The organism is Bradyrhizobium niftali (genome assembly GCF_004571025.1).
In the GTDB taxonomy this organism is placed as follows: Bacteria; Pseudomonadota; Alphaproteobacteria; order Rhizobiales; family Xanthobacteraceae; genus Bradyrhizobium; species Bradyrhizobium niftali.
In genome coordinates, this window is sequence record NZ_SPQT01000034.1 from 55,641 (window position 1) to 107,835 (window position 52,195).

52 protein-coding genes and 1 tRNA gene (1 of these 53 running past the window's edge) are annotated in these 52,195 nt (G+C 62.4%); 25 read left to right on the plus strand and 28 right to left on the minus strand.

All coding sequences use genetic code 11. The annotated features are described in order from the left end of the window. A protein-coding gene (locus tag E4K65_RS39405; protein ID WP_135178679.1) for a methylated-DNA--[protein]-cysteine S-methyltransferase crosses the window boundary here: on the minus strand, positions 1 to 623 show its 5' portion. 274 nt of this gene lie to the left of the window's left edge; 623 of the gene's 897 nt are visible here — the first part of the coding sequence; the start codon lies at positions 621 to 623; its stop codon lies off the left edge, out of view. 55 nt (positions 624 to 678) lie between these two features. Continuing rightward, the gene (locus tag E4K65_RS39410; protein ID WP_027543746.1) at positions 679 to 1,212 is read right to left on the minus strand and encodes a DUF2244 domain-containing protein; all 534 of its coding nucleotides are present in this window, start codon (positions 1,210 to 1,212) and stop codon (positions 679 to 681) included. Positions 1,213 to 1,234: 22 nt separating this feature from the next. On the opposite strand from E4K65_RS39410, the gene nth reads away from it, so the two are divergent. From nth to E4K65_RS39425, 3 genes are all read left to right on the plus strand, one after another. After that, positions 1,235 to 1,987 carry an endonuclease III gene (nth, locus tag E4K65_RS39415; protein ID WP_167771518.1) on the plus strand — a complete coding sequence of 251 codons (753 nt, stop codon included), beginning with the start codon at positions 1,235 to 1,237 and terminating at the stop codon, positions 1,985 to 1,987. Between the two features lie 101 nt (positions 1,988 to 2,088). Beyond that, positions 2,089 to 3,225 (plus strand): HlyD family secretion protein, encoded by a 1,137-nt coding sequence (locus E4K65_RS39420; protein ID WP_167771519.1) that lies wholly within the window; start codon positions 2,089 to 2,091, stop codon positions 3,223 to 3,225. Beyond that, positions 3,212 to 4,840, plus strand: a complete 1,629-nt coding sequence (locus E4K65_RS39425; protein WP_135178682.1) for an MFS transporter — start codon at positions 3,212 to 3,214, stop codon at positions 4,838 to 4,840. Before E4K65_RS39420 ends, E4K65_RS39425 begins: the two co-directional genes overlap by 14 nt. 6 nt (positions 4,841 to 4,846) lie before the next feature. Here E4K65_RS39425 and E4K65_RS39430 read toward each other — a convergent pair whose 3' ends face one another. Next, positions 4,847 to 5,587: a sulfate transporter family protein gene (locus tag E4K65_RS39430; RefSeq protein WP_135178683.1), complete on the minus strand. Its 741-nt coding sequence runs from the start codon at positions 5,585 to 5,587 to the stop codon at positions 4,847 to 4,849. A gap of 293 nt (positions 5,588 to 5,880) precedes the next feature. After that, positions 5,881 to 6,813 (minus strand): LysR family transcriptional regulator, encoded by a 933-nt coding sequence (locus E4K65_RS39440; protein ID WP_135178685.1) that lies wholly within the window; start codon positions 6,811 to 6,813, stop codon positions 5,881 to 5,883. Positions 6,814 to 6,919: 106 nt separating this feature from the next. Here E4K65_RS39440 and E4K65_RS39445 point away from each other — a divergent pair, with 106 nt between their 5' ends. Both E4K65_RS39445 and E4K65_RS39450 read left to right on the plus strand, forming a co-directional pair. Further along, a complete protein-coding gene (locus E4K65_RS39445; protein ID WP_135178686.1) occupies positions 6,920 to 8,095 on the plus strand; it encodes a CoA transferase in 1,176 nt (391 codons plus the stop codon). Then, complete coding sequence (locus E4K65_RS39450; protein WP_135178687.1) at positions 8,092 to 9,039, plus strand: hydroxymethylglutaryl-CoA lyase; 948 nt, start codon at positions 8,092 to 8,094, stop codon at positions 9,037 to 9,039. The genes E4K65_RS39445 and E4K65_RS39450 overlap by 4 nt, the downstream gene beginning before the upstream one ends. A gap of 41 nt (positions 9,040 to 9,080) precedes the next feature. Here the strand turns inward: E4K65_RS39450 and nikR are convergent, their stop codons facing one another. Together nikR and E4K65_RS39460 are read right to left on the minus strand one after the other, a co-directional pair. Beyond that, on the minus strand, positions 9,081 to 9,527 hold the full coding sequence (nikR, locus tag E4K65_RS39455) for a nickel-responsive transcriptional regulator NikR (protein ID WP_135178688.1): 447 nt from the start codon (positions 9,525 to 9,527) through the stop codon (positions 9,081 to 9,083). 183 nt (positions 9,528 to 9,710) lie between these two features. Beyond that, on the minus strand, positions 9,711 to 12,176 hold the full coding sequence (locus E4K65_RS39460; RefSeq protein ID WP_167771520.1) for a heavy metal translocating P-type ATPase: 2,466 nt from the start codon (positions 12,174 to 12,176) through the stop codon (positions 9,711 to 9,713). A gap of 62 nt (positions 12,177 to 12,238) precedes the next feature. On the opposite strand from E4K65_RS39460, the gene E4K65_RS39465 reads away from it, so the two are divergent. After that, positions 12,239 to 12,514 carry a metal-sensitive transcriptional regulator gene (locus E4K65_RS39465; protein WP_007598521.1) on the plus strand — a complete coding sequence of 92 codons (276 nt, stop codon included), beginning with the start codon at positions 12,239 to 12,241 and terminating at the stop codon, positions 12,512 to 12,514. A gap of 210 nt (positions 12,515 to 12,724) precedes the next feature. Here E4K65_RS39465 and E4K65_RS39470 read toward each other — a convergent pair whose 3' ends face one another. Beyond that, a complete protein-coding gene (locus E4K65_RS39470; protein WP_135178690.1) occupies positions 12,725 to 13,702 on the minus strand; it encodes a YiiX/YebB-like N1pC/P60 family cysteine hydrolase in 978 nt (325 codons plus the stop codon). A gap of 193 nt (positions 13,703 to 13,895) precedes the next feature. On the opposite strand from E4K65_RS39470, the gene E4K65_RS39475 reads away from it, so the two are divergent. Continuing rightward, the gene (locus tag E4K65_RS39475) at positions 13,896 to 15,284 is read left to right on the plus strand and encodes a flavin monoamine oxidase family protein (protein ID WP_135178691.1); all 1,389 of its coding nucleotides are present in this window, start codon (positions 13,896 to 13,898) and stop codon (positions 15,282 to 15,284) included. Between the two features lie 182 nt (positions 15,285 to 15,466). On the opposite strand, the gene E4K65_RS39480 is transcribed toward E4K65_RS39475, so the two are convergent. The 4 genes from E4K65_RS39480 to pheS are packed head-to-tail and all read right to left on the minus strand — an operon-like array spanning position 15,467 to position 20,186. Next, entirely contained in the window at positions 15,467 to 16,237 is a 771-nt protein-coding gene (locus E4K65_RS39480) for a sulfite exporter TauE/SafE family protein (RefSeq protein ID WP_135178692.1), read from the minus strand. Positions 16,238 to 16,292: 55 nt separating this feature from the next. Then, the gene (gene pheT, locus E4K65_RS39485; RefSeq protein ID WP_135178693.1) at positions 16,293 to 18,701 is read right to left on the minus strand and encodes a phenylalanine--tRNA ligase subunit beta; all 2,409 of its coding nucleotides are present in this window, start codon (positions 18,699 to 18,701) and stop codon (positions 16,293 to 16,295) included. A 10-nt stretch (positions 18,702 to 18,711) separates the two neighbouring features. Further along, positions 18,712 to 19,101, minus strand: coding sequence for an ASCH domain-containing protein (locus tag E4K65_RS39490; protein ID WP_135178726.1), 390 nt, complete (start codon positions 19,099 to 19,101; stop codon positions 18,712 to 18,714). Positions 19,102 to 19,103: 2 nt separating this feature from the next. Further along, on the minus strand, positions 19,104 to 20,186 hold the full coding sequence (gene pheS / locus E4K65_RS39495; protein ID WP_135178694.1) for a phenylalanine--tRNA ligase subunit alpha: 1,083 nt from the start codon (positions 20,184 to 20,186) through the stop codon (positions 19,104 to 19,106). 151 nt (positions 20,187 to 20,337) lie between these two features. Here pheS and E4K65_RS39500 point away from each other — a divergent pair, with 151 nt between their 5' ends. Beyond that, positions 20,338 to 20,751 (plus strand): hypothetical protein, encoded by a 414-nt coding sequence (locus tag E4K65_RS39500; protein WP_135178695.1) that lies wholly within the window; start codon positions 20,338 to 20,340, stop codon positions 20,749 to 20,751. A 32-nt stretch (positions 20,752 to 20,783) separates the two neighbouring features. Here E4K65_RS39500 and rplT read toward each other — a convergent pair whose 3' ends face one another. Further along, a complete protein-coding gene (rplT, locus tag E4K65_RS39505; RefSeq protein WP_011083533.1) occupies positions 20,784 to 21,143 on the minus strand; it encodes a 50S ribosomal protein L20 in 360 nt (119 codons plus the stop codon). A gap of 80 nt (positions 21,144 to 21,223) precedes the next feature. Continuing rightward, on the minus strand, positions 21,224 to 21,424 hold the full coding sequence (gene rpmI, locus E4K65_RS39510) for a 50S ribosomal protein L35 (RefSeq protein WP_008539890.1): 201 nt from the start codon (positions 21,422 to 21,424) through the stop codon (positions 21,224 to 21,226). A 275-nt stretch (positions 21,425 to 21,699) separates the two neighbouring features. Between rpmI and E4K65_RS39515 the strand changes: the two genes are divergently transcribed. Then, a complete protein-coding gene (locus E4K65_RS39515) occupies positions 21,700 to 22,095 on the plus strand; it encodes a hypothetical protein (RefSeq protein WP_135178696.1) in 396 nt (131 codons plus the stop codon). 62 nt (positions 22,096 to 22,157) lie between these two features. Here the strand turns inward: E4K65_RS39515 and infC are convergent, their stop codons facing one another. Next, entirely contained in the window at positions 22,158 to 22,697 is a 540-nt protein-coding gene (gene infC, locus E4K65_RS39520; protein ID WP_011083535.1) for a translation initiation factor IF-3, read from the minus strand. Positions 22,698 to 22,946: 249 nt separating this feature from the next. On the opposite strand from infC, the gene E4K65_RS39525 reads away from it, so the two are divergent. Together E4K65_RS39525 and E4K65_RS39530 are read left to right on the plus strand one after the other, a co-directional pair. Next, positions 22,947 to 23,747 carry an alpha/beta hydrolase gene (locus E4K65_RS39525; RefSeq protein WP_135178697.1) on the plus strand — a complete coding sequence of 267 codons (801 nt, stop codon included), beginning with the start codon at positions 22,947 to 22,949 and terminating at the stop codon, positions 23,745 to 23,747. Between the two features lie 196 nt (positions 23,748 to 23,943). Continuing rightward, a complete protein-coding gene (locus E4K65_RS39530) occupies positions 23,944 to 24,411 on the plus strand; it encodes a nuclear transport factor 2 family protein (RefSeq protein ID WP_167771521.1) in 468 nt (155 codons plus the stop codon). Between the two features lie 50 nt (positions 24,412 to 24,461). Here the strand turns inward: E4K65_RS39530 and E4K65_RS39535 are convergent, their stop codons facing one another. The 3 genes from E4K65_RS39535 to E4K65_RS39545 form a co-directional block, all read right to left on the minus strand. Further along, positions 24,462 to 25,259, minus strand: a complete 798-nt coding sequence (locus E4K65_RS39535; RefSeq protein ID WP_135178698.1) for an acyl-CoA thioesterase domain-containing protein — start codon at positions 25,257 to 25,259, stop codon at positions 24,462 to 24,464. Between the two features lie 196 nt (positions 25,260 to 25,455). Beyond that, positions 25,456 to 26,634 carry a tRNA epoxyqueuosine(34) reductase QueG gene (queG, locus tag E4K65_RS39540; protein WP_135178699.1) on the minus strand — a complete coding sequence of 393 codons (1,179 nt, stop codon included), beginning with the start codon at positions 26,632 to 26,634 and terminating at the stop codon, positions 25,456 to 25,458. Next, a complete protein-coding gene (locus tag E4K65_RS39545) occupies positions 26,583 to 27,275 on the minus strand; it encodes a glutathione S-transferase family protein (RefSeq protein WP_135178700.1) in 693 nt (230 codons plus the stop codon). Before E4K65_RS39545 ends, queG begins: the two co-directional genes overlap by 52 nt. A gap of 170 nt (positions 27,276 to 27,445) precedes the next feature. Here E4K65_RS39545 and E4K65_RS39550 point away from each other — a divergent pair, with 170 nt between their 5' ends. Next, positions 27,446 to 28,252: an undecaprenyl-diphosphate phosphatase gene (locus E4K65_RS39550; protein WP_027543724.1), complete on the plus strand. Its 807-nt coding sequence runs from the start codon at positions 27,446 to 27,448 to the stop codon at positions 28,250 to 28,252. 121 nt (positions 28,253 to 28,373) lie between these two features. Here E4K65_RS39550 and E4K65_RS39555 read toward each other — a convergent pair whose 3' ends face one another. Beyond that, complete coding sequence (locus E4K65_RS39555) at positions 28,374 to 29,339, minus strand: complex I NDUFA9 subunit family protein (RefSeq protein ID WP_135178701.1); 966 nt, start codon at positions 29,337 to 29,339, stop codon at positions 28,374 to 28,376. A gap of 150 nt (positions 29,340 to 29,489) precedes the next feature. Here E4K65_RS39555 and E4K65_RS39560 point away from each other — a divergent pair. The 4 genes from E4K65_RS39560 to drt3b all read left to right on the plus strand — a co-directional run bounded on the left by E4K65_RS39560 (position 29,490) and on the right by drt3b (position 34,608). Next, positions 29,490 to 29,576, plus strand: a tRNA-Leu gene (locus tag E4K65_RS39560). An 88-nt stretch (positions 29,577 to 29,664) separates the two neighbouring features. Then, positions 29,665 to 31,323: a site-specific integrase gene (locus E4K65_RS39565; RefSeq protein ID WP_235885924.1), complete on the plus strand. Its 1,659-nt coding sequence runs from the start codon at positions 29,665 to 29,667 to the stop codon at positions 31,321 to 31,323. A gap of 113 nt (positions 31,324 to 31,436) precedes the next feature. Beyond that, positions 31,437 to 32,663, plus strand: coding sequence for an antiviral reverse transcriptase Drt3a (gene drt3a, locus E4K65_RS50100; protein ID WP_135178702.1), 1,227 nt, complete (start codon positions 31,437 to 31,439; stop codon positions 32,661 to 32,663). Next, a complete protein-coding gene (drt3b, locus tag E4K65_RS39575; protein WP_135178703.1) occupies positions 32,578 to 34,608 on the plus strand; it encodes an antiviral reverse transcriptase Drt3b in 2,031 nt (676 codons plus the stop codon). The genes drt3a and drt3b overlap by 86 nt, the downstream gene beginning before the upstream one ends. Positions 34,609 to 34,797: 189 nt before the next feature. Here drt3b and E4K65_RS39580 read toward each other — a convergent pair whose 3' ends face one another. Then, positions 34,798 to 35,226, minus strand: coding sequence for a hypothetical protein (locus E4K65_RS39580; protein ID WP_135178704.1), 429 nt, complete (start codon positions 35,224 to 35,226; stop codon positions 34,798 to 34,800). 116 nt (positions 35,227 to 35,342) lie between these two features. Between E4K65_RS39580 and E4K65_RS39585 the strand changes: the two genes are divergently transcribed. Both E4K65_RS39585 and E4K65_RS39590 read left to right on the plus strand, forming a co-directional pair. Continuing rightward, complete coding sequence (locus tag E4K65_RS39585; protein WP_135178705.1) at positions 35,343 to 35,585, plus strand: helix-turn-helix domain-containing protein; 243 nt, start codon at positions 35,343 to 35,345, stop codon at positions 35,583 to 35,585. A gap of 158 nt (positions 35,586 to 35,743) precedes the next feature. Further along, positions 35,744 to 36,916 (plus strand): hypothetical protein, encoded by a 1,173-nt coding sequence (locus tag E4K65_RS39590; protein WP_135178706.1) that lies wholly within the window; start codon positions 35,744 to 35,746, stop codon positions 36,914 to 36,916. Between the two features lie 471 nt (positions 36,917 to 37,387). On the opposite strand, the gene E4K65_RS39595 is transcribed toward E4K65_RS39590, so the two are convergent. From E4K65_RS39595 to E4K65_RS39630, 8 genes are all read right to left on the minus strand, one after another. Further along, positions 37,388 to 38,641: a hypothetical protein gene (locus E4K65_RS39595; RefSeq protein ID WP_235885926.1), complete on the minus strand. Its 1,254-nt coding sequence runs from the start codon at positions 38,639 to 38,641 to the stop codon at positions 37,388 to 37,390. Between the two features lie 131 nt (positions 38,642 to 38,772). Further along, on the minus strand, positions 38,773 to 39,399 hold the full coding sequence (locus E4K65_RS39600) for a hypothetical protein (protein WP_235885927.1): 627 nt from the start codon (positions 39,397 to 39,399) through the stop codon (positions 38,773 to 38,775). 97 nt (positions 39,400 to 39,496) lie between these two features. Continuing rightward, positions 39,497 to 40,240 (minus strand): hypothetical protein, encoded by a 744-nt coding sequence (locus E4K65_RS39605; RefSeq protein ID WP_135178709.1) that lies wholly within the window; start codon positions 40,238 to 40,240, stop codon positions 39,497 to 39,499. A 135-nt stretch (positions 40,241 to 40,375) separates the two neighbouring features. Beyond that, entirely contained in the window at positions 40,376 to 41,068 is a 693-nt protein-coding gene (locus tag E4K65_RS39610) for a recombinase family protein (protein WP_135178710.1), read from the minus strand. A 420-nt stretch (positions 41,069 to 41,488) separates the two neighbouring features. Next, positions 41,489 to 42,226 carry a dCTP deaminase domain-containing protein gene (locus E4K65_RS39615; RefSeq protein ID WP_135178711.1) on the minus strand — a complete coding sequence of 246 codons (738 nt, stop codon included), beginning with the start codon at positions 42,224 to 42,226 and terminating at the stop codon, positions 41,489 to 41,491. Positions 42,227 to 42,245: 19 nt separating this feature from the next. Next, positions 42,246 to 42,737, minus strand: coding sequence for a hypothetical protein (locus E4K65_RS39620; protein WP_135178712.1), 492 nt, complete (start codon positions 42,735 to 42,737; stop codon positions 42,246 to 42,248). A 91-nt stretch (positions 42,738 to 42,828) separates the two neighbouring features. Then, complete coding sequence (locus E4K65_RS39625) at positions 42,829 to 43,344, minus strand: DUF1643 domain-containing protein (protein WP_135178713.1); 516 nt, start codon at positions 43,342 to 43,344, stop codon at positions 42,829 to 42,831. 467 nt (positions 43,345 to 43,811) lie between these two features. Next, on the minus strand, positions 43,812 to 44,801 hold the full coding sequence (locus tag E4K65_RS39630; protein ID WP_283813925.1) for a GlxA family transcriptional regulator: 990 nt from the start codon (positions 44,799 to 44,801) through the stop codon (positions 43,812 to 43,814). An 85-nt stretch (positions 44,802 to 44,886) separates the two neighbouring features. Between E4K65_RS39630 and E4K65_RS39635 the strand changes: the two genes are divergently transcribed. Further along, positions 44,887 to 45,213 (plus strand): NIPSNAP family protein, encoded by a 327-nt coding sequence (locus tag E4K65_RS39635; protein ID WP_135178715.1) that lies wholly within the window; start codon positions 44,887 to 44,889, stop codon positions 45,211 to 45,213. 224 nt (positions 45,214 to 45,437) lie between these two features. Further along, entirely contained in the window at positions 45,438 to 45,734 is a 297-nt protein-coding gene (locus tag E4K65_RS39640) for a hypothetical protein (RefSeq protein WP_135178716.1), read from the plus strand. Between the two features lie 280 nt (positions 45,735 to 46,014). On the opposite strand, the gene E4K65_RS39645 is transcribed toward E4K65_RS39640, so the two are convergent. After that, complete coding sequence (locus tag E4K65_RS39645; RefSeq protein WP_135178717.1) at positions 46,015 to 47,286, minus strand: MFS transporter; 1,272 nt, start codon at positions 47,284 to 47,286, stop codon at positions 46,015 to 46,017. A gap of 344 nt (positions 47,287 to 47,630) precedes the next feature. Between E4K65_RS39645 and E4K65_RS39650 the strand changes: the two genes are divergently transcribed. The 5 genes from E4K65_RS39650 to E4K65_RS39670 all read left to right on the plus strand — a co-directional run. Beyond that, the gene (locus tag E4K65_RS39650) at positions 47,631 to 48,245 is read left to right on the plus strand and encodes a ribonuclease D (RefSeq protein WP_027543721.1); all 615 of its coding nucleotides are present in this window, start codon (positions 47,631 to 47,633) and stop codon (positions 48,243 to 48,245) included. Positions 48,246 to 48,389: 144 nt separating this feature from the next. Beyond that, on the plus strand, positions 48,390 to 49,124 hold the full coding sequence (gene lptC, locus E4K65_RS39655) for an LPS export ABC transporter periplasmic protein LptC (protein ID WP_135178718.1): 735 nt from the start codon (positions 48,390 to 48,392) through the stop codon (positions 49,122 to 49,124). 5 nt (positions 49,125 to 49,129) lie between these two features. Next, on the plus strand, positions 49,130 to 49,870 hold the full coding sequence (locus tag E4K65_RS39660) for an LptA/OstA family protein (RefSeq protein WP_167771523.1): 741 nt from the start codon (positions 49,130 to 49,132) through the stop codon (positions 49,868 to 49,870). A 213-nt stretch (positions 49,871 to 50,083) separates the two neighbouring features. Then, positions 50,084 to 51,106 (plus strand): LPS export ABC transporter ATP-binding protein, encoded by a 1,023-nt coding sequence (lptB, locus tag E4K65_RS39665; protein ID WP_135178720.1) that lies wholly within the window; start codon positions 50,084 to 50,086, stop codon positions 51,104 to 51,106. Positions 51,107 to 51,197: 91 nt separating this feature from the next. Next, positions 51,198 to 52,195: RNA polymerase factor sigma-54 (locus tag E4K65_RS39670; RefSeq protein WP_488226133.1), on the plus strand; the 998-nt coding region annotated here is incomplete at its 3' end.

The following is a 52,195-nucleotide window of genomic DNA, read 5'->3' on the forward strand; positions in this document are numbered from 1 at the left end:
ACCACGCGCAGCGGCTGGTCCGGCCGCCACAGCTTGGTGTCGAAGATTCGCTGGGCGAGCGGGGCGGTGCCTTCGTGATCCTCGACGTAAGTTGCGTTCCGCCAGCGCCGCATCATGTCGGCAAGCGCTGCTTTTTCCTCGCCGGGATCGGCGAAGGCAAGTCCCGACAATCCGCGATCGGTCGCGATCACGATGGCCGTGCCGAAGGGTGAGGCGTGGAAGCCGTAGCGCAGGGTGAGGCCCGCGCCGCCATTCTTCCATTCGCCCGGCGACATCGCCTCGTGGGTGACGAAGAGATCGTGCAGCCGGCCCGGCCCCGACAGGCCGGAGTCGAGCGCGGCGTCGAGCACGCTCGCGGAATCCCGCAGCAGGCCCTTGGCGTGGTCGAGCGTCAGCGCCTGCATGAAAGCCTTCGGCGTGATCGAGGCCCAGCGGCGGAACAGATGGTGCAGTTCATCGGGCGTGACGCCGGCCGCATCCGCCATCGCCTCGATGGTCGGCTGCGCGCGCCAGTTCTCCGAGATGAAGGCGATCGCCCGGCGCACCGAGTCATAGTCGCGCAGCGCGGCGTTCTGGGGGCCCGGCTTGGTCAGGCGGTGATCATGTATGGCGAGTGTCATCATGACCGGAAATGTAGGAGAGGGGGCGGCTCGAAACCACCCGATTTCCGACGTGACATCAGCGAATGGGGTTGAAGGTCGGTCCTCGCTTGGCGGCGTTCAGCGCCTCAACCAAGCCATTGTAAAAGCTTGCTTTTTCTTCTGGCCCCAAAAATCCGGCGAGCTGGAGCCGGCGGCCGCGCGAGATCAGATAGAGGTGCTCGAGGCCAAAATCCTCGTCGACCTCCAGGTCGAGCCGGACCCAGAGCGGATTGAACGTCCATTCGGCGACCTGGCCGCGATGGCTGACGCGCCGCACCCGCAGTTCCGAGGGCGTGACCACGATCTCCTCGCAGGCCCGCGCGGCGCGGAAATTGACCTTGAAGGCCCACCAGATCACCAGCACGTCGAGGCCGAAGAAGCCGAGCACCGGCCACGCGCCCATCATCAGGAAGACGAGGCCGGTGACGAAGCTGACGACGCTCAGGAACAGCATCACGGCGAGGAAGCCGGTGCGGTTCAGCGAGCGGTGCGGCGTCAGCAGCGCCGAGAAGATTTGAGCTTCGCTCTGATCCTCGGAGCCCCTGCGCTCAATTTCGTTGCCTGTGCTCATCGTCCCTCAGTATATCCCGATCATGGCGAAAATCACCCGCAAGCCGGTCCCGCGCAAAGCAGCCGTGCCGAAGAAAAAAGCAAAGACGGCTGTGGCGAAGCCGAAGGCCCCTGCGAAGAAATCGCTCAAGGCCGTCAAACCCTGGACGCCGGCCGAGATCCACCAGGTCTTCAGCCGTTTCCGCAAGGCCAATCCGGAGCCGAAGGGGGAGCTCGAGCACGTCAATCCGTTCACGCTGCTGGTCGCCGTGGTGTTGTCGGCGCAGGCCACCGACGCCGGCGTCAACAAGGCGACGCGCGCGTTGTTCGAGGTCGCCGACACGCCGCAGAAGATGCTCGATCTCGGCGAGGAGTCCTTACGCGAGTACATCAAGACCATCGGCCTCTATCGCACCAAGGCCAGGAACGTGATCGCGCTGTCGGCCAAGCTGCTCGGCGAATTCGGCGGCGAGGTGCCGCGCACGCGGGCCGAGATCGAGTCATTGCCGGGCGCCGGGCGCAAGACCGCCAACGTGGTGCTCAACATGGCCTTTGGCGAGCACACCATGGCGGTGGACACGCATGTCTTCCGTGTCGGCAACCGCACCGGGCTCGCGCCCGGCAAGACGCCGCTGGACGTCGAGCTTGGTCTCGAAAAGGTGATCCCGGCCGAGTTCATGCTGCATGCCCATCATTGGCTGATCCTGCACGGCCGCTATACTTGCCTCGCGCGCAAGCCGCGCTGCGAGGTGTGCCTGATCAACGATCTCTGCCGGTGGCCGGAGAAGACGGTCTAGGGCATTAGCTAACGTCTGTCATTCCGGGGCGATGCGAAGGACCATCCCGGAATGACGATGGTGAGATTCGCGTTCGGGCAAAGTGGCTTTGGGGACATGTCGTGAGTCAGCAGGATCAAGTTACGTCATCGCCACCGCCTGCCGCTCCAGCCCCGCCACCCAAGCCGACGCAGCGGCCGGCGAGCTCGCTGTGGAGCCGGTTCGCGATTCCGCTGTTCGCGGTCATCGTCGCGCTCGCCTTCGTCGCGCTGGCGACGCTGCGCTTCGACGAATGGGTCGGCAATGCCGTGGTCCAGACCACCAATGACGCCTATGTGCGCGCCGAGCTGACGCGGCTGGCGAGCCGCGTCTCCGGTGAGGTGCTGACCGTAGGGGTCACCGACTTCCAGCGCGTCAAGGCCGGCGACCTCCTGATTCAGATCGATCCCGCGGACTATGAGGCACAGGTCGCGCAATCCGAAGCCGCGGTCGCCGCCGCGCAAGCCGCGCTCGACAATCTGGCCAACCAGGTCGAGCTGCAATATGCGACGATCGCGCAGGCGCAAGCCGCGCGGCTGTCGGCCGAAGCCTTGGAGGTCGAGGCGCGGCAGGAGCAGGAGCGTCAGCAATCGCTGTCGCAGACCGAGTCCGGCACGCGGCAGCGGTTCGAGCAGGCGGTAGCAAACTACGCCAAGGCGCAGGCCGACGTGCGTGCCAGCCGCGCCGTGATCGCCGCCCAGCAGCATCAGCTCGAAGTCCTGCAAGGCACCAGGAAGCAGCGCGCCGCCGATCTCGAAGCCACCAAGGCGTCGCTGGCGAGTGCGAAGCTGAAGCTCGGCTACACGAAGATATCGGCGCCGTTCGACGGCGTCGTCGGGGAGCGCCAGGTGCAGCCCGGCGACTACGTCAATATCGGCACCAACCTCATCAACGTGGTGCCGCTGCCGAAGGTCTATGTGATCGCGAACTACAAGGAGACCCAGCTCACGCACGTCGCACCGGGCCAGCGGGTCGAGATCACCGTCGACAGTTTCCCGCGCGAGAAGCTGCGCGGCAAGGTCGAGCGCATCGCGCCGGCGACGGGCGCGCAGGTCGCGCTGCTGCCGCCGGACAATGCGACCGGCAACTTCACCAAGGTGGTGCAGCGCATTCCCGTGCGGATTCAACTCGACGACAGTCAGCCATTGCTGGCACGGCTCGTGCCCGGCATGTCGGTCGTCACCAGCATCGACACGAAGGCCGCGAATGGCGGAAAATGACGATGCCGGCCGCGGACCGCTCTCGCGCGGCGGCGTCGCGCCACAGCCGTTGTTCGCCGTGGCGGCGGTGTTGCTCGGCTCGTTCCTCGCCAATTTCGACAGCCGTCTCACCACGGTCGGACTGCCCGACCTGCGCGGCGCGTTCTCGCTCGGCTTCGACGAAGGCGCCTGGCTCTCCACCGCCGGTATCGGCTCGCAGATCTTCATCGCGCCCGCGGTGGCGTGGCTCGCGACGGTGTTCGGGCTCAGGCGCGTGCTCGGGATCCCCAGCCTCGTCTATGCCGCGGTCTCGCTGATCATCCCCTTCGTGCACGACTATCCGACGCTGCTCGGGCTCAGCGTCGTGCATGGCCTGCTGCTCGGCACCTTCGTGCCGGCGACGCTGATGATCGTGTTCCGCAACCTGCCGATCCGCTGGTGGCTGCCTGCGATCTCGATCTATTCGATCCGCGTCGGCTTTGCGTTGGACACCTCGAGCTCGCTGGTCGGCTTCTATGTCGACCATCTCGGCTGGCAATGGCTGTACTGGCAAGGTGTCGTGATCGCGCCGCTGATGGGCCTGATGGTCTATCTGGGGACGCCGAACGAGCCGGTGAACCGCGCGCTGCTGCGCGAGGCCGATTGGGGCGGCATGCTGCTGCTCGGCGCCTCGGTCTCGATGATCTATGCCGGGCTCGACCAGGGCAATCGCCTGGATTGGCTCGGCTCGGGTACGGTGATGGCACTGCTGGTCGGCGGCGGCGTGCTGTTCGTCGCTTTCCTCGTCAACGAGTCGCTGGTGCGACAGCCCTGGGCGCATGTGAACGTGCTGTTCTCGCGGAACATCGGCCTGTCGCTGGTGGTGATCCTGCTCTACACGCTGACCTCGCTCTCCAACTCGTCGCTGGTGCCGAACTTCCTCGGCAATATCGGACTGCTCCGGCCGGAGCAGAGCGGGCTGCTGCTGCTCGGCTATGGCGCGCTGCCGATGTTCGTGCTGGTGCCGATCTCGATCTGGGTGCTGCGCCATTTCGATGCGCGCGCGGTGACGGTGGTGGGATTCACCTGTTTCGCAGCCGCCAATCTCTGGGGCACCCAGCTCACCCATGACTGGGCGCGCGAGGATTTCATCGGCATCGTGCTGCTGCAAGCGATCGGTCAATCGACGACGCTGCTGCCGATCATCATCATGGCGCTCTCGAACTCCGATCCGAGCCGCGCCACGTCGTTCGCCGCCTATATCCAGATCATGCGGCTCGGCGGCGCCGAGATCGGCGTGGCGCTGATGGGGACCTGGCTGCGCGTCCGCGAGCAGGTCCATTCCTTCTATCTCGGTCAGAACCTCGGCGTCGGCGATGCCGACGTGGTACGGATTCTGAAGCAGCTCGCCGACCATTTCGCCGCCCATGGCACAGGATCGGCGCAGGCGCGCGCGGTGGGAACGCTCGCAAGCTTGGTCCAGCGCGAGGCCAATGTGCTCGCCTATATCGACGGCTTCTGGCTCTGCTTCTGGCTGGCGATGGCCGCGCTTGGCATCGTCGCGCTGATCACCCGCGCCCCGCCCGGCCCGTTCACGCCGGCGCCATTCGGCTTCGCCAGGATGCTGCTGCGCAAATGCGGGGTACCGGTGACGTAGTCACCGTCACCGCATCTGCCGCGCCGGCTCGATCATCTCGGGGCGCGGGCCCGACAGCCGCTTGTGCATGTGGACCATGAAGGCCATGCCGAAGATCGGCGTCGCCAGGTTGACGATCGGGATCGAGACGAAGGCTGCGATGATCAGGCCGGCGGCGAAGATGGTGGCGGCATTGTCGCGCCGCATCGCCTTGGCTTCCTCCGGCGAGCGGAAGCGCATCGCAGCGAGCTCGAAATATTCGCGTCCCAGCAGCCAGGCCGTAGCGAGGAAGAAGATCAGGAAACCGGCGCCGGCCAGCAACACGAAGGGCAGCGCGATCAGATAGACCAGGATGGTCAGCAAGGCGGTCTTGACGCCCTCGTATATCGCCTGGCTGAAAGGCAGCGCCACGCCCGGCCGTTCGGCGGGATAGTGTTCGCGCTCGACATGGTCGGCGACGTCGTCGACGAACAGGCTCGCCACCAGCGACGTGATCGCCGGCATCAGGAACACCGCCCCGAATACGACGCCCAGGCCCGCCGCGATCGAGACGATCCAGGCCAGGACCTCGAGCGACGTGTGCCAGCCGGGACCGAGCAGGCCCTCAAGCCAGACTCCGCCATAGGTCGCAAACCAGCTGAGCAGCCGCTGCAACCCGATCGCCAGCACGGTGATCAGCACGAGCGCAAGCCCGATCGATCGCCACAGGATCGAGCGCATCGGCGGCGAGATCATTTGCGACAGCGCCTTCACGGCGGCATCCAGCATGGGGGACCCTCTCACGAAACCACCCGCGAGAGGTAGACATGCCGGATCGCTTCGGCAAGTCCTCGCAATGACGGCCGAGCTACACCGCATCCAGCGGCTTGCCGCGCACGTTCGGACCGAACAGCGCCATCGCGATCTCTCCCGGCGCTCGCGTTAGCGTAACCGCAGATCGGCATTTTCGAGAGGTCGTCATGCCCGGGCTTGTCCCGGGCATCCACGTTCTTGGTGCGGTGTTGCAAGGCGTGGATGGCCGGGTCAAGCCCGGCCATGACGCCGGATGTATTGGTCGTGCCTCACCCCGCCAGCTCCGCCTGCCAGCCGCCGCTGCGCACCTGCTCGGCGATCAATGCGAGCATCAGGCGGCGCATCTCTTCCATGGCGTAGGTCATTGGGCGGTTGCGCAGGCGGCAAAGGTAGAGCGTGCGGGTCAGCTTCGGCGCGATCACCTTGCGTGCGATCAGCCGGCCGGCCGCGAGCTCCTCGCGCGCGAACAGCTTTGTCGCGATGGTGCAGCCGAGCCCTTCCACCAGCGCGCCGGTCATGCCGGTGATCGAATTGGCGTGCAGGATGGCGCCGCCTTCCAGCCGCTTGAGCAGGACCGGATCGTCCAGCAGCGCGCGCGCGGACAGGCCGAGACCGTAGCGAAGCAGGATCAGCGGCAAGCGGTTCAGCTCCTCGAAGCGGATCGGCGCCTTGCCCTTGCCGACCAGTTTCGGAATGCCGACCAGGAACATCTCCTCTTCGAGCACGGCCTCGGTGATCAGCTCCTTCTCCGACGGCGGATTGTAGACCAGCGCGAGGTCGACGTTGGAGACCATCAGGTGCATCAGCGTCGCGCCGGACAGGCTCTCCGTCAGCGACAATTTGAGCTTGGGGTACTTGGTCAGCACCGTGCGCATCAACGCGACGCCGATCGCCTTGACGCCGGAATTGGCCATGCCGATCGAGATCTCGCCGGCGATGACGCGGGCGCCCTCGCGCACCTCGGTCTCGGCCTCCGCCATCGCGCGCAGGATGATCCGAGCGTGCTCATAGAGCCGCTCGCCGGCCGCCGTCGGTTCCATGCCGCGCGACTTGCGCTCGAACAGCGGCGTTGCGAATTCGGCCTCCAGGTTCGAGATATGATGGCTGAGCGCGGACTGCGCGACGTTCACCTGGTCAGCCGCGCGCGACAGGTTCCGCTGCTCGTAGACGGCGATGAAATAGCGGAGCTGGCGCGAATCCATGGGCGATCAAGCGTTCTAGAAATGCGATGGCACTCTTCGACAGATTATATTTTTCAGAAGGCTTGTGAAGGCCTAGTCTCCTGGGTGGACGAACAGGGAGTGACGCATGACCGAGGCTGGATTGCCGCTCGAAGGCGTGCGGGTCGTCGAGATGACCCACATGGTCATGGGCCCGACCTGCGGCATGATCCTCGCGCAACTCGGCGCCGAGGTGATCAAGGTCGAGCCGCCCTCCGGCGACAAGACCCGTTCTCTCGGCGGCATGGGGACGGCGTTCTTTCCGCTGTTCAACCGCGGCAAGCGCAGCGTCGTGCTGGACTTTGAGAAGCCCGAGGATCGCGACACCATGCACCGTCTGCTCGCGACGGCCGACGTGTTCCTGGAGAATTTTCGCGATGGTCAGCTGGAGAAGCAGGGGTTAGGTGCCGAGGAACTGCGCCGCCGGCATCCGCATCTGATCATCGCCGGCCACAAGGGCTTTCTGTCAGGTCCCTATGAGCATCGCCCCGCGCTCGACGAGGTCGTGCAGATGATGTCGGGGCTCGCTGCCATGACCGGCACCAGGGAGAAGCCGCAGCGCGTCGGCTCCTCCGCCAACGACATCATGGGCGGCATGTTCGGCGTGATCGCGATCCTCGCCGCGCTCTACCAGAAGCGCGGCGGAAAACGCGACGGTGCAGACATCCGCATCGGCCTGTTCGAGAACTGCCTGTTCCTGGTCGCCCAGCACATGGTCGAATACGAGATGACCGGCAACAAGCCGCGCTCGATGCCCGAGCGCGAGCACGCCTGGCCGATCTACGATATTTTTGATGCCGCGGACGGCGAGCGCATTTTCATCGGCGTCGTGACCGAGGGGCACTGGCAGAGCTTCTGCCGCGAGTTCGGCCTGACCGAGTTTCTCGAAGATCCCGCCTTGCGCACCACGACCGACCGTATCCTGGCGCGGCCGCGGATCATACCGCGCGTCGCCGATATCATCCGGCAGCGGAACGTGGCAGAGCTGTCGCAAAAGCTCGACGCGCTCAACATCTGCTTCTCGCCGATCAACCGGCCCGAGGATCTTCTCACCGATCCGCATGTGCGGCGACCTGGCGGCCTCGTAACCAACATCACTGCCGACGGCAAGCCGTTTCATGTGCCGGCTCTGCCGGTCGAGTGGAACGGCAGCCATCTCGGCGAGGGCCTGAAGGTCGCGCCGCTCGGCGCCGACACATCGGCCGTTCGTGCCGAGATCGACAAGGATGACACCACGTCAAAAGCCGCTGGGAGGCGTGCATGAGCCGGATCGAGACGATTTACCCCTCGGATCGCGTCAGCCTGCGCGAGGTCGGCCTGCGCGACGGGCTCCAGCTCGTGAAGAAATTTCCGTCGACCGAGGCCAAGCAGCGCTGGGTGCGCGAGGAATATGCCGCTGGCGTCAGGCACTTCGAGGTCGGCTCGTTCCTGCCGGCGAAGACCTTCCCGCAATTCGTCGACGTTCGCGATGTCATCGGGGCGGTCGCGGGCCTGCCCGGTGCTCATGGCATCGCGCTCGCGCTCAACGAGCGCGGCGTCAATGAAGCCCTGGAATCCGGCGTTGACGAGATCGCGTCGGTGGTCTCGGCCACGGAAGAGCACAGCCAGGCCAACGCCCACCGCTCGCGCGATTCCGCGATCGCCAATGTCAGGCGGCTCTGCGAGATGCGCGACACCAGCTCGCACAAGCCGCTCGTGAATGCCGCGATCTCGATGGCGCTGGGCTGCTCAATCACCGGCGCGGTCGACCCTGGCGAGGTGCTGCGGCTGGTCGACAAATGCCTCGAGGCCGGCGTCGATTTCGTCGCGATCGCCGACACCGTCGGCTATGCCGGCCCGAAGCAGGTCGCCGAATTGTCGCGCGCCGCGGTGAAGCTCGCAGGGCAAAAGCCGATCTGCATCCACCTCCACGACACCCGCGGCATGGGGATCGCCAACGCCGCGGCGGCACTGGACGAAGGCGTCCGCATCCTCGATGGATCGCTCGGCGGCCTCGGCGGCTGCCCCTTCGCGCCCGGCGCAACCGGCAATGTCGTGTTCGAGGACCTCGTATTCCTGTGCGAGAGCAAGGGTTTTGCGACGGGGATCGACCTGGACAAGCTGATCGCGGTGCGCAGGATCTTGCGCGAGGAGATGCCGAACGAAGCGCTGTATGGCGGCGTCGCGCGCGCGGGCTTGCCGTGCGGGAGTGCAGCGAAGGCGGCGTGAAGTGCTTCGCCTCTCCCCGCAAGCGGGGAGAGGGAGAAGTATCAGTCATGCCGGTGCGCATGTTTCCGCACCTTCGCCTGTTTCCCTTCCCCCGTCGGGATCATCACCACACGCCCGTAGCGCACGCCGCGTTCGGCGATGATGTGATCGGCGAAATGCCTGACCTCATCCGCCGCGCCGCGCAGCGCCGTCATCTCCATGCAATTGTTGTCGTCGAGATGGACGTGCAGCGTCGCCAGCGCGAGGTCGTGATGGCCGTGGAATTCCTGCACCAGGCGTTTTGAGAGATCGCGGGCGGCGTGGTCGTAGACATAGACGAGGCCGGCGACGCAGGGGCCGGTCTGCGCGGTATCCTCTGTCGTCTGTTGCAGCCCGGCGCGCGCGAGGTCGCGGATGATCTCGGAACGGTTCTGGTAGCCGCGCGCCTCCGCCGCGGCATCGATCTCCGCCAGCAGATCGTCCTCGATCGTGATCGTAATTCGCTGCATCAGGTCCTCTCCGCGGATATCGCTCTTCTTACCTCGCCCCGCTTGCGGGGGAGGTCGGAATTCAAGCCTAGCTTGAATTCCGGGTGAGGGGGACTCTCCGCGAGTCCGTCTCTTACCGATTACGTGGCGGCAGCCCCTCAACCCAACCCTCTCTCCGTAAGAACGGGGAGAGGGAGTACGCCCTCACAGCCGGGTCGCACGAAGCCGCAGCGCATTGCCGACCACGCTCACCGAGGACAGCGCCATCGCCGCCGCGGCGATGATCGGCGACAGCAGGACGCCGAAGGTCGGATAGAGGATGCCGGCCGCGATCGGAATGCCGGCGGCGTTGTAGATGAAGGCGAAGAACAGGTTCTGGCGGATGTTGCTCATCGTCGCCTGAGACAGTTTTCGCGCGCGCACGATGCCGACGAGGTCGCCTTTCAACAGGGTGACGCCGGCGCTCTCCATCGCCACGTCGGTGCCGGTGCCCATGGCGATGCCGACTTCCGCGGCCGCCAGTGCCGGGGCGTCGTTGACGCCGTCGCCGGCCATCGCGACGCTGCGGCCGGCCTTTTGCAGCTTCGTCACCACCGCGCTCTTCTGGTCCGGCAGCACCTCGGCCTCGACCTCGGCGATGCCGAGCCGGCGCGCCACCGCTTGCGCCGTGGTGCGGTTGTCGCCGGTCAGCATGATCACCTTGATGCCCTCGGCGGCGAGGGCCTTCAGCGCCTCGGGCGTCGAGGCCTTGACCGGATCAGCGATCGCGAACAGGCCGGCGAGCCGGCCATCGACGGCCATGTTGATGACCGTTGCGCCATCGCCACGCAGCCGTTCGGCCTCGGTGTCGAGCGTCTTGGTGTCGATCCCGATCGACGACAGATATCGTGCATTGCCGAGCACGATGGTCTTGCCGTCGACCTTGCCGGTCGCGCCCTTGCCTGTCGGCGAATCGAACTGCTCGACCTGGCCGAGTGTGAGCTGCTTCTCCCTGGCCGCGCGCATGATGGCGTCGGCCAGCGGATGTTCGCTGGCGCGCTCGACGCTGGCCGCCCAGCGGAGAATGTCGTCGTCAGCAAAGCCGGAAGCCGGCACGATCGCGACCACCTTGGGCTTGCCCTCGGTCAGCGTGCCGGTCTTGTCGACCACCAGCGTGTCGATCTTCTCCATCCGCTCCAGCGCTTCGGCGTTCTTGATCAGGACGCCAGCCTGCGCGCCGCGGCCGACGCCGACCATGATCGACATCGGGGTCGCGAGCCCGAGCGCACAGGGGCAGGCGATGATCAGCACGCTGACGGCGGCGACCAGGCCGAAGGCCAGCCGCGGCTCCGGCCCGAACCAGGCCCAGGCCGCGAAGGCGGCGAGGGCGACGACGATGACGGCGGGCACGAACCAGCCGGCGACCTGGTCGGCCAGGCGCTGGATCGGTGCGCGCGAGCGCTGCGCATCGGCGACCATCTGCACGATCTGCGACAGCAGCGTGTCCCGCCCGACCTTGTCGGCACGCATGATGAAGCTGCCGGACTGGTTGAGCGTGCCGGCGATGACCTTTGCGCCGGTTTCCTTGGTGACCGGCATGGATTCGCCCGTCACGAGCGATTCATCGAGCGAGGAGCGTCCCTCCAGGATGACGCCGTCGACCGGCACCTTCTCGCCGGGACGAACGCGCAAATGCTCGCCGGCATGAAGCGTATCGATCTCGACCTCATGCTCGCTGCCATCAGGCGCGACGCGCCGCGCGGTCTTCGGCGCGAGCTGCAACAGCGCCTTGATCGCGCCCGACGTCGCATCGCGGGCGCGCAGCTCCAGCACCTGGCCGAGCAGCACCAGCACGGTGATGACGGCAGCCGCCTCGAAATAGATGGCCACCGCGCCGCCATGACCGCGGAAGGTGTCCGGGAAGATCTGCGGCACGACCGTGCCGATGACGCTGTAGACGTAAGCGACGCCGGTGCCCATCGCGATCAGCGTGAACATGTTGAGGTTGCGCGTCACCAGCGACTGCCAGCCGCGGACGAAGAACGGCCAGCCGGCCCACAGCACCACGGGCGTGGCGAAGACGAGCTGGATCCAGTTCGACAGCGTCGCATCGATCCAATTGTGCGGGCCCGCGAGATGGCCGCCCATCTCCAGCACCACCGGCGGCAGCGCCAGCGCGCCGCCGATCCAGAATCGCCGTGTCATGTCGGCGAGCTCGGGATTGGGGCCGGTCTCCAGGCTCGCCACTTCCGGCTCCAGCGCCATGCCGCAGATCGGGCAGCTGCCGGGTCCGACCTGGCGGATCTGCGGGTGCATCGGGCAGGTGTAGATCGTGCCCGCGGGCATCTCCGGCTCGCTCGCCTTCTCCTTGGCAAGGTATTTTGCGGGATCGGCGGCGAACTTGGTGCGGCATCCGGCCGAGCAGAAATGGAAGGTCTCGCCGTGATGCTCGAACCGGTGGTTTGAGGTCGCAGGGTCGACCGTCATGCCGCAGACGGGGTCGCGGACCGTCGTCGCCGCTGCGCCATGGTCATGGCCGTGATGATGCGTGTGGCCGGCATGATCGCCGTTTCCGCCGCAGCATGAAGCTGCCGCGGGCTTGTCGTTCGGCGGTGTTGCCCCCTTGCTCGAACAGCCGCATCCGGTGTGACCGTCCGCGTCGTGATGATGGCTGTGTTCGGCGTCGTTCATTCCCATGCTCCGGCCTTGTGTCAGGTCTTGCAACCCATACCCGGTAGGGGTATATAGACGGCATGCGCAAGGACATCAAGGCATCTGTCGGAAAACGTCTCGGCCGGATCGAGGGCCAGGTTCGCGGCCTGTCGAAAATGGTAGAGGAAGACCGCTACTGCATCGACATCGTGACGCAGATCTCGGCGGTGCGCGCAGCGCTGCGCCGGGTCGAGGAGGAGGTCCTGAAGGACCACGTCGCCCATTGCGTCGAGCACGCGATCGCGAGCGGCGACAAGGCGGATCAGCGCGAGAAGATCGCGGAGTTGATGGCGGTGATTGGAAGGGCGGAGAGGTAGGTCCGTATTCGCTCGTCATTGTGAGGGGCGAACGATACCTCTCCAGCGTCGTCCCCGCCGAGTGCGCAATTGCGCACGGGGGCCGGGACCCATAACCACAGGGAGGGGTTTAGCGAAGATTAGAAGTCGATCCTGCGTCGGTACAGAGACCGCGTGCAATGGATAGATCACGCGGTATGGGTCCCTGCGTTCGCAGGGACGACAGCCGGGCTACGCCGCGACCTCGCACGCGTCTCCGCGGCGCGCGCGGTACACCGCGAGTTCGTTGAGCAGCACAAAATGCTCGGAGAAGGTGGCGTCCATCTCGGCAGCCGCCTCGCGCATCACTTGCGCAGCCGGAATCTCAGCCGGCGCCTCTTCGTCAGCCGCTTCAGGAACGAGCGGCGGCGCACTGATCGTTTCTGGAAACACACTGAATGTGCCCGCTACCTCCTCGAGCGGCTTTTGCTTGTCGGCCCAGTGCAGGGCCGTGTAGTCGAACCCGTGCACGATGGTGGGTTTGACGACTTCGAAATAGGGCGAGATGTCGAAGTCGCGGGGCATGTAGAGCGAGGAATCGCGGATGTGCAGGATCTCGCGCCGGGCCGCGCGGCTGCCGGCCTTGGTGATCTTGGGCAGGATCGGATAGCGCACGGCGTCGAACGCCTGCGCGATCAGCGCCGAGCAGATGATCTTGGTCGGATCGCCCGAGCCGATCGCGATCATGCGGCGCCGCCAGCGCTGCGGTATCGGCAGCGGAAACAGGAAGCGCATCAGGTCGACGATGTTCTTGGTGTCGTAGCCGAAGCCGATGCGGTTGATCGCATAGCGGCAGACCGTGGTGCGGTCCTCATAGGACAGCCCGACCGGGCGGCAGACGCGGGTGTGATAGGGGAAGTATTTCGACAGGGGCGCCGAGGTGACGCCTTCGCCGATATTGGCCTCGATCAGCACATGCGGTTCGCCATTGGGCTCTTCCGCACCCTCGATCGGGCCGACATAGAGCGCGGCATGCGACCAGGTCGACTGCGTCAGGTATTTGATGATGCCGGAGATGCGGTTGTTGCCCTCGACCAGCAGCACGTCGCCGGGCTCGATGACGCCGCGCAGGTGCTCGGGGTCGCTCGGCGTGAACGGCTCATAGCCCGGCACCTCCTTCGAGAGGTACGCGGCAATCAGCTTGCCGACTGAATCTAGGACCGTCCCCATGTCGAACTCCCCCACGGCCTATTCCGGCCGCCTTTTTTTCCCTTCTCTATCATGGTCGAAACGTGTTGCAATTCGGTTCATCACTCTGTGAGATCAAGCACCATTGATTCACCATGATGGTTGCCGTGCAACATGAGATACGGCAAGGTTCGCTGGCTGTTCCCGTTTGCCGCAAGTCTCCGGAAACCATGACATGACAATCACGCGCCGCGATTTCCTTTCGGCGTCGGCGGCCTTTGCGGCGATGCCGGTCCTGCGCGCAACCGCCGCACCCCTGCCGCGCGAGGCTGACATCGTCGTGATCGGCGCGGGGGCAGCCGGAATTGCCGCAGCGCGGCGCATCATGGCGGCCAATCGCAAGGTCGTGGTGGTCGAGGCGGCATCGCAAATAGGTGGCCGCTGCATCACGGATACGACGACCTTCGACGTGCCGTTCGACCGCGGCGCGCGCTGGATGCACAATCCCGAGACCAATCCGATGATCCGGCTGGCGCGCAGCGCCGGGCTCGACGTGCTGCCGGCGCCGTCGGGCCAGAAGATGCGCATCGGCCGCCGCAACGCGCGCGCCGGCGAGACCGAGGAATTCCTGGCGGCGCTGGTCCGCGCCAACCGCGCTATCGACGAGGCCGCGCGCGGCAAGCTCGATTCCTCCTGCGCCTCCGTGCTGCCGAAGGATCTCGGCGATTGGGCGGGCGCGGCCGAGTTCATGCTGGGCGCGAGCTTTGCCGGCAAGGACCTGAAGGAGCTGTCGGCGATCGACAAGGCGCGCGCACAGGACCGCAATGCCGCGATCGCCTGCCGCCAGGGTCTGGGTACGCTCATCACCAAGCTCGGCGAGCAGGCGCCGGTCGCGCTGTCGACGCCGGTGAGCCGCATCAGCTGGAGCAATCGCGACGTCAGTGTGGAGACGCAAGGGGGCAAGATCGCCGCCCGCGCCGCCATCGTCACGGTCTCGACCAACGTACTGATCGCCGGCGCGATCAAGTTCGCGCCCGATATCCCCAAGCGCACGTTGGACGCGGCGTCGAAGCTCACCCTCGGCAGCTACGACCACATCGTGCTGCAACTGCCGGGCAATCCGCTCGGCCTCGCGCGCGACGACATTCTCATCGAGCAGAGCAATTCGACGCGCACGGCGCTGATGTTCGCCAATATCGGCGGCTCCTCGCTGTGCTCGATCGATGTCGGCGGCTCGTTCGGCCGCGATCTGTCGGAGCAGGGCGAGAAGGCGATGGCGGCCTTCGCGAAGGAATGGATCGCAAAACTGTTCGGCAGCGAGGCCGCGGCGACCGTGCAGAAGACCAGCGTGACGCGCTGGAATGCCTCGCCCTTCGTGATGGGCGCGATGTCGGCGTCCTCGCCCGGCGGTCAGCTCTCGCGAAAAATCCTGACCGAGCCGATCGGCAATCTGTTCCTCGCCGGCGAAGCCACCCACGAGACGCTGTGGGGCACCGTCGACGGCGCCTGGGACAGCGGCGAGCGCGCCGCTGACGCAGCGCTGCGGAAGATCGGCGCGATCAAGGACGAGCCGGCCGATGTGCCGACGCAATCGACCAAGCGGCGCAAGGCGCCGCGGCAGTAGGGTAATTAAGCGGCAACAAACTCCGCTCGTCGTCCCGGACAAGCGCCGCGAAGCGAAGTGCAGATCCGGGACCCATAACCACAGGAAGTGGTTTGGCGGAGACTCGGAGTTACCGACTCACCCCATAACCGCTCCCTGTGGTTATGGGTCCCGGCCTTCGCCGGGATGACCCGTGGAGGGAGTCAGCGCAAAACCCCATCCAACGCCGGCAGACCAAAGACGACCGCCATCGCAATCAGCGCGTAGCAAATCCCGCGAAACATTTTTTCGCTGGCGCGGCCGAACAGCGAGGCGCCGAATGCGACGCCGATGGCATAGACCGGACCGACGATGAGCGAGAGCACCAGCGATTCGCGGCTGATCAGGCCTGTCGTCGCGTAGCTGACCATCGAGAAGAAGTCCGAAGCGCCGAAGAACAGCAGGATGTTGGCGCGCGCAACGATCGACGCGATCGGGCGGCCGAGCCAGTAGCCGACGATCGGCGGCCCGCCGGTCTGTGCCAGCCCGCTGCAGAAGCCGGAAAGGCCGCCGATGCCGACGGAGAGCCAGGCGTGGTCCTTGCCGCGATAGCGCCAGCCCGACAGCAGCAGCAGCAACAGCGCGGCGACGAAGCAGGAGATGATCCAGCGCGTCGTGACGGGCTCGAGCACGCTGAGGAAATAGGTGCCGATGGGCACGCCGATCAGCGCACCCAGCACGATTACGGCGGTGGCCTTGCGGTCGGCCTTGCGCCATGCGTCGGGCAGCAGCGGCACCGCCGCGACGAAATCGATCACCAGCAGCAGGGCGGCAACGAGCCGCGGCGCCGCGAAGCTGCTCGCCAGCGGCATGAAGATCAGCGCCGAGCCGAAGCCGGAAAAGCCGCGCGCGGTACCCGAGACGAAGGCGACGGCGCAGAGCGCCATCGCAATGGTGAGGCTGACGTCCTTCGGGAGGAAGTCGGCGAGATTCATGCGCTGCGATGCTGGAGCATGATGTCGTCCGAAAACCGCTTCACACTTTTCGGCATCATGCTCTCAACGTGCCGCCGGTCTTCTTCGTCACCTCCGCCACGACCTTCGCGGCGACAGCCTCGATCTCCTGGTCGGTCAAGGTCTTCTCGCGCGGCTGGATCGTCACCGCGATCGCGATCGACTTCTTGCCGTCATCGATGCCCTTGCCCTCGTAGACGTCGAACACGTTGACGCCGGTGATCAGCTTCTTGTCGACGCTTAGCGCGGCGCGCACGATGTCGCCGGCCTTCACTGTGCGGTCGACGATGAAGGCGAAGTCGCGTGACACCGGCTGGAAGGCCGACAGCTCGATCACGGGCTTGGCGCGGGTCGGCTTCTTCTTGGCCTCGGGGATGCGGTCGAGGATCATCTCGAACACCATCAGCGGACCGTCGGCGCCGAGCGCTTCCAGCGCGCGCGGATGCATCTCGCCGAAATAGCCGAGCACGTTCTGCGGGCCAATCTGGATCGTGCCGGAACGGCCCGGATGCAGCCAGCCGGGACCGCCGGGTACGATCTGAAGCGCCTGCATCGGCGCGCCGCTTGCGGCCAGCACCGCCAGCGCATCGGCCTTGGCGTCGAACAGGTCAGCCTGCGCCGAGCCCGACCAGTGCCGTCCGAGACCTTCCGAGGACGCAAAGCCGCGGCGCACGCCGCTTGCCGCCATGAACTGATCCTGCGGGCGATCGCCCTTGAAGATCTGGCCGACCTCGAACAGCGCGACATCGCCGAAGCCGCGATCGGCATTGGCCTGCGCCGCCGCGATCAGGCCCGCCAGCAGGGTCGGGCGCATGTCGGAGAGGTCAGAGGCGATCGGGTTGGCCACTTCCAGTTCGCGCTGGCCGCCGCCGAACAGTTTTGCCGCAGACTTCGTGATGAACGACCACGTCACCGCTTCGATGATGCCGCGGCTCGCGAGCGCGCGCCGCGCCCGGCGCGTGCGGAGCTGGAGCGGGGTCAGCACCGGTTTGCGCGCGTCCTCGCCGCGCTCGAACGGCGTCATCGGCACCTTGTCGACGCCGTAGATGCGGACGATCTCCTCGACGATGTCGGCCTTGCCGTGCACGTCGGTGCGCCACGAGGGCACCGCGACCTTCACCACCGGGCCGGGGCCCGCCATCATGAAGCCGAGATGGGTCAGGATGCGCTTCATCTCCGGCTGCGGCACCTCGATGCCGGACAGGCGCTTGACCTCGGTCACCGGGAAATCGATCACGCGGTCGTCGCCGAAGGCCTTGCCGACCACGATATTCTCGGACGGCGCGCCGCCGCACATCTCCATCACCAGCCTGGTCGCGAGCTCCAGCCCCGGCACCATGAAGGCCGGATCGACGCCGCGCTCGAAGCGGTAGCGCGCATCGGAATTGATGCCGAGCTTGCGGCCGGTCTGGGCGATGTTGATCTCGTTCCACAGCGCCGATTCGATCAGCACGTCGGTGGTGTTCTCGTCGCAGCCGGAGGCCTCGCCGCCCATGATGCCGGCGAGCGATTCGACGCCGTGCTCATCCGCGATCACGCAGGTCGCGGAATCGAGATTGTAGGTGCGACCGTCGAGCGCGAGCAGCGTCTCGCCGTCGCGGGCGCGGCGCACCACGAGATTGCCCTTGACCTTCCTGGCGTCGAACACGTGCAGCGGGCGCGCGCGGTCGTAGGTCATGAAATTGGTGATGTCGACCAGCGCGTTGATCGGACGCAGGCCGATCGCGGTCAGCCGCTTCTGCAGCCATTCCGGCGACGGGCCGTTCTTGACGCCGCGCACGAGGCGAAGCGCGAAGCCCGGACACAGCGTCGCATCCTCGACCGTGACCTTCACCGGGCAGGGGAATTCGCCCTTGATAGCCTTGATGGTCGGGTCCTTGAACTTGCCCATGTCGGCGGCGGCGAGGTCGCGCGCGATGCCGTGCACACCGGTGCAGTCCTGCCGGTTCGGGGTCAGGTTGATCTCGACCACGGGATCGCCGAGCGCGGCCCATTCGGCGTAAGCAGCGCCGATCGGCGCATCCGCCGGCAACTCCATGATGCCGTCATGGTCGTTGGAGATCTGCAGCTCGGCCGCCGAGCACAGCATGCCGCGGCTCTCGACGCCGCGGATGGTGCCGACGCCCAGCGTGATGTCCTTGCCGGGAATGTAGGTGCCGGGGGCTGAGAACACGCTGACGAGACCCGCGCGCGCGTTCGGCGCCCCGCACACGACCTGCACGGGCGCGCCACCATCACCGGTGTCGACCATGCAGACGCGCAGGCGATCCGCATTCGGATGCTGCTCGGCCGAGATCACCTTCGCAATGGTGAACGGCTTCAGCGCCTTCGCCTTGTCCTCGATGTTCTCGACCTCGAGCCCGATCATGGTGAGCTTCTCGGCGAGCCGCTCCAGCGGCTCGTCGGTGTCGAGATGGTCCTTTAGCCAGGAGAGCGTGAATTTCATGGTGCCGTTCCTAGAAAACCTCGATCAGGCGAAAGCGTTCGCACATGAGCATCATGTCTTCGCGAAATTTGCCTTGCCGACCGAAATAGTTGCGATGCGCGTTGCGCCAGTAGTCGAGACTGCGATCACCTTCGCCTTCGTCGAAGGCAAAGGCCGCATCAACCTCGCCGAAGCGGCGATAGCTCACCTCGGTCGATTCGATGATGCAGCGTGGCTCTCCGCGTCCGTCGAGCACGATCCAGCGTTCGCCCGGCGTCGAGGTGTTGGGCTCGTCCTCGGTGCTGCATGTCGCGGTCTTGACGCCCCGGATCACGAGATCGAGCAACTCGTCGGCCAGCGCCGGTCCGTCGCCGAAGGCGAACGACCGCAGGCCGCGATATTGCTCCGGGACGGCGCTCAGGTTCACGTGCTCAATCCCCCCGCGAGCGTCGGGACTTCCAGCGGCTTGAAGCCGTAATGGGACAGCCAGCGGACGTCGCTGTCGAACAGCTGGCGCAGGTCGGCGATGCCGTATTTCAGCATGGCGATGCGGTCGATGCCCATGCCCCAGGCAAAGCCCTGGTACTCGTCGGGATCGATGCCGCAAGCGCGCAGCACGTTCGGATGCACCATGCCGCAGCCGAGAATCTCGAGCCAGTCCTCACCCTCGCCGAAGCGGATCTCGCCCTTGTCGCGACGGCACTGGATGTCGACTTCCAGCGACGGCTCGGTGAACGGGAAGAACGACGGGCGGAAGCGCATGTTGATGTGGTCGACCTCGAAGAACGCCTTGCAGAACTCGTGCAGGATCCATTTGAGGTGGCCGAGATGCGAGTGCTTGTCGATGACGAGGCCTTCGACCTGGTGGAATTGCGGCGTGTGGGTCGCGTCCGAATCGATGCGATAGGTGCGGCCCGGACAGATCACGCGGATCGGCGGCTTCTGGCTCAGCATGGTGCGCACCTGCACCGGCGAGGTGTGGGTCCGCAGCAGCATGCGCGAGCCGTCCTCCTTCGGATGGAAGAAGAAGGTGTCGTGCATCTCGCGCGCGGGATGGCCTTCCGGGAAGTTCAGCTTGGTGAAGTTGTAGTCGTCGGTCTCGATATCCGGGCCTTCGGCGACCGAGAAGCCCATGTCGGCGAAGATCGTGGTCAGCTCGTCCCAGACCTGGCTCAGCGGATGGATGCGGCCGGCCTCGGCCTGCGCGTCGCGCAGCGGCAGCGTCACGTCGATGGTCTCGGACGCCAGCCGCGCATCGAGCGCCGCCGACTTCAAAACGTCGCGCCGCGTGGCGAGCGCCTCGGTGACCTTGTCCTTGGCCTGGTTGATCGCGGCGCCTTGCGTCTTGCGCTCGTCGGGCGACATCTTGCCGAGCGTGGCAAGCAGCGCCGAGATAGAGCCCTTCTTGCCGAGGGCTGCGACGCGCACCGCTTCGAGGGCGGCTTCGTCGCCGGCGGCGGCGATCTGGTCGAGGATGGATGCTTCAAGCGTTGCGAGGTCGGACACAGTCAAATCCTTGCTGCCAAATTCGGCTGGGTTGTCGCCGCCCGAAGGGCGTAACGTCAAGCAAAAAGCCGGTCATTTCGCGCTCTCGACCAGCTGGGTTGAACCTCGCACGGGGCCCCGGCACCAAGGGAGGATACGAGGAGACTTCGTGATGTACTCAAGGTCCTGCCTGGCCATTCTGGCCGTCGCTCTGTCGGTCGCCGGCACCCCGGCACGCGCCATGGTCTGCATGGAGAAATCCATGACGCTGGACGAGGTCGTCGACACCATCAACGCCCAGAAGGGCTGCGAAAGCGCGATGAAGGTGTTTCAGGATTGCCAACTGACCGCGAGCGGCGATGTCCAGCTCGGCGCCGCCGTCGAAAAGAAATGCGAGGCGGACTTCAAGCCCGGCCTCAGTGCCGCGCAGGCGCAGGCGTACAAAAGCGAGATGCACGCGTGCGACGTCAAGTACCGGAACAAGTCCGGCACCATGTATCTCTCGTTTACGGCATTCTGCCGGGCGCAGGTCGCCCAGCGTTACTCGCAACGCGCGCTGAAGGCTGCGGGCCAGAAGGCCCGCTAGCGTTGGCCTTATCAGGCTGCGAGCGCAGCCTTTTAGGCGGCCAGCGCTGCCTTGGCCTTCTCGGCGATCGCCTGGAACGACGCGGGCTCGTTGATCGCGAGATCCGACAGCACCTTGCGGTCCACGGTGATACCCGACTTGGCGAGACCGTCGATAAATCGGCTGTAGGTCAGGCCGAACGGACGCACAGCGGCGTTGAGGCGCTGGATCCAGAGCGCGCGGAACGTCCGCTTCTTGCGCTTGCGGTCGCGGAAGGCGTACTGCTGGGCCTTCTCGACGGCCGGCTTGGCGGCGCGGATGGTGTTCTTGCGGCGGCCGTAGAAACCCTTGGCGGCCTTGTAGACTTTCTTGTGCTTGGCGTGGGCGGTCACACCGCGTTTGACGCGAGACATGACAAAAATCCTTCAGAGATGACTTGGTTTTCGGATCGCCGCGCGAGGCGCGGCTGAGGTGGCAGTGATCGTGGACGCGATCAGGCGTTCGGCAAGAAGTACTTCTTGACGTTGTCGCCGTCGGTCTTGAACAGCACGCGGGTGCCGCGAAGCTGACGGATCTGCTTCTTCGTCCGCTTGATCATGCCGTGACGCTTGCCGCGCTGGGCGTGCATCACTTTGCCGGTGGCAGTCACCTTGAAGCGCTTTTTAGCGCCCGATTTGGTCTTCAGCTTGGGCATTTGGCTCTCCTAATGGCCACGGAAATCCGCCCGCGAAGGCGGCTGGCCGTCAAAAATGCTCGTTAGAGCGTTGATTGTGCTCAGGTTTCTACGAACAAGCGCGGAACCCGCACGAAACACCGCCACGGCAGCCCTTAATCAGCCGGGCGATGAAGGCTGGGCTTATGCCAGAGCGGCAGCCAATTGGCAACGATGAACCGCCAAAACCCGCCCGCCGACTATCCGGAGTTGCCACCCTCATCGTCCAGGCCGTGTCGCCCGGAGGAAGGACCAAAATGGCCCATTTCCCGCAATTTGTCCCGCAATTTGCCCGCCCGCGCCGTCTGGCGCTGCTTGCCGTGCTCGCCGCCGCCGCGCTGCCGTCCGCCGCCGATGCCCGCGCCGGCCGCTATGACGGCATCTGGAACGTCACCTTCGCCACCACCCGCGGCAATTGCAGCTCAGGCTACAGCGTCCCCTTCACCGTGACCGGCAGCCGCGTCTCGTCCGCCGGCGGCGGCCGGGTCTCGGGCAGGGTCAAGCGCTCCGGCACTGTGGCGGTCAATGTCTCGGTCGGCGCGTCCCATGCCAGCGGCGGCGGCCGGCTTGCCGGTGTGAACGGCTCCGGCGCATGGAGCGGCATCATTTTCGGCGACCGCTGCAGCGGCACCTGGCAGGCGACGCGGAGCTGACACACAAACGGCCCGCCGGAGAACCGGACGGGCCGTTAACTCTCAATTCCAAATAACTGGCGTCAGCGCGGCGCCAGCACCATGACCACCTGGCGGCCTTCGAACCGCGCGTCCTGCTCGACCTTGGCGAGCTCGGCGACGTCGGTCTTGATCTTGTCCAGAAGCTTGGTGCCGATCTCCTGGTGCGCCATTTCGCGGCCGCGATAGCGCAGCGTGATCTTGACCTTGTCGCCCTCTTCGAAGAACCGCTGCATCGCGCGCATCTTCACGTCGTAATCATGATCGTCGATCATCGGACGGAGCTTGATCTCCTTGATCTCGACGGTCTTCTGCCGCTTGCGGGCTTCGGCGGCTTTCTTCTGAGCGGAATACTTGTACTTCCCGTAGTCCATGATCTTGCAGACGGGAGGGCTGGTATTCGGCGAAATCTCGACCAGATCCATGCCAGCTTCCTGGGCCATCTTGATGGCGACGACGGTCTCGACCGTGCCTTTATTGTCACCGGTCTGATCGATCAGCTGGATCTGCGCATTGCGAATATCATCATTGATGCGCGGCCCGTCTTTGCTGGCAGCGGGCGGAGCTTTATTAGGACGGCGAATGGGTGGTTCTCCAAAGTTGTGAAAGAAGCGGCTATTTTGAAGGAAGATGCGTTTGCCGGCAAGCAAGTCGCGTACGCGAAGCGAAAAACCGTTAAATGCGAGGCATTTTGGTCACGCCTGGCGGCACGCTGACCGACATAGACACCTTGACCCTGTTCCGCAAGCGTCCCAAAGGGCCAATACCGATGTCCGGCGGTGCCACGGAACGCGCCCAGACAGCTCAAACAGCACAGCCAGAGTAAACGTTCCATGACCGATGCAATTCCCGATACCGTGCTCGATTTCATCGATGTGGGCGAGGGCGCGTCCGCGCGCAGGATCGCGGTGCGCCGCCGCGCCGGAAAGGGCCCCGGCCTCGTTTGGCTCGGCGGGTTCAAATCGGACATGCAGGGCAGCAAGGCGCTGGCGCTCGACGCCTGGGCCAGCGACCATGGCCGCGCCGCGGTCCGGTTCGACTATTCCGGCCACGGCGAATCTGGCGGCGATTTCGCCGACGGAACCATCGGGCGCTGGCTGGAGGAGAGCGTCGCGGTGTTCGAGCGGTTCTGCGACGGCCCGCAGATCCTGATCGGCTCCTCCATGGGCGGCTGGATGGCGCTGCTGCTCGCGCGCGAGATCAGGAAGCGCCAGGAGAAGCAACAAGCCAAGGCGTCGCTCGCCGGCCTCGTGCTGATCGCGCCGGCGCCCGACTTCACCGAGGAGCTGATGTGGAAGAATTTTCCGGCTGCGGTGAAGAAGGAGATCGAAACCAAGGGCGTCTGGCTGCGGCCGTCCGAGTATGGCGACGGCTCGCCCTATCCGATCACGCGGAATCTGATCGAGGAGGGCCGCAACCATCTCGTGCTCGGCAGCGCCATCGATCTCGGCTGCCCCGTCCGCATCCTGCAAGGCGCGCAGGACCCTGATGTGCCCTGGCAGCACGCCTTCGCGCTGACGCACCGCCTGCCGGCCGACGACGTCGTGCTGACCTTGATCCAGGACGGCGACCACCGCCTCTCGCGCCCGCAGGACATCGCGCGCATTCTTGCCGCGGTGGCCGAGATCGGGTGAGGTGTTGCCAAGCATTAGGTGTCATCGTCCGCCTTGTGCGCGATTGCGCACTGGGGCGGACGATCCAGTATTCCAGAGACGGTCGTGTTTAATCGAGAGGCCGCGGCGTACTGGATGCCCCGCCGGAGCCTGTCATCGGGCTCGCCGAAGGCGAGACCCGGTGGCGGGGCATGACCAAGAAGTGGGAGCCTCGCCGATGACCACCACAGCCATGCTGCGCGCCTTCTGCGATGCCGTCGAGCAGCGCAACGGCCGCGCGTTTGCCGAGCTCTTCACCGAAGACGGCGTCTATCACGACGTCTTCTACGGCGCGTTCGAAGGCCGCGAGAAGATCGCCGCGATGATCGACGACTGGTTTTATCGCACGGCGACCGATTTCCGCTGGGACATGCATGATCCCGTCACCAACGGCAGCACGCTCTATGCGCGCTACACCTTCAGCTATCGCTCGACCTTGCCGGAAGCGAACGGCGCGCGGGCGATGTTCGAGGGCGTTGCGATCATGACGCTGAAGGACGGCAAGATCGCTGCCTATCACGAGGTCGCCAACACCGCGCCGGCGTTTGTCGATTTGAAGTTTGCAGCCGAACGGATTGCCAAGATCGTCGCCAAGCAGGGCGCGGCGCTGAAGGCGCGGCCGGAGATGAAGCGGCATCTGGCGTAGCTGTCATTCCGGGCTCGCGACTTCGTCGCGCCCCGGAATGACGGCGGAGACTACCGCTTCGACGGATTCGCCATCGGCTTGCGCTGCGCCAGTGCGGCGACGGTGGCGGTGCCGATCGGGCCCTGTTCGTCGTAGAGCCAGCATTCGCCGATCGCGACACCGTCCGTGCCGTGATGGTTCACCACATCGAAGCCGATCCAGTTCGTCACCGGCAGGCGGTGCAGATAGATCGTGACGTCGCTGTTGATGTAGCCGAGCCCCTTGTCGCCGGCGTTCGCGAACGGGCTCGCGAAATCGGCGCCAACCGCGACATGGACGAACGGCGTCATCGGCACGCCGGCAACGAGCTCGCGCACCTCGCTCATCCAGAGCCGGCGCGGCCCGAGCGAGCCCATATGGCCGACGATCGGCCGCGTCGTCCATTTGCCGTTCATGCCGAGCCTGGGATCGGTCGGCTTGGGAATGTCGGCCGGCTTCGGCACGTCCCAGTTCGGCGGCGACCAGACATTGCCATCGGGATTCTGCGTTTTGCGCAGCAACTGACACGAGGCGCGCGCCATGCCGACGCCGCCGGAGACGAATTCCGCCTCGACCACGCGGATGCGCAGTCCGTCGCGCACCAGCCGCGTCGTCACCTCGATCGGCTTGTCGATGGTCGGCAGCCGAAACATGTCGACGGTGAGCCGCGCCGGCACGAATTCGGGGCCGGAATGGCGCTCCTCGATGGCGAAGCCGAGCAGGCCGACGATGACGCGTCCGTGCAGCGATTTCGGATCCCACGGACCATTGGCAACTTCCGTCGGGTGGAAAGTATCGCCGTCGCGGGTGAAGAAAGGCATGTTTGTCATGGCGCGCGAGCTTGAAGGAACGCGCAGGGAAATCAAGGGTGGGGGCTCGCGTGGTCAGCGGTGGCGCATGCTTCCCCACACGCCACTGTCATCGTCCGCGAAGGCGGACGATCCAGTATTCCAGAGGCAGTAGTGATTGAGCCGATAGGCCGCGGCGTACTGGATGCCCCGCCTTCGCGGGGCATGACACCGAGAATTAGGAGGCGGCTTGCCATTCCTCGCGCACACTGTCGTCGTGTTCGTTGGAAATCGCATTTGCCCCGAGCGCCTCAAACTCCTGCCGCGCCACCAGCTGCCCCAGCGCCCACACCGCCGCGCCACGCACCAGTGGGCTCTCATCACCCAGCAATCGCCGCGCCTCCTCCGCGAGCGCCGCTTCTCCCGAATTGCCGATCGCGATCAGCACGTTGCGCAAGAAGCGGTCACGGCCGATGCGCTTCACCGGCGACTTCGTGAACAGCGCACGAAACGCCGCATCATCGAGCCGCGCCAATTCGGCAAGGCCCGGTGCACGCAGTTCGTCGCGCGCGGCGAGCCTGGCCTCGCGTCCCGCTTGCGCGAACTTGTTCCAGGGGCAGGCGGCAAGGCAATCGTCGCAGCCATAGATGCGGTTGCCGATCGCCTTGCGAAATTCGCGCGGGACCGGTCCCTTGTTCTCGATGGTGAGATAGGAGATGCAGCGGCGCGCATCGAGCTTGTAGGGCGCGGGGAACGCCGCGGTCGGGCAGATGTCGAGACAGGCCCGGCACGAGCCGCAATGATCGATCTCGGCAGCGTCGCGCGGCAAGTCGAGCGTGGTGTAGATCGCGCCGAGAAACAGCCATGAACCGAACTCGCGCGAGACGAGATTGGTGTGCTTGCCCTGCCAGCCCAGATGCGCGGCCTGCGCCAGCGGCTTCTCCATCACCGCGGCGGTGTCGACGAACACCTTCACTTCCGACGGCGCGGTCGCGACCAGCCAGCGCGCCAGCGCCTTCAGGCGCTTCTTGATCAAATCGTGATAGTCGTCGCCCTGCGCGTAGACCGAGATCGCCGCGCGCGTGCGCTGCTCGAGGATCGCGAGTGGATCTTCGTCGGGACCGTAGTTGACGCCGAGCATGATCACGCTGCGCACGTCCTGCCACAGCCCGCGCGGATCGACGCGGCGCTCGGGCTGCGCTGCGAGCCAGTCCATGTCGCCATGGCCGCCCGAGGCGATGAATTCGAGGAAGTGCTTTCCGGCAGTCTCGATCGAGCCGGGCTCCGTCACGCCGATGCAGTCGAAGCCGAGCGTCTTTGCCTCGGCCGTCAACTTCGTCTTCAGTTCAGACAGATCGGCCGAGCTCAGAAATCCAGGTCCACATAGGTCCGCGACGCCGGCACGCCGGCGAGCCATTCGCTCAGCAGCGGGCGGAACGACGGGCGGGATTTCACCCGCGCGTACCACGCCTTTGCTGCGTCGTCCTCGCTCCATGGCACGTCGCCCAGATAGTCGATCGCCGAGAGGTGCGCCGCGGCGGCGAGATCCGCGTAGGTGAGCCGGTCGCCGGCGAGGAAGTTACGCGTCTGCGCCAGCCAGCCGATATAGGCCAGATGATAGCGCACATTCGCCTTGGCCGCGCGCATCACGTCGGCCGAAGGCGCGCCGCCGCCGTTCTCCTCGCTCATGAAGCGCTTGTAGATCCGCTCGGTGACGAGAGGGTGCGAGACCTCCTCGAAGAACTTCTCGTTGAACCAGGCCATCAGCCGGCGCACCTCGACGCGCTCGCCAAGCGTCTCCGGCATCAGGCGCTTGGGTCCCATCCCGGCGCCGTAGGCCTCGTCGACATATTCGGCGATGATCGCCGCGCCTGGTATCGGCGGCTGTTCCTCGTCCACCAGGACCGGCGTGGTGCCGGCGGCATTGAGCAGCAGGAATGCCTCGCGCCGTTCCCAGCTGCGCTCTTCGACCAGTTTCAGGTCGAGCCCGTATTCGCCCACGATCAGACGGATGAAGCGCGAATGCGGACAGAACGGATGATGAAACAGCGTAAACATGAAGCCTTTGACTATTTGATGGTGCTTAAGAATCCATCAATGTTTGTGCGGCGCCACACTAGTCCTTCAAAACCGCGAAGCAAGACCGTGATGATCGTATTTTGCGATTGCAGCATGGGGACGAATAGGCGAGAAGAACCCCGCTTTTCCAGCGGAAATGGACCGTAAATATGTCAGATGCAATACGGGCAGTGATCCTCGGCATCATCGAGGGTGTGACCGAGTTCCTTCCCGTTTCCTCGACCGGCCACCTGCTGCTTGCGGAGCGCTTTTTTCATCTCGGCGAAGGCGCCTTCTGGGATTCGTTTACGGTTCTGATCCAGCTCGGCGCGATCCTCGCGATCGTCGGGCTCTACTTTAGGAAGCTCTGGGACGTCGTGATCGGCTTCTTCACGGGCGACACCTATTCGCGCCGTTTCGTGATCGGCGTGCTGGTGGCCTTCCTGCCGGCGGTCGTGGTCGGCCTCGTCGCCGGGAAATACATCAAGAGCGTGCTGTTCAATCCGTGGGTCGTGTGCTTCACGCTGATCGTCGGCGGCGCCATCCTGCTCTGGGTCGACAAGCTCGACCTCAAGCCGCGCGAGCACGACGCCACCCGGTTTCCGCTGCTGATGTATCTCTACATCGGCATCGCGCAGTGCGTGGCGATGATCCCGGGCGTGTCGCGCTCCGGCGCCAGCATCGTCGCCGCCATGCTGCTGGGCGCGGACAAGCGCGCGGCGGCGGAGTTCTCGTTCTTCCTCGCGATCCCCACCATGATCGGCGCGTTCGCCTACGACTTCTACAAGAACCGCTCCGAGATGACGATGGACCACATGGGCATCGTCGCGATCGGCTTCGTGGTCTCGTTCATCACCGCGATCATCGTGGTGAAGACGTTTTTGACATACGTCACCCGCCATGGCTTCGTGGTGTTCGCCTGGTGGCGCGTCATCGTCGGCACGCTCGGCCTGATCGCGCTGGCATTGGGGCGCTGACGTCCGAAGACGTCGACGCGCCAAGGCGCGCAAATTCCGGCGATTGTGGGATTCGCACTGCGGCCACGGCGGCGGTGCACTCCCTCGCCCCGTTTCTTACGGGGAGAGGTGAAAAAGAGCCTCAAACGCTCATGCGCTGGAACTGCCCGGCGGCGCGGAAACGCCAGAGATATTGCGGAGCGATCGCTTCCAGCGAATCCGGCGTGATGCCGAGGCCTTCCAGCGTCAGCCCAGCCGCCTTCGCCGCATCCGACACGACGTTGTCGCGCTCGAGCAGCGTGACCTGGTCGGGCGTCAGCTTGAACGCGCCCGGCGCGAATTGCAGGAAGTTGGCCTGGAAGCGGGCAAGCCCGAACGGCAGCGGCACCAGCATCGGCTTGCGAGCGGTGATCTCGAGGATGGCCTCGATGATCTCGCGCATGGTCAGCACTTCCGGCCCGCCGAGCTCGTAGGTCGCGCCCGCCTTGGCCTTGCCGTCGACCGCCTCCGCGATCGCGGTGGCGACATCGCCGACATAGACCGGCTGCATCCGGGTCCTCTCGCCGATCAGCGGCAGCACCGGCGACATCCGGGCCAGCGCCGCAAAGCGGTTGGTGAACTGGTCCTCGGGGCCGAACATCACGGAGGGACGGAAGATCGTGGCCGAGGGCACCGCGGCCAGGACCGCCGCCTCGCCGGCCGCCTTGGCCTTGGCATAGCGCGAGGGCGATTCCGCGTCGGCGCCGATCGCCGAGACATGCACCAGGCGGGCCCCTGCGGCGGCCGCCGCCTTGGCGACGGTCTCGGCGCCCTTGGCCTGGACCGCGTCGAAGCTCTGTTTGCCACCCTCGGTGAGGATGCCGACAAGGTTGATCACGACATCCGAATCACGCAGCGCCGCCTCGACCGAGGCCGGGTAGCGCAGATTGGCCTGCACCACATGGACCTGCCCGACCTTGCCGGAGGGCTGGAGGTATCCAGCCAGTTCCGGCCGCCGCACCGCGACCCGGACCCGGTAATCGCGCTTGCACAGCGCCCGGACGACATTCCGGCCCAAAAACCCCGATCCGCCGAAAACCGTGACGAGAGTTTCCAGATTCGATGCCATGGGGATCTATTCCTGAGGGAGAGTGCGCCTGACGAGGCTTGTATCGGGCCGGTTTGCGATGCGCAATCCGCAAGCCGAAACATGGCTCAAGCATGAATTGACAACGGCGTCACCGAACCGTAGTAACCGCCTCCGTGCCCCAAACGGCATGCCCAGGTGGTGGAATTGGTAGACGCGCTGGCTTCAGGTGCCAGTGGCTTAACGGCCGTGAAGGTTCGAGTCCTTTCCTGGGCACCATACAATTCTGGATCGCAAACAAATCCAGATAGATAAGCCCTTTCAGAGTGTTGCGTTGGCCCCGACTGTGTAACAATGGGGTGTAACATTGCTGTTCAGGGTTGTTCGGCCGATGCGCCGGGATGGGTCTCGCTTTCCTCTTTTCGTGCAGCGCATTCCGGCTGATGTCCGGCGCAAAGTTGTCGGTTTTGAACTGGCGATTCCGCTCGGTGACGGCTTCGTTTTCGTGACGCCTAGCGAGGGTGCTCAGGCCGTCCGTTTCTCCCTTCGCACCACAGAGCCTAGCGAAGCCAAGAGGCGTCAGGCGCTCGTTGCAGCGCATCTGGCGACCGTCTGGGAGGCGTTCCGCAATGACGCCCCGGTGCATCTCACCCACCGGCAAGCGACCGCCTTGGCGGGCGAACTCTATCGCGTTTGGGCAGACAGCGAGGGCCACGCCCGGAGTGTCGCCATGGTCCATACGCCCGGAGTCGGCTGGGCGCCCGACACGGAGAACCAGGAGGAGCAGGAAGCCCACTGGGCGGCCGTAACGGAGATGTGGGAGAGGGTCGGCGGAGACGGTGAGGCCAAGAAACTAGAGAAGGCGCTCGGGCCTATCGTGGACCGACTCTTGCTCACCAAGGGAATCCGCCGCGTGGATACCGAATCACGCGCCCTCTTGCTCACTGCCTTTTGGATGGCCCTGCGTGACGCCTTCGCTAGCCGCCAACGGAACGCCAAGGGAGACTATTCGCTCGATGCCAAGGCCGCCCGCTTTCCCGAGTGGCAGGCCCCGGCAGATGCGCTGAAGGAAAAGCCAAAGCGGGGCGCCTCCAAGAGTTCCCTAACTGGCCTTGTTGAGGATTGGTGGAAGGAAGCGAAGAGGGCCGGTCGCAAGCAGAGCACCTATGAGAGCTATCGAAATTCGATGGCGCGTCTCGTGACATTCCTGAAGCATGACACGGCGAACCGGGTGACGCCTGAGGACATCGTTCGCTTCAAGGATTATCGCGTCCAAGGCGGCGTGAGTCCAAAGACCGTGAAGGATAGCGACCTCGCAGGCATGAAGACGGTGTTTGGATGGGCGGTCGTTAATCGTCGGCTGCACAGCAATCCGGCCGAAGGGATCACCATCAAGGTCGGCAAGTCGCGCAAGCTCCGGTCTAAGGGGTTCTATGATTCGGAGGCAATCGCCATCCTGAAGCACGCCCGCGAGTTCGCGCCCGGCCGCGAAGCCCCGAAGCTGGCGGCGGCTAAGCGGTGGGTGCCGTGGCTGTGCGCCTTCACGGGTGGCCGCGTGGGCGAGATGATTCAGATTCGCAAGGAGGACATCCGGCGCGAAGGCAAGCTCTGGGTGCTGCACGTGACGCCCGAAGCGGGGCCGGTGAAGACGGATGAAGCTCGTGATGTCGTGCTCCATCGGCAAATCATCGAGGAAGGCTTCGTGGAGTTCTTTGAGAAGTCGAAGGGCGGCTATCTCTTCATCGACCCCAAGGCCGGTGAGTTAGGCGTGCGCAACGCGATCAAGACGGCGCGTAACAAGGTCAATGAGTTCGTGCGTGAGGTGGTGAAGGATAAGAACGTTGATCCAAGCCACGGTTGGCGCCATCGCTTCAAGACGGTTGGCATAGATCAGGGCGTTGAGATGCGCGTGTTGGACGCCATTCAGGGGCACGCGCCGCGCAATGTCTCGGAAGGCTACGGAGACGTGACCATTAAGGCAAAGGCGAGCGCCATGGCAAAATATCCATCAATCGACGTCGCATAGAGGCAAGCCGCGCTTTCGGGAGTATCTCAGAAGACCAGTGAAATGCACGCGAATCGATGTTAGTAGTTCGTCTACTACCGAGAGTTTAGCGGGGGCATCATTTGCTGTCGGGAATGAATTCCGAGTTTCTGTCGAGTTGCATTCACGGCAGAGACCTCCTCAACGACGATTGCGTTGCGGGCCACTATAATGCGGATGAACTTGCGAGGCGGGCAACAACTGTCGTCCAATACGGCTTCGCCGCCCTTAAACTTGAGCAAATCGTTATTAAGCGAAAAGCCGCGCAGTGTGTTCGAACGACGCCGCACGCCGTGGTTCTGCGGGGACTCAATAGGCTGATTCGGCAGGCAACACAGATTCGTCCCTCCGACCGAGATACTATTATTCGACGTCTAACGACTGTGCTGCAAGAGGGGGTGCCTCACCGAGTCTACAAATTCGACATTAGGGCGTTCTTCGAAAGTGTCGATACTAAGCGTCTGTTCGAGCAGATAGCGAATATTCCCTCCCTACCGAGAAACGCTACAATAGTTCTCTTGAACTATCTAAACGAGCTGAAGTCACGAGGCATCTTAGGTTTGCCACGAGGCGTTCCTCTCAGTGCGACTTTGTCTGAATTTGCGTTGCAGACGTTCGACCGTGAACTGTCGCTTCTGCCAGAGATATATTTTCATGCGCGGTATGTGGATGATATTGTCATTGTCACAAGCGCTCGTGAAAATCCTCGCGAATTCGCACGCAAGATAAGAAGACTCTTGACGCCCTTGGGGCTCGAACTGAACCATCAGAAAACGAAGACGATAGACATTCCAGTCCAACAGAAATCGGATGGAACGGCTATCTTGGGGCGTTTCGACTATCTTGGATACGCCTTCTCAATACATGAAAGCACCCGGAATGGTGACAGAAGATTCTTCCGAGACGTTGAGGTAACTATCGCGAGTACCAAGATCGCTCGACTGAAGGCTCGACTTTGCTGCTCCATTGCGGTGTTTTTGGGAGACGGTGACGTCGGGAAATTTGAGCGCAGATTGCAGCTCCTTACCGGAAATTATAACGTCCGGGATTTCGTGAAAAATCGTTCACGCAATACTGGGCTTTACTGCAACTATAGGCGTGTAAACTCTCACGCCGCGCTGACTGAGCTAGACGCGTTTCTTCGATCAGTCCTAGTGGGTAATCGCAGTCGTTTGTCCAAGCGGCTTTCCGCAAAGGTTTCTCTCGGGGTGAGACGGTCTTTCTTGAAGTTTAGCTTTGAACGAAGCTTTCGGCAGCGGACCTTTTACAACTTCTCGGCGGCCGAACTGGCAGACCTACGGCGGTGCTGGCGCGATGGCTAGTTCTGGCATAAGGCGGGGGAACATCGACAGGAGCAACTCCGATCGCGCGGTTCTCACTGATACCGCACCGATGGATGTTCCGATCGTTTTCTCAAACGACGGCTTTCACACAAATCTCCGAAGGACGCCGGCTACGCCGGGATTAAAGCGCATTGTCGAGACGCTTATAACCTCGAATCCTGAGCACTACACGATTCCTTATCGGTATCGCATTAGGCTATCGACAACTGCGAGCCGCCAATTGAGTCTCGCTCATCCAGCGGCACAAAAAGAGGCGTGCGGGTTTTATCAAAAGTACGGACATCTACTTCCGTATTTTTGTCGTCACCCCGAAGTTTCTCTACGTCGTGCAGCAAAGGTGGGCAGCTCCGTATTTTATCTGACGCGAAGTGCCGAATCGAAGAGATACAAGGGAGCCGCTATCGATATGCTCCTTCATGACGAATCTGTTCGGAATCCCGGTTCGTATTTTGCTTACGCGGGATATGACCGCTTTTACAAATTCTTCAACTCGCAAGAGTTCTTGGGTCTTGAGAAAACGTTCTCGATGATGCGCCTCACGGACGTGTCGAAATGCTTTTCATCTATCTACAGCCATACGCTTGCTTGGGCAGTTAAGGACATCCAACACGGCAAGGAGCATCCGCTTGCAGTGTCATTTGCAAACGACTTTGATTCTTTGATGCAGTACTCAAACTATAATGAAACTAATGGCATCCCTGTTGGCGCGGAGGCGTCAAGAATTTTTGCGGAAATCATCCTGCAATCCGTCGATGTTGCCGTGCTTAAGAGAGCGAAGCGTGCCGGCCTAGCGCATGGCTCGGATTTTGCGATACGCAGGTATATCGACGATTACGCAATATTCGCCAATACGACCGAAAGCCTGGACGTAATTCAGCGGGCTGTTTCGGACGGTCTCCTGATGTTTAACTTGCACCTCAACGAGGCCAAGACGCACACGATCGCACGTCCACTGCAAACGCGAAGATCACAGATCATATCGGGCGCTTCGCCGGCCTTGCACAAGTTTCGAGAGTCGATTTCCGAAATCGATCAGAGCTCTCGCCTGCATAGACCACGGAAAGTGCGGGAGCCAGAGTCGGTGGTGCGAACATTTGTCAATGACATCAAGGTGGCGAGTACGAATGGTGGCGCTGGTTACGAAGATGTCAGTCCTTACATAATTGGGTCGATTAGTAGCACGCTGGAGATCTTGATAGCGGGCTTTCCATCTGCGCCGGCAGAGGTCCGAAAAGATGCTGAGCTTTATGCCAAGGCGTTTGATACATTGCTCTCTGCGCTATTCTACTTCTTCACGGTGCACGCGACTGTTACCGCATCGTACCAAGTGGCTAAGGCGACCATTCTCTCGGTTCGATTTTTTAAGGACAACTTAGCGGCTGCGGCTGAGCACATTTTCGAAAGGGTCCGAACTCTCATTCAGGAAGTTGTCACGAACCCGAGCTTACTCAGCGTCGCGATGACCGAATGCGTTCCAATCGAAATGCTGAACATTATCTTGGCATCGACAGCGCTTCCCGAGGCATACAAAACGAACGTCCATGACATACGTAGGCGGGTGATCGACGACGAGAACGCTGACTATTTCTCGATTGTGTCGCTGTTATTTTATTTTGGTCCGTCTGATCCAGACTTCATCGACGAGGTCGAAAATAAACTTCGTAAGCAATTTCTCCCGAAAGCTGTCCCGCGAAAAGTATCGCATGACGCGCACCTTCTCCTCGACTTGATTGCGTGTCCATTTTTGTCGAAACAGTTTAGGCGCGAGTGTGCACATGTCTTGCTGAAGGGCCTTGAAATATCACCTGCGCATTATTCCAACGTGCTAGTCGCCGAACTCGAGCGTTTTCCGTGGTTCGTTAACTGGCGGGAGATTGACCTGTTGAATCATCTCAGAAAGAAGGAGTTGAGGGCGGTCTATTAAGCGGCTAGTTTGTTCCGGGGAGTCGTTCAAGACAGCTACCGGCGGAGTTTCTCCGCTGCCACGTAAGGGTCGACGTCAGTTGGGTTAATTACCGGGCTGCATAGTTCCATACGGGCGGGCGAAAGCTCGCACACACTTGATGCTTGAGGGCGACTCCCTGCTTGCTTCTCCGCCAAGCCTTCCCGCGTGCTATCGGGAGTTTGCGTACTCAGTTGCCGATCTCTTGCAGGCCGGAAGCTCGGCGCAGGCAAGCACAGCACCATGGCGCAGGGCATTCTCATACGAATCGTCTTTGTGGTTTGCGTGAAGATAGGCCCCGAGCAAGGCCGCTGCGACCAAGATTACGACGTAACGGGCCCGTTCCAAAACCTGCCGCGCCTTGGGGTCCTTCTCAATGCGATTGACCGTGGCCAAGAAAATGGCCGGTGTGCTCACGAGAAGGATGGCAACTTGGATGCTGCCCGACTCGATATCCAGCCGGCTGAGAACTTGATGTTCGAGCCAGAGGCAAAGCGCGATGAAGCCCCAGACGGTGGCCCAATAGCTGGCGAGGTCGAAGAGAACCTTGATGGGGTCGGTCTCGTGCGACTTGGGGGCGGTGCTCTCGGTGCTGGCCATTCGTTCGTTCCTCAGTGGTGGCCGGCCTAATGTAGACGATAGTCATCATGGCTCAACGAAAAAATGGGACTCATAGTCCGTAGACCCAAAGTCATCATGACGGCCTGCTTCCGCGGATGGAAGACGAGACGGGCATCGTTGAAGTGCTGGCGGAAGCCGTGAAGAAGGCCCGCAAAGGGCTGGGGCTGTCCCAAGAGGATTTGGCCCTAGAGGCGGGGCTGGATCGCACCTACGTCAGTCAGGTCGAGCGGGGCACCCGTAATTGCACCATCATTGTCCTAGCCCGCTTGGCGAAGGCCCTCAAGACGACCCCTGACCGCTTGCTCGTGCCTCAGAGGAAGGGGCGGGGGCAGTCCTGAATCTCGTCCGGTGTCAGGTTGATCATTTTGAGCACCGGCCGCGAGGGAGCGGGGTCCGTCACCGGGAGCGGCACGACGCATGGCCCAAGATTACTCTCGATCCAAAGCGGACTTCGGCAGTCACGCACACAAAGTCAGCATGTGACCCGAATCAGACCTTGGCCGTCGGACAGCACAACCATCAATGGACAAATGGAGAATTCTGGGCGATTTTCTACGGCAGATTGAAGAAGGAATTCATTGTGCCGAGCGTTGAGGTAATTCTGGCGTTGACCGGGGCGACTTCAGTCTTAGGGGTCATCGCGCTTGCTGGCAATTTCTATCTGTATTTGAAGATTCGGGCCATCGAGGCAATAGAATACAAGTCTGTTCGTGAGGTCATTGAGGGCGAGGGCCTCTTAAAAGCCGATCAAGTCCCAGCCATTCTACAAGCTTTCGAGAGTGGAGCAGACAGGCTCCAAGTGCTCAAGCTGCTTGCCAAGGTTCAGAGCAGCCAAGGAGCTTCCCGTGTCTATGAAAAGATAAAGGGCGAGATCGACGTTAAACAGCTTGAAAAGCAGCGGTTCAACCATCTTCGTCGGATCACCTTTAGCGTTGCGCCATTTTTCTTCTTAATCGCGTGCACTTCACTTGTGTATGGTGCTTACTCCAACCCGGAGTTTACCGCCGCAGTAAGCAATTTCCTTCGTGGCAATGGTGAAAAAGTTCTCCCCAAACCCAATCCTTCTCCTTCCCCATCGCCGCAGCGTCTTGGCCAAGTTACGATCTTCCCGAAGTTAAAGACCGTCACCACCGAAACGTCGGTTCACCCAGCGGTGCTAAGTGGAGGTCGTGGAATAGATTCCGTCGTTTCGTTCAGCATCAAGATAATTCCAGAACTCGCAAAACAAGGTTGGAAAATCGACGTCGAAAAACTGATGACGAATGGCATCACATGGTCGCAGGAAGAGACAAATGGTGGCTCGGGCAGTTCCTGCATGGGCCTCGACAAGGTTACAGTAACGGATGATGGATTTTCGTTTCTTATCAGATTCGGTCACAAAACCGATGTCTTGGGTCACAAGTCAGATGCGTTGGTCACGTGTAATATCCGATCGGTGCCCCTAGTCCGCAAAGCTGAAAATTATACAAGTGGGGAGCCAATCGCGCGCGAACTTATGAAGGGTTCCGATTTGTGGGTTAGCCTCCCGTCAAATACAATTAGTTATATGATCAAGCTCGCCATCGACGGCAGCGGAGAGCGTGTTCTGACGGACGATTCTCCGTCGCCGTTTGACTTTCTTCAAATCATGAAGCGGAATGACGGCATCTTGTTCAAGCTTAGTTCTTGATCGCATCGTTCTGGCAGTTTCGCGATTTGCTGCGGACGCGTTCCTTCCGTCGATGTTAGTACTGTGTGAATGCATCGGCTGAACTGTTATTGCGACCTCTCCTGGCCCTCGGCGACCCTGATTCGTGTTGCGGCGGGTGTCGGCCGTCCGCCAAAGCAGACCGCAGTAGATTCCGTCATTCCGTGTCGCGCTATCCCCTTTGGCTTCATCATCGAGCGGCCACAATAAGAGGACTTGGGGACTCTCGCCCCAACTCGGAGATGGGCCCTACTGGATCGACCTTGGGGGGCTGCAAGCTCGGCCTTAGTGGATTGCCTTTAAAGGTGGCCATGTAGGAGGGGTGGTGTCACCCTCCCAACTTGAAGCCTCCTTAAAGGGACCCGGAGATAGCCCTTCAAGTTCTAACTCTCTGAGTTTCCTCCCCTAGCTTCCTCCTCCATTAGCGGAGGCGTAAGATTTAATATATTGTAATCATTGATGAACTTTTACTGAGACAATCGCGCAGGGCGAGCGGCTCCAGCGTTGAAAAACGGCCCCCATCGTTTCCTGCGCCACACCCACGTGAGATTTCGCGACGAGCACCGCATCGTGGAGAGGCAGGGCGGTGACTCCAGCAGCCGATAATTCAGTGAGAACCTCGATGAGCATATCGCTTTCGATGCGCATCAGTTGGAAACCAAGACCCTTCCCAAACAGGTGAGCAATGGGCGCATGCTTCACGGCGAGCATCTCGACTGCCGTCCGGAGATTGATGCCATCCGGAAAATGCCGGTGTGTGTCCTCGGGCCAATTCTTGAGCGGCCCTCGCGAGAACAGTAGTGCGTTCATCAGCTTCTTGCAGCCATCACGGCCGGTGCCCTTCCCGAAAACATCATAGAGGTCGCCCTCAGGCTGCGGCGCTCCGGCCCGCACGTAAGCGAGGCGCGGGAAAAGTTGCCCATAATCGACCTCCGCCACGCGTTCGCCGTCGATACGAATGCGCGGGCGTTCCGTTCGCTCCATTGACATCCAGAAGCCGCCCGCAAGACGGCCGCCGTGAAGCCACGTGGCGTTATTGAAGATGCGTCTCAGCGAGCGGCGATAGGGAGCAATGATTTGCCCATCCCTTCCTAAAGAGATGCCGGAGTCGTCCTGGCCTGCGACCTCAATGTCAGCCTCGCGCAAAAATCCGTTTATGCGCCCTATTTGGTTCGCGAACTTCTTGGACTGTGCGGTCTCGCGATAAGCGATGGAGGCGGCGTTCCCGTCCTTGTCCTTTCCTTCCTTCAGGAGGACCAACACGGGATCGTCAATTTGACAGATTGCGCGCCATTCGGGAGGAGCCAGCGGGAGATGATCTGCGAGGCGTTCTTGTGGCTCAATGAGCGACGGCATTTTTGACCTAGGCGAGATCCTGTAACCGCGCCGCCCCTCCGCGATGAGGCCCATGGCGGATAGGAGGTCGATGGCAGTTAGGAAGTGTTGACCGAGAACAGCGTTCCCTTGCCAGATGACGGCATGTGACCGGGGCACGGCGAGCTTGGAGTTGCTTCCGGTGGCCTTTAGCAGAATGAGATTGCAGGCCAACGCCTCCGTGGCCACGTAAAATTTCGCCGCGTCCGCTTCCTTTCGCGCTCGCTTGCGGGAGGCGCTCGCGGCCTCGTAGGCCAGCAATGTGTCGGCCAGCCTTCTGACGGCTGCTTGAAGCTCCGCGCCCTTCGCGCGAAGCTGGGGATCGAACATCATGGGCTGCGATTGGGAAGGCATGGGGTTCGGTGCTCAAAGTGACCGGCTCTAACATCGATTATTGACGCACCGACCAGTCTGACCTGATCTCACGCTAAGGGCACTGGGGAGCCAATTATCGGCCGGAGTGTTCAGCTGGGCGCCTTGCGTGTGCCGCGCCCGAAGCGCTGCTTGTGGGCTAGCACGCCCTTCAGGTGCTTCTCGATGACCCACTCGCAGGGCTCCTCCAGCATACGCCCCATCAAGCGCAGCACGCGGCCGGATGATCTTGGATAAGCCCGCGTCTTGGATCGGCGCTCGCGGCCCTGTGCGTCATAGGTCACCCACCCTGTGCCACTGGCGAGCCTGTGCACGGCTTTGCACGCCTGCACCGTCCGGAATTCCTTTGGCCGGTGACCCCGCTCCTCGGCAAGTGCATGCACGGCAACGACGATTGAGACGATGCGCTCCGGTTTGACCTTGGCGACGCGTAGTCGGGCCAGCCCTATCTTCGCCCGTTTGGCAGCCGCGAGGCCTTTCAACCGAGTCGCAATCTCGACGGGTCCAGCCCCCTCCAGGGCGAACCGCGTGGCGCTTATCGCTGCGCTGATGAACTTGTCGTTTGCTGCCAAGAGCCGGACGTAAGCGGTCGCAGCAGTTAGATACGGCTTCAATTCGGCGGCGGTGTAGGTGTTGAGCCAATAGCTTCCGTGCCGCGCCCGGTGTTCCACGTGCTTGCGGCAATGATGCGGTGCCAGCCCCTCATTGGCAGCCTTCATGGTCGGCCGCCCGCAGCCCGGGATGGCACAGGTGGCGGCAGCAGTGAGCGGACCCAATCGGATGCGCTCCTTCAAGGCCCTAGTCTGTTGTGCGCGGCTAGCCATTGCGCGTCTTTGCCACGAGATATTTTTCGTGCATGGCGTCCGCAATATAGAGCGCGATCGATAATAGTCGCTCGTAGTCCGGCGCCGTCAGCTCTAGGCCCGGCAGGCGAGACCTAGGCGAAAGGCGGTGCGCGGCCAGCTGCTGCTTGAACAGCTTCACGGCGAAGCGGATTGCGCCGTCCCGGTTGCTCGACACGGTGCGGGTTTTCTTTCCAAGGGTTCGCACAACATCCTTGCAAACCCAATGGAGTGTCGCACGGCGATAGTCGTAATGTGCCCCGTCTCGATGCTTTCCTTCCTGCGTGTCGGCCCAGACGGGCGTGTTGACGATGATGCGGCGCAGATAAAAGTTCTCCTTCGCATTCGAGCCAGCATAGGCAGCGTAGAAATATTGTTGACGGTTCGACCGGTCTAAGACGATGCGGCCTCCAGGCAATTCCAGCAGCAACACAACAGCAAAATACCAAGGGTCGAAGAAGCGATCACTCTTCGCCTTTCGGTCCAAAATCTTTGCCGCAATGGTGGGCCAATCAAGCCCATCAACTCCATCCTTTGCCTTTGCTTCAAGGAGCGAGCTGGATGGAAAACGGGCGGTTAGGAGAGGAGTTGGATTGGGCAGCGACTTCCCGTCACCCTGAATGTATTGCTCCGCCTCCTGAAGGTAGTCTTTGCATGCTGCTAGGGCACTGCTGGCCGATTGATCATACTCGATTGGTTTTATGCGTTGCTTAGGCATTTCCTCATTCCACACGTGGTGACTCAATGCGCCTAATGTAGGAATTCGAAGACCGCGATGCGAGAATCTGCGCTTAGAAAATTTCACCGTGCTTTACTTGAAAGGCCACGAAGTCAGACTCGTTTGCACTCGTCGCTAGCTCATCCGTGCGAGTCGCGCTTCGATCAACTTGACCTGTGGTGCAGACCACTTGGACCCACCTCTTGCCGTAGGGATACCCTGTGCAGTTAGTGCCTGCGCGATGTTGGTGGGGGTGGTGATCCCCTTCGCCCGGAGTGCGTTGAGCAGAGGCGCTATGTCGGCCGCTCGTCTGTCGGCCAGTCGGGATTGCTCGTCTCGCCCGCGTGCCTGCACATGACTCGGGAGAGGCCCGCCTCGATATCCCCCCAGCTGCTGCCCTCGTGCCTTCGCTGCTGCCAGTGCTGCCTTGGTGCGTGCAGAGATGAGGCCCGCCTCTAGCTCCGCGACTGCTGCCATCTGTTGCAGCATGAAGCGCCCGGTGGGGCCCTCGATGGCAGGGAGGTCAGCGAACCGCACGTCCACTCCTGCCTCTAGCAGCCGCTCTAGGAAACCCACTGAGCGGGTCAGCCGGTCCACCTTCGCGACCACGAGGGTCGCCCGATGCAGGCGTGCTACGGTGAGTGCCTCCTCCAAGGCAGGCCTGTTGTTGCGTCGGCCACTCTCGACCTCGGTGAACTCTGCGATGATGTTCGCGGGTCCATCGGCAACTGACTTCTCCACGGCGGCTCTTTGTGCGTCGAGGCCTAATCCAGAGCGGCCTTGCTTTGGCGTGGATACGCGATAGTAGGCAACGAACTTGCGCTTCACGGCAATTTCCCTCTCGATGATCGCCCGCGAAAAACTTAGTCAACGAGCGTTGTCACCATATTTTTCGGAGGAATCATCCGGCAAGATGGGGTGCATGAGTCAAATCGACTCAGGCAAACCGCAAGGATGGCGCGCGATCCTTCATACCGCATGCGGGCGCTCAAGCACATGAAGCTCAGAAGCGCCGGACTCGGGACGCAGCTCTGAATGATGCTTCAGAGATTGATGAGGGGAACGGGGGGAAAGCGCGTAGCCGTCGTCACGAGGTGATCTCTTAGATTTTCGACCCAGTGCAAATTTCGGCCGGGCGCTCCATAGGCGAGGTTTTGCTCGCTGATTCAGCCAATCCCGCGAACTATCCGAAGGCGCCTTCCGCTCTGGGAGCAGCGGGCAATTTTTTCTTCACTTCATCGAGCGTAGCTAGTTTGCGGGCGGCTTGGAGGGCGGACTAGGAGTTGAATTCCCTAGCTGACCACGAATTTCGGTCATTGGCGGCTGATTCCAGAGCTTGACCACGGTGTCTTTGAACGTAGGAAGAAGCAGTGCGCCGGCGATCGTAATGATTACCAGCGCCGAGGTCCGGAACGCTTTCAGGTTCGATATATCTTCCTTGAGCGCGTCGAGCTCTCGTTCGAGCTGATAAGCTGTCGTAAACTTTCCAGAGACAGGCGTGATGAGCTTCGAAGGAATGTCGCGGTAGCCCTTGATCACTTTTGTTCGGTCGATCGGCCCCTTCAACTCCGCAAGCCAGATCGAAAATATCTGCTCCCCTCGCTTCAACTGAATTCGTGTCGGGCCCGCATTGAAAACCGAGAAGATCAATCGGCCTTCATATCCCGGGTCTACGTGGAAGCCGGAGATATTGACCAGCCCGTAGAACTTGATAGTTGCCCGGATAGAAATGAAGCCAAGCATGTTGAATGGAATGTTGACGATCTCGTCAGAAAGCAAAAAGGCGAACTGGCCCGGATCGATTGCAAATCCGTCGCCCTCTTTCAGCTTCTGCGGCGTCTTTTTACTGGCCTCATCAGAAACGTAGACCTCGTCTCCAACAGAGAGCATGTATTTGGCGTCTTCAATCCGACTTGAATCGAATGGCTCGATGACTTTCTGCGCCGCTCCTTGAACTCTCCAAGTATCGTCATTCCAAAAAGACACGAGATCGCAATCCTGCTAGCTATTCGGCAATATAAAACTGGCGAGCAGCAAGTTCTTTGCGACGAGCCAACACGCCTGTTTCAAGGTCAACGTGTCTTTCTTGAGCGAAATCCAAAACCCATTGGATCACGTCCGCATTGGCTCTACGCGCTAGTGGAACAAATTCTTCCATATGATCAATCTTCTCACATGCATCCGCGAAGCGGCCCGCCGCCTCAGCAAACACATATACGGGATCGATCTGCGGTTTCGATCCTGCTGAGAAATCCAAAGTGGACAGATTCTGATGGAGCGTGTTGGCGGCGCTCAAGCTCACTAGAAAGGTGTCTACGAGCGTGCGTTCGACCGATTTCCCTTCATCAGCTCCCCGGGCAAGACGACCCACGTATTTAGCGTAGTGCAATCCGTAGTGCTTGAGGCGGTCGTTTTTTGACAGACTCAAGATGTCGAAATGATTGCGCTGATCGTGAACGTGCTGCTCGCGCTGAAAGCGTAGCAAATCGATACTCATTGGATAGGCCTCGCCCCGCCCTGCGACGTCTAGGAATCATAATAACCCAAAAAGCATTCAAAATCAATGGGATGTAAGTGATTCTATTGATTCACGTATTGGGGATTGTCCACAGGATGGGGACCGTCGATTTCGACACGTACAGAGGATGCTTTGGTTGGCCAGATTTCGTTGTGCCGAGACAATAGAACTGCACGCCAAGGTTTTGCGCTATTTGTGATGCGATAATGTCGCGCCCCATGAAGCTGCCGTGGTTGCCCCATCCCGCAATTGCGACGCCCTTGCGATCCCTGCATTCCTGCAAAATCCTTCGTATGTGGCGGTTGTTTTCCGGACCAATCGGATCAGCAAGTAACTTCCAGGTTTGAGGTTCTGTTGCGCGTCCTGCTCCCAAATTCCAAACAATCAAAGACCCCAACCCCATTGCCCGAGCACGTTGTATATTGCGCCTGATAGTGGGGTCGTCACGTTCGGCATCCGCCGTCGATGGATTGAGCATCCCAGACACGAATGGCGGAAGCGAGTCGTCCCAGACCCGTCTAAGCTCGTAGCGGAACGTTTCACACCGCGAGAGGACTGCGCTGGATTTCTCGAAAAGATTTCGCATGAGACTTTAGGGGTGCGGGCGACGCGGGCTGTTTAGGGTTCTTAGCGAAACGAAATTGAGTTCAGTTGACAATGATCTTGTTTGACTAAGCTGCATCCCGGGGCCGATCTCGACAATCAATCCTCTGCATTGGTCCAACCACTACCGGTCCGCAAAGGCAAGGCACGCCATCTAACAGGAAAGCAGAGCAACGGACCTGTGTAACATTCTTGATCAGGTGAAAATAAAGTGCAATAAAAGCAACGTCTTAGCAGTCTACCCATGCAATCCTTTCCTGGGCACCACCCCCAACCCAAGTGGTTGAAATCGCTCATTTGCAGGGAATTTGAGCCGCTGACCGGTACACAAGACCGGGGCACAGCGTGTATGAACTATCGAACGGCCTACCTCGCGCCGTCCAGGACTGTTGGCGAATAGCCCGAAGTCGACATTTATTCACGTGGTCCGGTCAGCAGCACAACACGCGGCTATCCGATGTCACGTAACGTACGCGAGGTCAGACCGTAAAATTTCAGATGAACCCGATTCATCTGCTCGACTGATCCGAAGCCGCACCTGGCCGCAACCGTCTTAAGCGGCAAAGTCGAGGTCCGAAGATGGTGACGTGCCGTATCGGCACGAAGCCGTTTAACCGTCTCGGCGGGCGGCACACCGATCAACCTTCGATATTTGCGTGCGAATGTTCGCTCGCTCATGCCCGCCTGAGCCGCAAGCACGGGAACGCTTAGGTCGCGTCGGATATTGCCCAAGATCCATTGGTGAAGCTCCGCAAAGGCTCCCGCTTTGTCATGGTCGATGGTTTCGATGAATTCGCTGAATTGCGACTGGTTGCCTGGTCGCTTGACGTAAAGGACCATCCGCCTGGCCGTGACTGCGGCGGCTTCATCGCCGTGGTCATTCGCGACAAGCGCGAGGGCGAGGTCGATGCCGGCGCTTATGCCTGCGGAAGTCCAGATTTTGCCGTCGCGCACATACATGGCATCGCGGTCGACCGTGACATCGCGGAAGTTCCGTTGGAGGTTGTCGCAATCGAGCCAATGCGTTGTCGCTCGCTTGCCCGCAAGCAACCCGGCCCGCGCGAGCAGGAATGCACCGTTGCAAACGGAGCAGATCCGCTCCGCCTCGTCCACGTGGCTCCGCAACCAGTCGATCAGAAGGAGATCCTGCGACGCCGCTTCGACGCCCTTTCCTCCAACCACCATAACCGTCGTTCTGGGCATCAACGCGGACGGCAAAGGCTCGGCATCGATCGCCAGTGACAAGGAGCCCTTTACCCGATTGGGACCGGACGACACGACGGAGACCCGGTAATCGATTGGCAGCCCTGTTGCGACATTGCGCGCATGTTCGCTCGCCGAAAGGAACACCTGCATCGGGCCGGCGAGATCGAGCACTTGGAAACGCTCAAAAGCCAGAAAGACAACATGCCGAGGGGTTGCCGAGGCCGGTGGGAGCATTGGCAGAAAATACGACAAGTTTGGCGAATATGCCAGTCGCAGTCGGCGTAACTCGGACAAGGTTTAGACCAAGCGAGGATGAGAGATGATCTACGAGTTGCGCACCTACCACACTCTGCCGGGCCGGATGCCGGCACTGCTGAAGCGTTTTGAGACGCGGACACTGAAGATTTGGGAGCGGATGGGCATTCGCCAGCTTGGCTTTTGGCGGACCACGGTCGGACCGTCACACCTTGAGCTAGTCTACATCCTTGTCTGGGACTCGCTCGCGGAGCGGGAGCGTCTTTGGGGTGCCTTCGTAGCGGACGCCGAATGGCAGGAGGTCGCCGCTGCCTCGGAGGTCGACGGGCCAATTCTCGCGAATATCACGAACTCCTTCATGAGCCCAACAAGCTTCTCGGCCCTGCAATAAGAGAGGCCTCGGACAGGAGCGTATCGTCTACGATGCCTTCCCAGACATCGTAGCGACGGACATCGGATTCGGTCCCCAAATCGAGCTGCTTCCAATCATCGGAGCTAGCCGGGCGGCGATTACCAAATGCCGGGGACTCTAGGTAAAACAGATGGCATATTCGAACTCGGTGTGAGGAGTGACGGCGTCATCGATCATCGGTTCTTTAAGGGTAATAAATAGCCGTGACAGAACACGTTTGGATCATCGACGGAATGCTATCTGGTACCGGAGTCCGCGATGGCATTGCAGGGGGATATCTCGATCCTTCGGAACTCGGGATCTCGGGAGAATTGGGCGATCGCCTTTCGCGGTGGGTGGCTGAGTATGAGAATGCCCACTACTATCAGTTCAATGATGCAGCCAAGAATGATGATTTAGATAAAGAAGGAGTAGCGATCGCGCGGCAAGTCCAACAAGAGGTTCCCGGCATCACCGTGCAGTATTTCTCCAACGCGAGGCTGCGCAAGCTGGCCATATAATTCTGGCAGTTACGGAATAACGATTCCAGTGCTGGACTGGATCCCGCAAGTGAGACACCACAATTGCAGTGACAGGCTTGGGATTACGGTGACAGTGCACAAAACTCCTCGCGCTGAGCCGGCCGACATCCTCGACGGTCAAGTTGACGCTGCCGCCGCTCTCCAAGACCGTCAGCTACAGCTCGTAGGATGGGTAGAGTTCTTGCGAAACCCATCATGCCTTGGTGGAAGCGCCTACGATCGATGCGGAATCGACATCGCCGCCGCGAGGGTTTTGCCCTCAGACGACACTCCTCCCCGCCTTCTCCGCCACCGATTTCTGCACAAAATACATCGCGACCAGCGTGATGATCGTCGTCGTGACGACGACGTAGCCGATCCGCTCGAAATGGAGCAGCGAACCATCCGGTTGCTGCGCGATGATCGCGCCGGCGAGCGCCGAACCGAGCCCGCCGGAGAGCTGCTGGAGCGAGGCGCTGATCGCGCTGAAGGAGCCGCGCTGGGTCTGGTCGGGGATCGCCGATATCAGCGCCTGCGACGGGATCATGCGCGAGAAGATGCCGACGAACAGCAGCACGTTGACGATGATCGCGGTCACCAGTGAGACGTGGCCGAGATGGGTGTAGATCAGCACCATGATGACGGTCATCACGCAGCCGAACACGAAGGTCGGGTATTTGCCGAAGGCGTCGCTGGCGCGGCCGACCAGCGGCCCGGTGACGATGCTGAACAGGCCGGAGACCAGATAGATCGTCGGCAGATGCGCGATGTCGATGCCGATATTGTTGACGGTGAAGGCGCTGGAATACGGCATCAGCATGTAGCCGCCCGTCGCCAGCAACGTCGTGACCGCGAAAGCCAGCGTGTAGCGCGGCTCGAAGATGGTCGCGACCAGATGATGGATCGGGTTTCTGTCCTGCTTGAGCCGTAGATGCGCATCGACCGGCTCCATGACGAAGGCGATGACGGCGATCGTGACGATCGACAGGCCGACGATTGCAAAGAAGCAGACATGCCAATCCCAGCGATTGGCGAGAAACAGCCCGGCGGGAACGCCGAGCACCTGGCTCGCGGCGAACGCCGTCTGGACGAATCCCATCACGCGGCCGCGCAAGTGCAACGGAAACAGGTCGGTGATGATGGCCAGCACGACCGAGCCGATTACGCCGCCGAACAGTCCGGTCACGATCCTGCCGAGCAGCAGCACGTGGTAGGTCTGCGCCATTGCGCAGAGCAGGGTCCCGAGCGTGAAGCCGACATAGAAGAACAGCAAGATGCGCTTGCGATCGAAGCGATCGGCAAAGCCGGCGGCCAGGATGCCCGACAGTCCCGCGCTGAACGCGTAGGCCGACACCGCGACGCCGAATTGGGTGGCCGTGATGTCGAGCGCGGGCATCAGGATGGCGCCGAGCGGCGACATGATGATGAAGTCGAGGATGATCGTGAACTGCGTGAACGCGAGCAGCGCGATGAGGAGGGACTGGTAGCGCGAAAAGCCGCGCGGGCGGTCCTGTTGATCGTCGATAGGCGCAGCGAGCGTCTGTTCGGTCATGACATCCTGTTGGTGGCAAGCGGGCAAGGGCGCGGGGGACCGGCCACAGATGGGGTGGACCGGGACGATTTTCACGGGGCGCATGACGCAAGTTCTGCCGGACCGTGAAGCTCGCGCCGGGTTGTGGGATCCATGCAACAGCCCGGGGAGCTAGAAACCGTCCATCTCCGTTGGCAACCTCGATCGGGTCCACGCACCGGCCGCGAGATGCGCGGCGGCGATCCGCCCGGGCCTGGGAGGGCATGACCGCGGTTGCGCGGACGGCCAGCAATGGCTACATCGCGGGCCATCCGAATTAGCCTATTGTGTCGACAGACCGATTCGACCCGAGGTTTTGAAACGCCATGACCGTACGCCTGCACCGCGGCGACCTGCCCGACCTGTCCCGCTACACCGGAGCGGTGGCGATCGACACCGAGACCATGGGGCTGAACCCGCATCGCGACCGGCTCTGTGTGGTGCAGCTCTCGCCCGGCGACGGCAGCGCCGACGTCGTGCAGATCCCCAAGGGCCACACTGACGCGCCGAACCTGAAGGCGCTGCTGGCCAATCCCGCCATCACGAAGATCTTCCACTTCGCGCGGTTCGACGTCGCCGTGCTGTACCAGAGCTTCGGCGTCATGACCGGGCCGATCTACTGTACCAAGATCGCCTCCCGCCTGACCCGCACCTATACCGACCGCCATGGCCTCAAGGACCTCGTGCGCGAGGTGCTCAATGTCGACCTCTCCAAGCAGCAGCAGTCCAGCGACTGGGGCTCCGACAGCCTGACCGAGCCGCAGCTCGCCTATGCCGCCTCGGACGTGCTGCACCTCCATGCCCTGCGCGAGCGGCTCGACGCCATGCTGGTGCGGGAGGGACGCACGGCGCTGGCCAAGGCCTGTTTCGACTTCCTGCCGACCCGCGCCTTGCTCGACCTCCAGGGCTGGCAGGAAGAGGACATTTTCGCGCATTCCTGACACCTCGACCGGCGGCTAGGTTGGGCCAATCGCCCCGTTTCGGACACTTTCGTATCGGCCTGTCCGAGGCTGCATATTCAGGCGGCGCCGGGTACAATGGCGCGCACTTGACCGGACAAGGCGAGCGACACCTCAGGAGCCCAGGTGAATTCGGCCCAGAATCCCCCCTACGACGCCGCGCTTGCGGCGAAGTTTGCCAGCGCGGCGCGCCATAGCCGTCTGGTCCGGATTCTGCGCGTCGCGGTCCCGGGTGCGGTGCTGTTGTCCCTGGCCGCCATCGTCGGCGTCTCGGTCTTCAATCCATTTCGCATGCTGCTGCCGAAGCTGCCGCTCGATTCCGGAAACATGGTGGTGTCGGGCACCAAGATCACGATGGAATCGCCGCACATGTCCGGCTTCACGCCGGACCAGCGGCCCTACGAGCTCTGGGCCAAGACGGCAACGCAGGACATCACCGACCCCGACCATGTCGACCTCAAGGATCTGCGAGCGAAAGTGCTGATGGAGGACCAGTCGACCCTGTTCCTCGATGCCCGCACCGGCCGCTTCGACAACAAGCAGCAGCAGCTCGACCTGCACAAGGACATCTTTCTGCGCACCTCGACCGGCTATGAAGCGCGGCTGAACTCCGCCTTCGTCGACATGAACAAGGGCACGGTTTCGTCGGACGAACGCGTCGACGTCAAGCTGACCAACGGCACGCTGACGGCGGATCGGCTGCGCATCACGGAAGGTGGCGATCTGATCCGCTTCGAGGGCAATGTGGTGATGCATCTGGACAAGCTGGATGACCCCGCCGTTGCTCAGCCCGCACCGGCCGAGCCGGCGCCGCCGGTGAAGACACGTTCGCCGCAGAACAAGTCCGCCAATTCAAAGTGATTTTCATGATCAGGTTTTTCCCGCGCAACGACAGCAAACGGTGCGCCGCCATCGGTGCGGCCGCGCTGGCGGTCGGCGTCGCGCTGATGGCAACGGGTGCGGCCATCGCACAGAGCACGATGCAAGGCGTGCCGAACGCGATGCAGGGCTTCTCGCAGAACCGCGATCAGCCGATCCAGATCGAGGCCGCTTCACTCGAGATGCGCGACAAGAAGAAGGAGGCGACCTTCGCCGGCAATGTGAAAGTCATCCAGGGCGACACCACCATGACCTCGAAGACGCTGGTGGTGTTCTACGAGTCGGGTGGCGGCGACAAGCCCGCCACGCCGCAGCCCGCGGCGAAGGGGGCCAAGGCGGCGCCGATGCAGTCGGCGACGCCGGGCCCGGGCGGCAGTTCCTCGATCAAGCGGCTGGAGGCGCGCGGCAATGTCGTGGTCACCCAGAAGGATCAGGTGGTGACCGGCGACACCGCCGTGTTCGACACCAAGACCAATCTCATCACCATGCTCGGCGGCACGGGCGGCCAGGTGGTCCTGACGCAATGCAAGAACGTGCTGCGCGGCGACCGTCTGATGGTCGACATGACGACGGGCGTGTCGCGCGTGGAATCCGACAATGGCAGGGTGCAGGCCCTGCTGCCGCAGGGCGGCGGTAGTGATTGTGGCCCGGGGGGGCAGGGCGCCAAGCCCGGCGCGGCGTCGCCCCTGCAATTGCCCGGCGCAACTAAACCGAAGCAAACTCAATAGCTTGTGTCGGATGCTCCCGATCTGAGGTTGAAGCTTGCCCGGCGAGACTGTATCTAGCGCGCAGGGCTTTCGAAGCGGGGTCCGCCGCTTATCGGGCGTGTTTCACTGGGCATGAGACATCCCTTCACTCATGTTGCGCCGGCGAATCGTAACGCCGGTGCGGCAGATCGCGCGTAGACCGCGCATGAAACTGCGCGAGGCTAGAAGGCGGGGATGGTCGATCTTTTCAGCATGTTCCGTCGGCGCCCCGCCAAGCGCGGCCGGCCAGGATTTGCACGTGGGGACATCACCGCGCTCGGTGACAGCGTCGGCGGGCTGGTGCCCAGCCCGGTGCGGGATGCGCCGCCGATCGCCCGGGACCAGCCGATGCATGCGCCCGACCAGTTCCAAGGCGATTATCAAGCCGACTTCCCGGCCGACTATCAAGCCGAGCCGCCGCGGGCCCAGGCGGTTCACCCCGTCAGGGCCGCCGGCAGGCCGAACGGCGCCGGCGGGCCGCAGCTTCTGAAGCGGCCGGGCTTCCTGGCTGTGCATAGCGTGGAAAAGGCCTTCGGCAGCCGCCAGGTGGTGCGCGGCGTCAGCATTTATGTGCGCCGGGGCGAGGCGGTCGGCCTGCTCGGCCCGAACGGCGCCGGCAAGACCACCGTGTTCTACATGATCACCGGCCTGATCAAGGCCGATCGCGGCGCGATCGAGCTCGACGGCCACGACGTCACCAAGCTGCCGATGTATCAGCGCGCGCGGCTCGGCATCGGCTATCTGCCGCAGGAAGCCTCGATCTTCCGCGGCCTCACCGTCGAGCAGAACATCCGCGCCGTGCTCGAAGTGGTCGAGCCCTCGCGCAAGAAGCGCGAGCAGCAGCTCGACTCGCTGCTCGACGAATTCAACATCACGCGGCTGCGCAAATCGCCGTCGATCGCGCTGTCCGGCGGCGAGCGGCGCCGCGTCGAGATCGCGCGCGCGCTGGCGACGCGTCCGAACTACATGCTGCTCGACGAGCCCTTCGCCGGCATCGATCCGATCGCGGTCGGCGACATTCAGGATCTCGTCCGCCATCTCACCAATCGCGGCATCGGCGTGCTCATCACCGACCACAATGTGCGCGAGACGCTCGGCCTCACCGATCGTGCCTATATCGTCTATGCCGGGGAAATCTTGACCGAGGGCAGCCCGGATGAGATCGTCGCCGATCCGGACGTTCGCCGCCTTTACCTTGGCGAGGAATTCCGCCTCTAGCCCGTTTTTCGATTTCGTCAAGCCGTGTACATCGGGCTCGGACTAGGATAAGCAAAAATCGGACCAACTTTTTGGGATCGGTTCTTGCTTCATGGCGCTCACGCAGAGATTAGAGTTCCGGCAATCGCAGTCGCTGGTCATGACGCCGCAGCTGATGCAGGCGATCAAGCTGCTGCAATTGTCCAATCTCGATCTCACGACCTTCGTGGAAGAGGAACTTGAGCGTAATCCGCTGCTGGAACGGGCCAATGACGAGGCCCCCGGCGGGGAAGCCCCGGCCGAGGCCGGCCAGTTCAGCGATTCCGACGGCGGCCACAACGACGAGCCCGGCGGCGGTCCGGGCGAGGCGTTCGAGCCGGGCCAGGAAGAATGGATGAGCAAGGATCTCGGCACCCGCGCCGAGATCGAGCAGACCCTGGACACGGGCCTGGACAACGTCTTCTCCGAGGAGCCGGCCGAGGCCGCGGCGCGCAACGCGCAGGACGCGGCGCCGACCACCTATACGGAATGGGGTGGCGGCGCCTCCGGCGACGAGGACTACAATCTCGAGGCGTTCGTCGCCGCCGAGGTCACGCTCGGCGATCATCTCGCCGAACAGCTCTCGGTCGCATTCACCGCACCCGCCCAGCGCATGATCGGCCAGTACCTGATCGATCTCGTCGACGAAGCCGGCTATCTGCCGGGCGATCTCGGCCAGGCTGCCGAGCGGCTTGGCGCCTCGCAAGCCGACGTCGAGGACGTCCTGGCCGTGCTGCAGAAATTCGATCCGCCCGGCGTCTGCGCGCGCAATCTGAGCGAATGCCTGGCGATCCAGCTCCGCGAGCTCGACCGCTACGATCCCGCGATGCAGGCGCTGGTCGAGCATCTCGATCTTCTCGCCAAGCGCGACATCGCGGGCTTGCGCAAGGTTTGCGGCGTCGACGACGAGGACATCGCCGACATGATCGGCGAGATCCGCCGTCTCAACCCCAAGCCCGGCATGAAGTTCGGCTCGGCGCGTTTGCAGACCATGGTGCCGGATGTCTATGTCCGCCCGGGACCTGACGGCGGCTGGCATGTCGAGCTCAACAGCGACACCTTGCCGCGCGT

Bases quoted from the DNA above. Each gene is read 5' to 3' on its own strand.
- E4K65_RS39410 (WP_027543746.1), bottom strand. From the start codon at position 1,212: ATGAGCACAGGCAACGAAATTGAGCGCAGGGGCTCCGAGGATCAGAGC.
- nth (WP_167771518.1), top strand. From the start codon at position 1,235: ATGGCGAAAATCACCCGCAAGCCGGTCCCGCGCAAAGCAGCCGTGCCG.
- E4K65_RS39425 (WP_135178682.1), top strand. From the start codon at position 3,212: ATGGCGGAAAATGACGATGCCGGCCGCGGACCGCTCTCGCGCGGCGGC.
- E4K65_RS39430 (WP_135178683.1), bottom strand. From the start codon at position 5,587: ATGCTGGATGCCGCCGTGAAGGCGCTGTCGCAAATGATCTCGCCGCCG.
- E4K65_RS39440 (WP_135178685.1), bottom strand. From the start codon at position 6,813: ATGGATTCGCGCCAGCTCCGCTATTTCATCGCCGTCTACGAGCAGCGG.
- E4K65_RS39445 (WP_135178686.1), top strand. From the start codon at position 6,920: ATGACCGAGGCTGGATTGCCGCTCGAAGGCGTGCGGGTCGTCGAGATG.
- E4K65_RS39450 (WP_135178687.1), top strand. From the start codon at position 8,092: ATGAGCCGGATCGAGACGATTTACCCCTCGGATCGCGTCAGCCTGCGC.
- nikR (WP_135178688.1), bottom strand. From the start codon at position 9,527: ATGCAGCGAATTACGATCACGATCGAGGACGATCTGCTGGCGGAGATC.
- E4K65_RS39460 (WP_167771520.1), bottom strand. From the start codon at position 12,176: ATGAACGACGCCGAACACAGCCATCATCACGACGCGGACGGTCACACC.
- E4K65_RS39465 (WP_007598521.1), top strand. From the start codon at position 12,239: ATGCGCAAGGACATCAAGGCATCTGTCGGAAAACGTCTCGGCCGGATC.
- E4K65_RS39470 (WP_135178690.1), bottom strand. From the start codon at position 13,702: ATGGGGACGGTCCTAGATTCAGTCGGCAAGCTGATTGCCGCGTACCTC.
- E4K65_RS39475 (WP_135178691.1), top strand. From the start codon at position 13,896: ATGACAATCACGCGCCGCGATTTCCTTTCGGCGTCGGCGGCCTTTGCG.
- E4K65_RS39480 (WP_135178692.1), bottom strand. From the start codon at position 16,237: ATGAATCTCGCCGACTTCCTCCCGAAGGACGTCAGCCTCACCATTGCG.
- pheT (WP_135178693.1), bottom strand. From the start codon at position 18,701: ATGAAATTCACGCTCTCCTGGCTAAAGGACCATCTCGACACCGACGAG.
- E4K65_RS39500 (WP_135178695.1), top strand. From the start codon at position 20,338: ATGTACTCAAGGTCCTGCCTGGCCATTCTGGCCGTCGCTCTGTCGGTC.
- rplT (WP_011083533.1), bottom strand. From the start codon at position 21,143: ATGTCTCGCGTCAAACGCGGTGTGACCGCCCACGCCAAGCACAAGAAA.
- rpmI (WP_008539890.1), bottom strand. From the start codon at position 21,424: ATGCCCAAGCTGAAGACCAAATCGGGCGCTAAAAAGCGCTTCAAGGTG.
- E4K65_RS39515 (WP_135178696.1), top strand. From the start codon at position 21,700: ATGGCCCATTTCCCGCAATTTGTCCCGCAATTTGCCCGCCCGCGCCGT.
- E4K65_RS39525 (WP_135178697.1), top strand. From the start codon at position 22,947: ATGACCGATGCAATTCCCGATACCGTGCTCGATTTCATCGATGTGGGC.
- E4K65_RS39530 (WP_167771521.1), top strand. From the start codon at position 23,944: ATGACCACCACAGCCATGCTGCGCGCCTTCTGCGATGCCGTCGAGCAG.
- E4K65_RS39535 (WP_135178698.1), bottom strand. From the start codon at position 25,259: ATGACAAACATGCCTTTCTTCACCCGCGACGGCGATACTTTCCACCCG.
- queG (WP_135178699.1), bottom strand. From the start codon at position 26,634: ATGGCTCGCCGGCGTGCCGGCGTCGCGGACCTATGTGGACCTGGATTT.
- E4K65_RS39545 (WP_135178700.1), bottom strand. From the start codon at position 27,275: ATGTTTACGCTGTTTCATCATCCGTTCTGTCCGCATTCGCGCTTCATC.
- E4K65_RS39550 (WP_027543724.1), top strand. From the start codon at position 27,446: ATGTCAGATGCAATACGGGCAGTGATCCTCGGCATCATCGAGGGTGTG.
- E4K65_RS39555 (WP_135178701.1), bottom strand. From the start codon at position 29,339: ATGGCATCGAATCTGGAAACTCTCGTCACGGTTTTCGGCGGATCGGGG.
- drt3a (WP_135178702.1), top strand. From the start codon at position 31,437: ATGAATTCCGAGTTTCTGTCGAGTTGCATTCACGGCAGAGACCTCCTC.
- E4K65_RS39580 (WP_135178704.1), bottom strand. From the start codon at position 35,226: ATGGCCAGCACCGAGAGCACCGCCCCCAAGTCGCACGAGACCGACCCC.
- E4K65_RS39585 (WP_135178705.1), top strand. From the start codon at position 35,343: ATGGAAGACGAGACGGGCATCGTTGAAGTGCTGGCGGAAGCCGTGAAG.
- E4K65_RS39595 (WP_235885926.1), bottom strand. From the start codon at position 38,641: ATGATGTTCGATCCCCAGCTTCGCGCGAAGGGCGCGGAGCTTCAAGCA.
- E4K65_RS39600 (WP_235885927.1), bottom strand. From the start codon at position 39,399: ATGAAGGCTGCCAATGAGGGGCTGGCACCGCATCATTGCCGCAAGCAC.
- E4K65_RS39605 (WP_135178709.1), bottom strand. From the start codon at position 40,240: ATGCCTAAGCAACGCATAAAACCAATCGAGTATGATCAATCGGCCAGC.
- E4K65_RS39620 (WP_135178712.1), bottom strand. From the start codon at position 42,737: ATGAGTATCGATTTGCTACGCTTTCAGCGCGAGCAGCACGTTCACGAT.
- E4K65_RS39625 (WP_135178713.1), bottom strand. From the start codon at position 43,344: ATGCGAAATCTTTTCGAGAAATCCAGCGCAGTCCTCTCGCGGTGTGAA.
- E4K65_RS39630 (WP_283813925.1), bottom strand. From the start codon at position 44,801: ATGCTCCCACCGGCCTCGGCAACCCCTCGGCATGTTGTCTTTCTGGCT.
- E4K65_RS39635 (WP_135178715.1), top strand. From the start codon at position 44,887: ATGATCTACGAGTTGCGCACCTACCACACTCTGCCGGGCCGGATGCCG.
- E4K65_RS39645 (WP_135178717.1), bottom strand. From the start codon at position 47,286: ATGACCGAACAGACGCTCGCTGCGCCTATCGACGATCAACAGGACCGC.
- E4K65_RS39650 (WP_027543721.1), top strand. From the start codon at position 47,631: ATGACCGTACGCCTGCACCGCGGCGACCTGCCCGACCTGTCCCGCTAC.
- E4K65_RS39660 (WP_167771523.1), top strand. From the start codon at position 49,130: ATGATCAGGTTTTTCCCGCGCAACGACAGCAAACGGTGCGCCGCCATC.
- lptB (WP_135178720.1), top strand. From the start codon at position 50,084: ATGGTCGATCTTTTCAGCATGTTCCGTCGGCGCCCCGCCAAGCGCGGC.